Source organism: Campylobacter concisus, from assembly GCF_015229965.1.
Classification (GTDB): domain Bacteria; phylum Campylobacterota; class Campylobacteria; order Campylobacterales; family Campylobacteraceae; genus Campylobacter_A; species Campylobacter_A concisus_BD.
This window is the reverse complement of the sequence record NZ_JAAKZB010000017.1, coordinates 1-48,169: the sequence shown is the minus strand read 5'-3', so window position 1 is coordinate 48,169 and position 48,169 is coordinate 1. Positions and strand designations below refer to the sequence as shown.

Here is a 48,169-nt window from a genome sequence, read left to right as displayed (position 1 = left end):
TTTGTATACAGGGAGTCGAGCATAATTAAACTAAATTCTGCAATTTTATTATCGGCAAATCTTTTTGTAAAGAAACTAAAAATACCTGTTTTATATTTTTCTAATGCCTTTGATACGACTTTATTCTTTTTGTAATAAAATTTTAAGCTTATCTCTTGCTTTATTTCTTGGATACTTTCCTTGCCAAATAAAGAGACATAAACAGAATTTTCCTTAAATTTTTCATTAGAAAAATTTTTCCAAAAAGTTGTTTTTCCTACGCCCCATTCACCATCCAAAACAATACATGTGCCAACTTTGCGTTTTAGTATTTCTTCTAGTCTTTTTTCAATATCTACTTTTGAGCTATTCATAGTAAACCTTTGTAGATTTTATTTTTAAAAATTCCAATAGAAATTTAACATAACCGGCTAAAAAACTATCTTAGAAAAATGTTTATGTTTTTATTTTTAGTGTAGTGAAAATTTGCAAATATTATTTTTTGAAATTTTCTATAAGGTCTTTAAAAACTTCATAAAGTTTATTTACTTCGAGGGTGCTCACTCGCTCATTTTTGGCGTGTATGCGATCGTTTATTACACCAAATTCTATCGCATCTACGCCAAACTCAGCAAAGTGCCTAGCATCGCTCGTGCCGCCTTTTGTGTTTAAAAGTGGCGTAACGCCGGTGATCTTTGTGACAGATGCCATTAAATTTCTTACGATCTTGCTATCTTTGTTCGTTAAAAATCTCTTCGAGCTTTGCTTTATACTAAGCTCGTAACTAAGCCCATCTAAAACGCTTCTAAGATAGCTCTCAACGTCATTTGCGTCAGTTAAATTTGAGTTTCTAACGTTAAACATTATGCTAAGCTCGCTTGGCGTAACGTTGCAAACCTGCATGCCACCACGAATGTCCGTCACCACGATCTTGCTTGGGCTAAAAAACTCGCTCCCTCCGTCCATATCATGATCAGCTATCTTGCTTAAAAGTGGAGCTATTAAATTTACTGGATTTACGCATTTTTCTGGGTATGCCACGTGGCCTTGAACGCCCTTTATCACGATCTTGCCATTTATCGAGCCGCGTCTGCCAACCTTTATGCTATCGCCAAATTTCTTATCGCAAGTTGGCTCAGCTACGACGCAAAATTTAGGCAGATCCCCTATCTCACGCAGATATTCAAGTGCTAAAGGTGTGCCATAAGTGCCATCGCCCTCTTCATCGCTTGTTAAGATGAGGCTTAGTTTGCCATCAAATTTAGCCTCTTTAGTAGCACAAACAAAGGCAGCCACGCCACTTTTCATATCCTGCGCGCCTCTTGCGTAGATGTAGCCATCTTTTTCTAGTGGGATAAATGGCTCACTATCCCAACCATCACCTGGCGGCACGACATCGACGTGTCCTGCGAAGGCTAAGTGCTCGCCGTCTCCATAAATTTTAGAAAGTATGAGATTTTTAGTGCCATTTTTTTCTATAAATTTCGCCTCAAAATCAGGCATAAATTTAGCGATAAACTCCAAACTCCCAGCATCATCTGGCGTGATAGAGCGAAAGCTTAAAAGCTCTTTTAAAAAGCTAACTACCACTAAAACGCCTTTTTAGAAGGAATTCCCAAGTAAAATCCCTGGAATTCGTCGATGCCCATCTCCTTACAGACGTTAAAGATTTCTTTAGAATGAACATACTCTGCGATCGTTTTTATGCCAAGATCCTTTGCAAATGCCACGATCGCGCTAGCGATGGCGTATGAGTCTTTATTGATATCGATGTCTTTGATGATAGAGCCATCGATCTTCACGTAGTCTGGCTTGATCTTTATGATATAAGAGAAATTTGAGTAGCCAGAGCCAAAGTCATCTATCGCTATCATAGCGCCCATGCTCTTTGCTCGCTCGATAAAGACTGAGACGCGCTCAGCACTCTTTAGCTCCTCGTCTTCAACTATCTCAAAGACTATCCTGCCAGCGACATTGTGCTTGTTTAGTAAATTTAAAACAAGTGCGCTAACGTCGCCATCTATCATATCTCGGCTGCTTAAATTTATAGAAAGAACCAAATTTGGATCTTCAATGAGGTGCTCAAAGCACTTTTTGATGAGCTGTTTTTCAAGGTCTGCATAACGCTTGATACGCTTTGAGATATCTAAAAATACACTTGGCGAGATGACGTCGTCGCGGTCTAAAATTCTTATCAAGCATTCATATTTTATAGGGATCTTTTTCTCGTCAAATATCGGCTGAAAATACGGCACAATGTTATCATTTATCGTAGCGTTTTGGATCAGCTTTGAGCGCTCGATCTGATTTGCGTATTCATCTTTTTGACTTAGTCCTTTAAAGTAGCAAACATAGTCTTTATCAAGAGTTTTGGCTGATTTTAGCGCGATGGTTGCCTTTCTTAAGGTCTGGTCGCTATCAAGCGCAAAGCCTATGGTGTTGTGAATTTCTATATCATCGACCTCTACGCCATTTTCATCTTTTATGCTAAGCATCCTGCCTTTAAAGATATCTAGTAAATTTTCAGCAAGCTCTTCGTATCTGTCGATAAAGTCGTTATTATCTTCAACCAAAGCAAATCTGTCCGCCTCGATACAATAAGCCTTCATATTCTCATTTTTTGCAAATTCTTTGATGAGATTTGCCATCTGTTTTAGTATCTGGTCACACACGTATTTGCCGTAGTAGTCGTTCATCTTGCCAAAATCATCAATATCCATAAGTATCACTTTTGGATATTTATACTCGCTCACATCTTTTAAAAGCGCAGCCTTGTTAAAAAGCCCAGTCATCGGATCGATATATAGCCTCTCTTTTAGTTCAGCGATCTTAATAGTGCTCTCTTCTTTTACTTTTAGATAGTCAAATTTGATGTTTAGATACTTAAATACAAACCAAAGACAGACCGCAAGCCCTAAAAATAGACCGATCGAGCTTAAGATCAAAGTAAGAGCCATGTTTTTTATCAGCCACTGAAAATAAAATTCATCGCTAGTGCCAGTTATCCTTTGATCTATATGCGCTTTAAAGCCCAAAATATAATCATTTACGGCGACAAACATACATACTTTGGCACTATTTTCTGGCAAAATTTCAGCCCAAAAATAATCCTTTTGAAAATCATGCGAGTAGATGTCGCCACAGCTCTTGTCTTCGTAGTCTTTATTTACGAGGCTTTTGTCTGACGATGCCTCTATCTTAAAGCCATTTTTACCATTTTCTTTTAGTAAAAAGACATCACCAACAGCGTTATCGGCTATGTAATTTTGAAAATCTAAGACACTAAATTTACTTATATTTTTAAAGTAATTCACATATTGATCTGTTAGATACTCAGTCTTTTTTTTGAGGCCAAAGTTGTTTGTAGAGAGCGCGTTATTGTATTTATATGAATAGATAGTTAAATTTTCAATTACAAAGAAAGCAAAAAGCAAAACCACGACCAAAGTGACGGTTTTAACCATACTAAAGTGTTTTTTTTGCGATTCGTCACCTGGCATAAAGTTTAAACTTCCTTTCTTAAATTTTTCTAATGGATTATATCTAAGCTAAATAAAAAATTTCTTTCATTTTTTAATTAAAAATTTAGCTCAAAGTTTAACAATCTTTGCGCCATATCCGCCTTGATTTGCCGGTGCATCATGAAATTCTTTCACGCTTGGATGCTCTTTTAAGAAATTTTTAACAGCAAAGGCAAGTTTGCCAGTGCCGATGCCGTGAAATACGCTAACCTCATCAAATCCCATAACAAGACTATCTGAGATAAATTTATCAAGCTTTGCTATCGCCTCATCAGCTCTCATACCGTGCAGATCAAGCGAGAGCGAGGCTGTTTTTGGCTTATCGACATTTAGACTAACGCTGCTTTTTTTAGGCAAGACTACTTCGTTGCCATTTTTTCTTAAAAGCTCGAGTGGCACGCGCAAATTTATGCCATTTGACTCGATCATAGCGTCATTTTTAGAGATGCTTAAAACCGTGCCTTTTATATTTTCATACTTCACTCTATCGCCTACTTTTAGGCTCTCACGCTCAGTTTTTTTAGGCTTAACGATGGCAGCTTTTTTCTCATTTGCCACGTTTAGCGCCCTTTGTTTATCTTTTATATCTTTGAAATTTATAACAGCTTTTGCCGCATTTATCGCTTCATAATACTCTTTTTCAAGGCGCGAAATAGTCGCATTTAGCTTGATCTCATTTTTCTCTTTTAGCTCTTTTTGTTCCTCAAGCAAGCGCTCCAGCCGCTCCTCTTTTGCCGTGACCTCTTTTATGCCATCATCAAGCTTAGTTTGTAAATTTAGCGTCTTTGTAATGATCTCGTTTAAATTCTCTTTATCCTCGCCATAAATTTTCTTTGCCTGCGCCACTAAATTTTGAGATATGCCGTATCTTGCCGCCGTTTCAAAGGCGTAAGACTTGCCGATCGTGCCCTTTAAAAACTCAAATTTAGGCCTTTGAGCCGCCTCGTCGTAAAGTGCCGCCACTAGCTCAACCTCTGGATTTTTAGCTAGCAACATCGCAAGGCGCTTGTGGTGGGTCGTGATGATCATTTTGATATCTTGAGTGATGAGACGCTCTATCATGACGCCATACAAGCTTGCAGCCTCTTCAAAATCGGTGCCAAGCTCGATCTCGTCAATACCGATGATGATCGATTTTTTAGTAAAAAGCCTTGCAAAATGCACCATCCTGCCTGCAAAGGTCGAGATGTCGTTTTTCACGCTTTGCGGGTCTTCTATGATCGCGTCAAATTCTTTAAAAGAGCCGATCGTTGAGCGGTTTGCGTCGATACGCATAGGCAGCAGATACTTTGCAAGTAGCGTGGCTGAGATGATTGATTTTAAAAGCATCGACTTACCGCCAGCATTTACGCCAGTTATTAAAAGCACCTTTTTACTAAAATCTACGCTCACGCTCTTTGGGTTTTTAAGCGCTGGATGGGCAAATTTCTCAAGTTTGATAACGTGTGAGCTATTTGGTAAAACAAACTCATAGTCACGCGATCTAGCCAAATTTACACGAGCTTGATATGCGTCAAACTGATCAAAAGCGTTATTTATAAATTTCAAAAAAAGCAGGCTCTTGCTCATCTGCAGGCTAAATTTCTTGCAGTGCTCAAAAATGATCTCCTCTTTTCTATCAAGTAGCTCGCTTTGCTCCTTTTTTAGGCGCTCGGTACTTGCAGGTGCGACGTAGAAGTAGCCGCCTGAGCTTCTAGCGATCACTGTGCCTTTTAGAGCATGATTAAAGCCGCCACGCACCAAAAGTGCCTCTTGTGAGTTGATGTAGTGCGTCTGGGTATCGACTAGATAGGGCGTGATGTGCTTTGAGTAGATGAGCTTTTTAAGCTCAGCGTCGATCTGGCGCTTTTTCTCGCTAAATGCCTGCTTTATCGCCTGAAATCTCTCATCCACGCTGTCGCTAAACTCGCCGTTTTCATCAAAGCTGTTTGCCATCTGACTCATCGCTTCAGGGATTTCGACCTTTGCGATCCACTCGCCAAGCCTGCCTTCAAATTTTTGCTTTTTTAGATATGAAAAATACTTAATGATCTTTGCAAACTCGTAAATTTCACTGATGTGAAGCACTGCTTGCTTGCTAAGCCTCATAAGTGCGTCATCAAGCTCTTTTATCTCGTCAGGTGCCTTAAAATCATACTTTGAAAGCTCGCTAATGTTTTCAAAGTGGATTTTGCTGTCGCCTTGTAAAAATAGCGGTTTTTGCCTTGCTAAAAATGAGTTAAATTTATCCAGATACTCGCCTAGATCGAGCTTTAAAAATATCTCTTCAGTCATTGCTCACAACTTTTTATAGGCACGATGACGCCTGAGAGATCACTAAATTCTCTTTTAGCTAAAAATGACGCCGTGCCAAATTCGTAGTTAAATTTCTCAGCGCTCACGTTGTATTCGCCACATTTTAGTGTTTTGCCCTGCTTAAAATCGCTAACTAGCTTTGAGATAGCGTCCTCGTTTTTTGATAAATTCTCTTCGTAAAAATAGACGCAACCAAGGATCGCTACAAGCACCGCGCTAACGAGCGCTTTAACGCCTTTGCTGATCTTTTCATCTTTTATCGCCCAGATCGCTCCAAAAAGCAGCATCACGCCAGCGATTATTATCAAATTTCTTACCATTTCACGCCTTTATACTTTGCGATGAGCTCTTTGTAAAGCTCAGCATGAGGCTTGATCTTTTCTAAAATTTCAGCCCTAACCTCGCTGATATCTTGCTTTTCAACCAGCAAGCAAACGGCAAGATACGGGGCATTTGGCAGCATCTCTTTTATCTGAGCGCTATTTAGCTTTTGTGACCTTGCAAGCGCGATCAAGATATCTTTTTTACCTAAATTTATAAGGCTTGAAATTTCTTCTTCACTTAGCTCTTTTTCTTTTATCTCTTTTAAAATTTCATTTTCATCTTGAGGCTTGAAACTACTTAGATCCATTAATATCCGCCTCTTAGCTGCACGCTGATATCGCCCGCTCCAAAGCCAACTACGATGCCGTCACTTAGGCGGTTTTTCACGCCAAATTCATCTGTAAATTCTATCCCCTCTTCAACCCTCTCGACCTTGTCTGTAAAGATCGGGTTATACTCGCTAAATTCGCTCTTCATATCAACTTCGATCGGATTTTCTCCGGCTGCATAAACTGGCAAGATGACAAGCTCATCAACGCCCTTAAAGCACTCTTTAAAGCCAGGTAAATTTGTGCTAAGCCTTGTGTAGCGGTGTGGTTGAAATATCGCTGTGACGCTCTTTATGCCTAAAATTTTGGCGTATTCAAAGACTGATTTTAGCGTCGCTTTTATCTCGGTTGGATGGTGCGCGTAGTCGTCTATTAGGACGAAATTTTTGTTTGCGCAAAGTATGTCAAAACGCTTTTTGATGCCTTTAAAATTTAGTAAATTTTCTCTGATGTCTTTAAGCGGCGTCTCGTGCATCGCAGCAAGGATAGCCAAAGATGCGTCTATGGCGATGTGCTCGCCCATGCCAAAGGCTTCAAATTTGCCTAAATTTTTAAGGTTAAAGCTGGTGTATGGCTGATAGTCTCTTACCACCATTGTTAGCTCCGTGATATCAGTGCTTGGATAAAGCCTGATCGCATCAAGCTTAAGCGTGCTCAAAAACTCATCCTCAGCGTTTATCACTCTAACCTTTGCGCGCTCCAAAAAGCCCTTGTATGCTGCGTAAAATTTAGCTAGATCGTAGTCGTAGTGCTCCATGTGCTCTGGCTCTGCGTTTGTGACGATGGCTAGATATGGGTTTGAGTTTAGAAAGCTTGAGTCACTCTCATCAGCCTCAAATACGACGTTGTCGCTTTTGGCGTAGCGCATATTTGAGCCAAACTGCTTTGAGATGGCGCCGATGATGACTGAGCCCTCAATGAGGCTTGCTAGCATCGCTGAAGTCGTACTTTTGCCGTGCGCGCCAGCTACTGCAAAAACGCACTTATCTTCAAGCACGTAAGGCAAAATTTCTTTTCTTGAAAAGCACTTTATGCCCTTTCTTCTAGCCTCCACTAGCTCGATGTTGTCCTCTTTTATCGCAGCTGAATAGACCACAAAGTCTTGGTCTTTTATCGCCTCTTTGCAGTGCGGCGTGATGACCTCGATGCCTTCATCTTTTAGCTCAAGCGTCGTCTTGCTCTCTTTGATGTCGCTGCCACTTATCTTGTGGCCTTTTTCGTGTAAAAATCTAGCGATGGCTGAGATGCCGATGCCGCCGATACCTATAAAATGGACTTTTTTGATCCCGTTGTTTAGCTCTTGCAAATTTTATCCTTAAGTTTTTCGTGATTTTAACAAAAACTACTAAATTTAAGGCTGAAAATGGCTTTTATTTGCTTAAGCTAAAGCTTTCATCTATCAGATCAAAAACGGCTTTTTGTGAGATTTTGGAGTTTAAATTTACGCTTATCCAGTGCTTTTTATTCATGTGATATGCTTTAAAAATTTGCCTCTCATCAACTAGCACCATGGCTAGATCTGGGCTACATTTTAGATTTAAAACCTCGATCATTTCGTCACTTTTAAGGCCAAGCTTGCTAGCGCTTAGCTGCATAAGTAGCGCAAACCACTTCTTGTTTTTCTTGTGACGAAATACACTAAATTTTGGATATTTTGGGAAAATTTGCTCACCTAAAATGTCAAATTTCTCTTTTATATATCTCTCAACTTCACTTCGTTTCAAATTTCACTCCAAAATAAAATTATCATTTTATTCAAAAGGGAGACAAGGGGACTTGAATTACGGTCTGCTTGCAGTTGCGAGCCCGCGAAGCAAAGCCGTCCCCTTATCCCCCTTTTAAAATTCACCAATCCCCTCGCACGTTAGAGTTTGCTGTGCTTCGCACAGGTTTAGTGATTTGTAAATTTTAAAATTTCATGAGCGAGCAATTTCGGCTCTAAATTTTGAGCTAAGCTGTAAGCGAAGCCAAAATTTAGTAGTCAATTCTTGTGAGCGAATGAAAGTTTTTAAATTTACTAATAAAAAACAAAATTTTAAACTCTGTACCGATGATATGGAGGCTAGCATTGCCTGCCTAAGCCAATGACAAAACAAACTGCCTCCAAATTTAGCACGAGTAAATTTAGATATTCTCCCCAGCTATCATGCCAAATGTCAAGCAGTCAAGTATCGCGCAGCTACCAAGTCTGCTAGCTCCGTGCGTGCCACCAGTGACCTCGCCAGCAGCGTAAAGTCCCTTGATCGGCTCATCGTCTATGTTTAGCACCTGTGCTTTGGTGTTGATCTTTACGCCGCCCATTGTGTGGTGAAGCTTTGGAGCGCCACGCATAGCGTAAAATGGAGCTTGTGAGATGGTGATGCCATCAGTTAGCTTGATTGGCTTATCAAAATCCTCATCCTTGCCATTTTTAACAAATTCGTTGTATCTCTCAACCGTTTTTTCTAGCTCGCCAGCTGGCATTTTGTAGTATTTAGCAAGGTCCGCTAGCGTGTCAAATTTCATTATGACGCCGTTTTTCATAGGATTTGCAAGGTCGCTCTCGACTAGCTTTGCAGCAGCTACTGAGTCGCATAAATTTATAGGATAGCTGTCGTTTTTAGCGTCAATGATCCTAAACATAGCATCAGCCCTTATCTTGCGGTCAGCAAGCTCGTTCATATAGCGTTTGCCGGTCTTTGGATCGACTGAGATGCCGTATCTAAAGGCAGCTTGCGAGGCAAATTTACTTGTGATGCCGTTGCCTTTTTCGTCAGGGCATTTATATGGAATGTATTGTATCCAGCCGATTTGAACAGGCAAAGCGCCTATTTTTAGGGCTGAGATCAAAGCACCTGCAGTTGCGCCTGGGTGGTTTGTGGTGTCAAATTCAGGCACAGCGCGTGGGTCTTGAAGCTTTCTAAAAAATTTATCACTACAAAAGCCGCCGCTTGCTAGCACTACGCCCTTTTTAGCCTTTATAAATTTACGCTCGCCGCTTTTGTTCTCTTTGTCATCGCTAAATAGATTTTTATCAAATTTATAGTCATTTCGCACCGCAACGCCTACTATTGCGCCATTTTCATCAGTCACAAACTCATCAAATTTGCACCTTGTTCTTAGCTCGCAGCCTTGTAAATTTTTAAATGTCTCAGCTAGAGGCTGAACTATGCCAGAGCCGCTTGTGTTTTCGGTGTAGTAAGTCCTTGGCACGCTGTGTCCGCCCTCAAGAAGTAGCTTATCTAGGTATTTTGCGCCGTGTTTTACGGTGAAGTTAAAAGTATCGACCGCTCTATCAGCAAGGATGCCAAGAAGCTCCACGTGGTTTAGCCCAAGGCCAGCTTTGACGCAGTCTGAGATGAAAAGCTCTTTTGAGTCTTTGACTCCATTTTTCTTTTGAAGTTCGCTGTTTGGCACGGCAAAAATTCCGCCATTTATCACAGAGTTGCCGCCAACTCGCCCCATTTTCTCTATGACAAGAACCTTGTTGCCTCGCTCATTTGCCTTGATGCCAGCTGCAAGACCAGCAAAACCGCTACCGATGATAACGACATCCCACTCCTCGTCAAATTTGACATCTTTATCTCTAAAGACTGGCATATCGCTCGCATAAACTCCGCTTGCAGCAAGAGCCGAAACAGCACCAAATTTTATGAAATCACGTCTAGAAACTTTACTCATAGCGTCTCCTTTTTAGTATTACGCCAAAGCCTGTAAATTTTAAATTTACACCTTAGTTTAAACCCTTTGTGATTACTAAAATTATAGAATTATTTATGATAAAGATTACTTAAAATTATTTATTTTGTATTAAGATTACAGTAGTGGCGAGTTTATATTTTACCCTTGCAAAAGCACTCATTTTCGTGATCATCGATGACGCCAACGCCTTGCAAAAATGAGTAGATGATCACAGCACCTACAAATTTAAAGCCACGCTTTTTCATATCTTTTGAGATGCGCTCTGAGAGCTCACTACTTGCTGGCATGTCCTTAGCGCTTTTTATGTCATTTATGACGCGCTTGCCATTTGTAAATTTATAGATGTAGCTATAAAACGAGCCAAACTCGGCGCAAAGCTCTAAAAAAGCCTTGGCATTTTTTGGCAAAGAGTAAATTTTAAGGCGGTTTTTGATCGCTCTATCATCGCTTAAAAGGCTTTGAAGCTTTGCCTCATCGTAGCTAGCGATCTTGTTTGCGTCAAAGCCGTCTAAAATTTGAGCAAGCCCAGCTCTTTTTCGTAGCACATAGTCCCAGCTAAGGCCTGCTTGAAAGCCCTCTAAAATGAGCATTTCAAAGAATTTCTTATCATCTTTGACCGCCCTGCCCCACTCATAGTCGTGATAGCTCCTGCTAAACTCGCTCTTTTTGGCCCAGACGCAGCGCTTCATCTTTTAAATTTAGCCTCTATCTGCATAAAGCCCCAAGTGCTTCTAGCCTCGCTAAGCTCCTTTTTGCTAAGCTCATCGATCATCATCTCTTCATTTTTGCCAAGCCTGTTCTTAACCTCGCCAAATGGGCTAATGAGCATCGAGTCGCCGTAAAAACTCCACTGCTCATCCTCGCTCTTGTGGCTTCCCACGCGATTTACACGAAGCACATAAACGTTGTTAGTAAAGGCTCTAACCTTTAAAAGCTCCTCCCAGCGCGCCTGCGAAAAAAATGTGCAAGCCGTTGGCACAAGCACGATATCGACCTTTTTAGCGCTCATATATGCCCAGCAAATGTCAAAGTGCGCCTCGTAACCAAACATGACGCCAACCTTAAATTTATCGTATGTAAAGATGGGTAAATTTAGCTCTTCGCTTGCGTTGCTAAAAAACTTCGCCTCGTTCCAATGCGCGTAAGGCATGAGAATTTGCTGATCGTATAGCTTTACTTGCGTTTGGCTAAATTTGGCTAGGCTTTTAAATATCTCCTTGCCTTTTAAATTTATGATAGGTGCGATGATGTTTAGATCATACTTTTTTGCCATCGCAAAGAGCGCCTCTTTTTTGCGCTCGCTCTGCTCTTTTATGAGGCTTTTTGGCATACTGGCAAGCTCTTTAAAGAAGCTATTTAGCACGTATTCGCCAAGGACAACCAGCCTTGCGTTTTCATCCGCGCAAATTTTAAGGTAATAATCAAGCCTCGCCTCGCTTAAAGGCTGCGTTGGAAGCTGAAGGGCGCAAATTTTACTCATCATCCACCTGCTTTATGCTAAGTTTTGCGTTTTCTAAAATTTCTCTTGCCTCGTTTAAGAGCTTTTTGCCCTGCTCGTGCAGCTTTATGCTGTTTTCTAAGCTCACATCATCTTTATTTAGATCGTTTAAAATTTTATCAGCAAGGGCTAATTTTTCTTCAAAACTTTGCTCTTTTTGCTCCATTTTCTATCCTTTTAATATATTTTTTATATATCCATCAAATTTTTCTATCTCGACCAAAAAGGCGTCATGGCCGTAGTTGCTATCTATCTCTACAAAATTTGTCTTTGCTTCTCGCCCCATCTCGCAAAGTGCGTCGTAAATTTCTCTCATGCAGCTTGGCGGAAAGAGTAGATCGCCTTTGAAAGCGATTAGATGCAGATTTGCTTTGATCGGCGCAAGGGCGTCTTTTAGGCTATCGTAGTGCCTTGTGCAGTCAAAGATATTCATCATCTTTACGATATATAGGTAGCTTAGCGGGTCAAACCTCTTTGGGAAGTTGTAGCCGTTATACTCCATGTAGCGATCTACCTGAAAATGTCCAAAAAGATCGTAAAGGCCGTCAGTTTCGACGTAGCTCCGTCCAAATTTTTTATCCATGCTATCAGGGCTTAAGAAGCTGATGTGCCCTGCCATCCTGCCGTAAGCCATGCCTTTTAGCCCGTTTTTTCTTATAAATTCTGTGTCGTATTCGCCGTTTTTAAAATTTTCATCGTTTAAAATAGCTTCGATGGCGATTTTATTAAACGCTATCGCCCAAGGTTTGGTTTGGTAGGTGCTTGCAAGCATGACGATATCTTGTGCAAACTCTGGAAACTCGATAGCGTAGCAAAGTGCCTGCATACCGCCAAGACTGCCGCCTATCACAGCTCTTGCCCTTGTGATGCCAAGCTCGCTAAATAGCCTCATCTGCGCCTTTACCACGTCACTTATGGCAAGGACTGGAAAATTTAGCCTATACTCTTTGCCGCTACTTCTATCCACGCTTAGCGGCGAGGTCGAGCCAAAGCACGAGCCTAAGATATTTACGCAAATAACGTAAAATTTATCCGTATCGACCGCTTTTTTGCTGCCTATTAGCCCGTCCCACCAGCCAGCTTTCTCATCGCCTGCGTATGTGCCAGCAGCGTGGTGTGAGCCAGTTAGGGCGTGACAGATCACGATAACGTTGCTTTTATCAGCATTTAGCGTGCCGTAAGTCTCGTAAATAAGCTTGAAATTTGATAGCATACGGCCACTCTCAAGATAGAGTGGCTCGTTAAATTTAATAGTTCTAGTTTGCAGGTCTAACACTAATTAACTTTGTAGTTTGGTGCCTCGTGAGTGATAACTACGTCATGGACGTGGCTCTCTTTTAGTCCTGCGCTTGTTATCTCGACAAATTCAGCTCTTTCTTGAAGAGTCGGGATATCTTTTGCACCAACATAGCCCATAGCGCTTCTTAGGCCGCCTATTAGCTGATGGATCACATCTTTTATGCTGCCAGCAAATGGCACACGGCCTTCGATGCCTTCAGGTACAAGCTTGTCTTGAGCGGTGCCCTCTTGGAAGTAGCGATCCGAGCTGCCCTTTGTCATAGCGCCTATTGAGCCCATGCCGCGATATACTTTGTACTGGCGACCTTGGAATGTTATAAGCTCGCCCGGGCTCTCCTCGCAACCTGCAAGTAAGCTACCAGCCATAACGCAAGCTGCACCTGCTGCAAGGGCTTTTGCCACGTCGCCTGAGTATTTTAGACCGCCGTCGGCGATAACTGGGATACCATATTTTGCTGCTTCGCTTGCGCAGTCGTCAATAGCTGAAATTTGAGGCACGCCAACGCCAGCAACGATCCTTGTAGTACAAATAGAACCTGGTCCGATGCCTACTTTTATGCCGTCCGCTCCTGCTTCTGCTAGGTCTTTTACGGCTGCTGGATTTGCAATATTGCCAGCTATGACATCGACATTAAAATTTGCTTTTACCTCTTTTAAAGTGTCGATGATACCCTTTGAGTGTCCGTGAGCTGAGTCGATGACGATGACATCTACACCAGCATCAACTAGCGCTTTAGCGCGGTCTATCTGACCCACGCCAATAGCCGCAGCGACGCGAAGTCTGCCGTAGCTATCTTTGTTTGCGTTTGGATACTCTTTGCGTTTTTTTAGATCTTTTATGGTGATAAGGCCGTCAAGTCTGCCGTCTTTATCGACGATAGGTAGCTTCTCAACTCTGTTTTGAGAGAAAATTTTCTCCGCATCATCAAGCGTGCAGCCCTTTGGTGCAGTGATAAGCGGTGCTTTTGTCATGCGGTCTTTTACCAAAGTGCTCATATTTGTCTCAAATCTCAAATCGCGGTTTGTTAAAATTCCTATTAGTTTGCGGTCTTTGTCGATGACTGGAACGCCTGAAATATGAAGATCTGACATAAGGCTTAGAGCTTCAGCTACGGTCGCTTCTGGATTTATAAAGATAGGATCGATGATGACGCCACTTTCGCTTTTTTTAACGCGTTTGACCTCTTTTGCTTGGCTTTCGACGTCCATATTTTTGTGGATGACGCCGATACCGCCGAGCCTTGCCATCATGATAGCAGTTCTATGCTCAGTCACCGTATCCATCGCAGCAGAGACGATCGGGATATTTAGCGTGACATTTTTGCTGATCCTGGTTTTTACATCAACTTGCTTTGGCAAAATTTCAGAGTATTGCGGCACAAGAAGCACATCCTCAAATGTTAAAGCTCTCTTTACTATCTTCATATTTTTATCCTTTTATTAAATTTTCTAGGCTCTTAGCACCATTTATCAAGGTCTGTTCGTCCCACGCTTTTGCGATGAGCTGGGCGCTCACGTTCAAATTTTGATCATCTTTGCCAACTGGCACAGAGATAGCTGGTAGGCCTGCTAAATTTACGCTGATCGTGTAGATGTCGCTTAGATAGGCTTGAAGCGGATCGCTGTGTGCTCCAAATTTATAAGCTGTGCTTGGGGCAACTGGCATGAAGATGAGATCATTTTCTTCTAAAATTTTCTCATACTGAGCTTTTATATGCGCTCTTGCTTTTTGCGCTTTGATGTAGTAAGCATCGTAGTATCCGCTACTTAGTACAAATGTACCAAGCAAAATTCTTCTTTTTACCTCTTCGCCAAAGCCTTCTGAGCGTGAATTTACATATAGTTCTTTTAAATTTCTAGCATCTGCGCGTCTGCCATATCTTACGCCATCGTAGCGGCTTAAATTTGCGCTTGCCTCTGCGGTTGCGATTATGTAGTAGGCTGCGACGTCATATTTTGAGTCTTCAAAATTTGTGTAAGTTACGCTGTGGCCGTGTGATTTTAGCTTTTCTATGGCTAAATTTAAAGCAGCTTTTGTCTGCTCGCTTGCGTTTTCGACGTAGTTTTTAACAACGCAAATTTTTAATTTTTTGTTGCCGTCTATCTTGTCGCTCACGCTCACAAACGGCACATCTGCGCTCGTGCTATCTTTTGGGTCATGTCCAGCGATCGCGTCATATAAAATGGCTGCGTCTTCTACGTTTTGCGCGATCGGCCCTATCTGATCAAGGCTGCTTGAGTATGCACCAAGGCCATATCTACTCACTCTGCCATAAGTTGGCTTAAGTCCCACACATCCGCAAAATGCCGCTGGCTGGCGGATCGAGCCACCAGTATCGCTACCAAGTGCTGCGACTGCAAGGCCAGCTGCGACTGCTGCTGCTGAGCCGCCGCTACTGCCGCCTGGAACGTGAGCGTGATTTAGTGGGTTTAGTGTTTTGCCGTAAAATGAGCTCTCAGTCGTGCTTCCCATCGCAAATTCGTCCATATTTGTGCGCCCAAATGGAGCTAAATTTTTACTAAGTAGCTTTTCGATGACAGTTGCGTTATAAGGTGCTACGTAGCCTTGTAAAATTTTTGAGGCACTTGTTACGTTCCAGCCTTTTACTTGGATGTTGTCTTTTATAGCGATAGGCACGCCCTCGCCTAGTTTTGCGATCTCTAAATTTGCTAGCTGCTCGACATAAGCGCCAAGCTCTTTTTCTTTTATGATCTTTGCCTCAAGCTCGGCTCTTAAATTTTTTATCTCTTCAGCTGAAAATTTTAAAGCTTCTTTTAAAGTTACCACTATTTTTATCCTTTAAATTTATTAACCAAAAATATGCCAAACAAGCTAACAACGACCACCGCAGCGATCGTTGCGACTATGATAGTTGCGCTTACTGGCTCACTTAGCACTTATGACCTCTTCACATCTTGGGCATAGCGCGTCTTCTTTGCTAGCGTTAAATTTCCAGCATCTTGGGCATTTGTGAAGGTTGCTTGCTATGATCTTAAATTTATCGCCCTCAAGCTCAAACCCGGCTAATGGCTCGCTATCATCATAAGCTTTAACGGAGCTTACCATGTAAAGATCAGCCACTTCGCGCTCGTCGTAGCTTGTGATGTTGTGGTTTGTGGTCTCTAGGCTTAGCTCTAGAGTTGATTTTATCTTTTTGTCCTTCTTAAGAACATCCACGATCTCGTTAAATTTCTCCCTGCTGGCAAAAAGCAGCTCATCTTCAAAGCTAAGGTCAAATTTGATTGGCTCATAGACTAGGTCAAACGCATCTTTTGCCTCGCCTTTGATGATATTTGGAGCGTAGTCCATCACCTCATCAACGGTGTAAGTAAGCGTTGGAGCGATGAGTGGCAAAAGTGCCTTTGTGATGATCGCCATCGCACTTTGAGCTGATCTTCTTCTTGGGGCGTCTTTTGCGTCGCAGTAAAGTCTATCTTTGCAAACGTCAAGATATACGCCACTAAGATCGGCTGAAAGGAAATTTAAAAGGATGTTAAAACCCTTTGAAAAGTCGTAGTTTTTAAAGCAAGCGCTCGCATCGTCAAAGACCTTTTTAGCGCGTGCTAGTATCCACTTATCAAGGATGTTAAACTCTGTATTTAAGCTCTCAAGGTCATTTACGTTTGCTAGTAAAAAGCGGATAGTGTTGCGGATTTTGCGGTACTGCTCGCTTATTTGTTTTAATATATCTTCGCTTATTTTTAGGTCACTTGAATAATCACTCATGCCAACCCAAAGGCGTAAAATTTCTACGCCATGAGTCTTAGCCACGTCTTGTGGAGCGATGACGTTACCCTTACTTTTACTCATCTTCTCGCCCTTAGCATCGACGGTAAAGCCGTGAGTTAGTATGCTCTCGTAAGGTGCGTGAGAATTTATAGCTGTGCTTACTAGAAGCGAGCTTTGAAACCAGCCGCGGTGCTGATCTGAGCCCTCTAGATACATGCTTGCAGGGTATTTGCCAGCGTCGTAGTTGTCGCTTTGTAAGACCGCATGCCATGTCGAGCCGCTATCAAACCAAACATCAAGGATGTCCATCACTTTTTCTAAATTTTCAGCCTTGTATTTTGTGCCCTTTGGTAAAAGCTCGTCTATACTTAGCGCCCACCACGCATCAGCGCCTTTTTCTTTAAAGATAGCCACGATGTGGTCTAAAATTTCACTATCAAATATAACTTCTTTTGTCGCTTTATCTCTGAAAAACGCGATCGGCACGCCCCAGTCACGCTGACGAGAGATACACCAGTCTGGGCGATTTTCTATCATCGAGCCTATTCTTTTTATGCCAACGCTTGGATAGAATTTAACCTTTTCAAGCTCTTTTAGTGCTGTTTGTCTAAGCGTTTTTCCACCTAGTTTAGCCTCGTCCATAGCAATAAACCACTGCTTTGTGGCTCTATAAATAACAGGCTTATGCGTTCTCCAGCAAAATGGATAAGAGTGTCTAAATTTAGAGACGCTAAGCAAGCTTTTGCCAAGTAGCTCTAAAATTTTCTCATTTGCTTTAAAGATGTGCATGCCGACAAACTCATCTACCACATCACTTTTAAATAGTCCGTGATGTTTTATGCTCTCATCGTAGCAGCCACCATCATCAACTGGCATCAAAATTTCGCTAAAACCATATTTCAAACATACGTAGTAGTCGTCCTCGCCGTGTCCTGGAGCTGTATGAACAAGTCCAGTACCCCCATCCATCATGACGTGATCGCCTAGTAAAAATTTAGATTTTCTGCCGTTTAGCGGATTTATCGCGTGGGTGTTTTCAAGCAGGCTTGATTTGAACTCTTTTTTGACTTCACCCTTGCTTAGGCCGCTTTGCACAACGCTTTCAAGTAGTGGCTTTGCAAATATCAAATTTTCAGCCGTTAGCACATAAATTTCATCTGGTTTTAGGCTTATGGCTTGATTTGCCGGAAGTGTCCAAGGTGTAGTTGTCCAGATGACAGCGCTTGCCTCTTTTACGCCAAGCTTTTCTAGCGCGTCGCCATCAAGCTCAAATGCTACGTAAATAGAGTAGTCCTCTTTCTCCTCGTACTCGACCTCAGCTTCAGCTAGCGCCGATCTAGCTGCCCAGCTCCAATAAACTGGCTTGCTTCTTTCAACCAAAAGGCCTTTTTTAGCGATCTCGCAAAGCGCTTTGTAGATGTCAGCCTCAAACTCAAATTTCATCGTCATGTATGGATTTTCAAAGTCGCCGATGATGCCAAGGCTTTTAAATTCATTTCGCTGAATGTCTATAAATTCTCTCGCGTGCTGCCTGCAAAGCTCTCTGATCTCGACTTTGCTAAGCTCTTTTTTCTTATCGCCAAGCTTGACTTCGACTTGCTGCTCGATAGGCAAGCCGTGGCAGTCCCAGCCTGGCACGTAGCGGACGTTTTCGCCGTAAAAATAGTGCGTTTTTGTGATGATATCTTTTAAAATTTTATTTAACGCGTGGCCGATGTGAAGGTGGCCGTTTGCATACGGAGGGCCGTCGTGGATGTTGAAGTTTTTAACCGAATTTTGGCGATTTTTCTTCATTTTTTCATAAACCTTACGCTCTTCGTACCATGATTTTAGTCTTTGTGGTTCATTTTGTGGGAGATTTCCGCGCATCGGGAAATTTGTCTCTGGGAGTAAAAGTGTCTCTTTGTAGTCCATTTTTTACCTTGATTTTAAAATTTGCTAATTTTACACCTGTGCTGGTTAAATCACACTGAAAAATAGTATAATGAGGCAAAAAAAGGAGCTTAAAAATGAGACAAAGTATCTTGATAATAGGCGAAGATCTTGAGATAAATAGAGAATTTCTAAACTACATTTTTCAAAGTTACGAGGATCATTTTGGCGAGCTTGGAGTTGTCAGTTTTGCTCCAAAAAATAGCAAAGAGCTACCTTTTATCATCGAAAATTTATCAAAAGATTACGACTTTGTAAGCATTTTTGGCTCAGATGAAAATTTTGCCATCGCTGCAAAGATCGTAGCCACGCTAACTGGGGGTTCGCTCGAGCTAAAAGATAGCACGACACTTGCACTTAAAGATAGCTTAGACTACTCCAAAAATAGCTTTTTAGCCAGCCTAAATAACGCCCAGATAAATCTCATAAAAGCTAATCCAAATGAAGAACTGGGCGAGTTTCTAACCGAATATGAGCCTGATTTTAGCTACTTTCATCTAATAGACATCGATGCAGATAGCGCGAAGATCCTTATGCTGCCACTTGCTAAAACTTACGAGGTTGATATCACCCTTGCGCAGATCCTACCAAATTTGATACTAGTAAGGGCAAAAAGCAATAAATTTGGCCAGATCGAGAGCTTTTTACAAGGGGTAAAAACGCTATTTTCGCAAAAATTTATCCCACAAAAAGATGTGATCAAATTTGTAGCAAAAAAGCTCATGCAAAAGGGTCTTAAAATTTCATTTGCCGAGTCTTGCACGGCTGGGCTTGCGGCGGCTAAATTTGCAAGATATGGCGGCATTTCGGCTAGCTTTGATGGCTCGCTAGTGACCTACGCAAATCACATAAAACACGAGTGGCTGGGCGTTGAGGATGAAATTTTAGATACTTACGGAGCTGTGAGCGAGCCTTGCGTAAAAGCAATGGTAAAAGGCACGCTAAGCACGACAAATGCAGACTTTGCGCTTGCTATAAGTGGCATAGCAGGACCGGGCGGTGGCACAGCTAGCAAGCCAGTTGGCACGGTATATGTCGCAGCTGGCGATAGAAACGGCAACATCGAGGTTGAGAGGCTACTTTTAAAAGGGGAGCGCAACTACGTTAGAGAGCAAAGCGTGCTAAGTGCCTATTTATGCCTGCTTCGTCTAAAAAGCGAGATATTTTTCGCGTAAAATTTATCTTTTTAAAAATTGCACTAAATTTAACGGCGACATTCACAATAAAATATCAAAAATAAAAAGCCAAATTTAGGAGGCTAAAGATGTTTAAAAAGATATTGTTTCTAGCTGTTTCTTTGTTATTTGCATTTGGTGCCAAGACACAAGCTGGCGAGATAAAAGCAAGTGACTCGCCCTTTGGTTACGCTAGCATTGGAGCTGAGCAAAATTTTGGCGGATACGCTGGCAAAGAGAGTAAAGAAGTCATCGTAAAAGAGAGACAAGAACTCGTAAAATACGCCAAAATGGGTGGCTACGTCATCTATGTGGATGGACTCATAGACCTTAGCGAAGGCAAGATCCCACAAAATGGCAATAGCGATGGGCTGGATAAATTTATAAGTGAGATTAGCGGTGGCGAGTTTAGTTCTTATGCCAAATTTATGCAGGCTTACGGTGCTTCATGTCGTGCAAATTTAGACGGTTCGCAAGATCCAAAGTTAGTAGCGCTTCGCAAAAATTTAGCCAACGAGTGGAAAAAGCTCATCGTAGTGCCGGTAGCTAGCAACACCACAATAATCGGTTTAGGCGAAAACTCAGGAATAAAAGGTGGCTCACTTTTGCTAAAAAATGTCCAAAATATCGCGATCCGCAACATATTGATCGAAGATGCTTTTGACCCATTTCCAGATATACAAAAAAATGACGGCTTTAACGCGCAATATGACGGCATTAGCATAGAATCAAGCAAAAACATCTGGGTAGATCACTGCCATTTTAAGGATACTGTTGAGCTTAGCCATGTGCATTTAGCAGGCGGAAAGCTTACTAAATGGCAAACTTACGACGGACTATGCGACATCAAGGGGGATAGTGCGGCTATCACGATCTCGCACAACATCTTTGAAAACCACGACAAAACGATGCTAATAGGCTCAAGAGACGCGGACGGCAGCAGCGAAACGAGAACTATAACGGTCGCTCATAACATTTTTGACAACTGCGCGCAACGCCTACCTATGGCACGCAATGCAAAGGTGCACGTCTATAACAACTTTTACGACTCAAAAGATGGCTTTTATGACCAAAAATACGCCATTGGAGTGCGCTTTGGCTCGCTAGTATACGCTCAAAACAACTACTTTACAAATGGCGTCAAGATAAGCTACAAATGCAACAAAGGCACCATTTTTGAAAGCGGCAACATAGACTTTTCTAAAAAAGGCAGCGTTTGCGAAAAGCTAGACAAACCACCATTTGAGCCTCCATATAAATTTGAGCTCATCAAAGCTTCAAACGTCCAAAACGAAGTAAATAAAAACGCAGGCACAGGCAAACTAGCCGTCATAAAATAATATCACCAAAGCCCCGAGCTAGCCAAACGCTTGGGGCGTGAAAACAAAGCTAAATTTTTATATTTTTACAAGCCAAAACACTAGCACATAGCCCATATATCAGCACGCAAAGGCTAACGCTTAGTCCAAAGACGCTAAGAGCGGCAGTCTGGCTAAACGAGAGTGTGAAAAACGAGATAAAACTCGTGATAAATGCGCAAAATATCCCATAAATTCGCTCTTTTTCGCTAAGGCTCGCATTTAGCGCAAATATCATGTAATCAATCCCCACAGCGCTTGCAAGGATGAGCCCAAAGACGCCAAAGATGCTTAAATTTACGCCAAAAACGGCAAAGATAAAGAGTGTAAGAAGCACGCCAAAGATGATGACGCCCATCACAAGTGCCGAGATAAGCGCACTAAAATAAAACCACAGCAGCAAAAACGCGACCACAAGAGTTGCTATTTTTAGCTTTAGTGCAAGCTCTTTTGCCTGAGTTAGGCTCTCATTTAGTGAGCTAGCGAAATTTAGGCCAAAAGCGTTGTAGCGCTCTAGCACCTCATCACTTGCTGTCCCTTTTACAAAGCCACTCGTGTAAGCCACGCTTGCATTTTCATTAAGAGCAAATTTTTTAAAATCCTTCATAGATTTTAGAGCTAAAATTTCCCTCACACCAAGCTCTTTTTCGTCCAAAACCTTTAAAATTTCACTTCGTACTTCATCCTTGCTAAAGCCAAATTTCTCATAAATCGCGTAAATTTGCTCATCGTCAAGTGCCTTTTTAAAGGCCTCTTTTAGCTCATTCTGCTCGCTTTTACTTAAAAATATATCGCTTAGTGAGCTCTCATCTTTTATCAAATTTCTCTTTTTTAGCTCATCTAAAAGGCTCTTTTCATCAGCCAAAATGTCGCCTCTTGATCTTGTCACTATCATCGTATTTTGGTCGTTGCCAGTTAGACTTAAGATATAAGAAGAGTCCGCTAGCAGGCTCTTTGGCATATTTGAGTAGTCTTTTACATTTTCGTTTTTTGATAAATTTTTAAGATCAAAACCAAGAAAAATAGCTAGCAAAATAAGTGAGATAGCTAGAAATTTAACCCCCAAATGCCTTGCAACCGCGCCTGAGAGATCACAAAATTTAGTTAAAAACGCATCAAAAATCTTTGATCTATAAAATTTCACCCCTTCAAAGACTAAAGGCATGAAAAAGTAGCTAGCTAAAAACGCAGCAACCAGCGCAAATGCTGAAAATAGCGCCACCTCTTTAAGTAGTCTAAGATCAGAAAAAGTAAAAGCCAGATAGCCACTAAGCGTGATAAGTAGGCCTAGTAAGAAAATTTTTAGCATATTTTTTATGCTGCTAGCCCTGATCGCTTCGCCCTCGTTTTTGCTAAGCCAGTGCAAGACGTAGTCAAACATAAGGCCAATGAGGCTTGTGCTTATTAAAATAGTAAGGATATTTAGTTCATTTAGGCAGAGCAAAGTGCCTGCAAATGCCACACTAAAGCCAAATGCAGCGATAAATATCACATAAAAAATTCGCAAATTTCTAAAAGCAAGCATCAAAAATATAGCAGTTAGGCTTAGCGAGACCACGCTCATATAAAGGCTCTCGCTCTCGTTTTTTTGCTTTGAAAATGCCTGATAAAGCGCACTTGAATGCACAAAAAGCTCATTTTGCCCAACTTTTAGCGCTTCTATCTCGTTATAAAATTTTATTAGCCCCTCGCTCGAAGCCCCCTTTTTTAGCTCGCCTTTTAGCAAGAAAAAGCTCTTTGCGCCATCCTTTACCTCAAGCATGAGATCTGCTAAATTTAAGCTTACATTGCCATTTTTTGCGCTAAAGCCACTACTTAGCGAGAAAAAATCATCATTTACATTTAAAAGCCTAAAGCTAAAGCTGTTAAAAATTTCCTCTGCGCGCTTTTTGAAAAAGGCGTTTTTGTCACTCTTTAAAAGCTCCAGATCAGCCCTACTTAAAAGAGCGATCTTTGAGCGGTTGATGTCACTTTTTATATCATTTAAATTTACGTCAATGTTCGCCTCAAAGCTCTTAAAAAGCGAGCTTTTAAGCGCCAAGCTTTGCACGTTTTTGGCTAGCTCTTTAGAATTTACCAGTACCAAAAAATTTGACGCCATCTCATCTTGCACCTCTTTTAGCACCTTTGCCTCTTTGGCGTCTTTGAAATTTATCAGCGAAAAGATGTCAGTTTGGACGTTTTTTAGGCTCGCAAGCGAATATCCAAGCGAGGCTAAAAAAACAAAGATAAAAGCCAAGATCGTGGCTAGTTTTTTCATTTTATACTAAACTCATTTAGCGTTTTATCGCCGCTTACCTCGTCAAGCTCGATCTTTTTTACCGCCTTGTCGCCACTTATCTTTATAGTTTTAAAAATTTGTTTAAAGAGTAAATTTTTAGGGCTTAGCTCTATGCTCCACTCTTTTAGACTGCCGCTTGTTTTTATGTCAAATTCTTTCCTAAGCTCGCTCTCATCAAGGCTGATGATAGCAAGAAAGAGCTTTTCATCAAAATTTGCGCTCGTCTTTTCAAGCTTGCCATTTTCGTTTTTAAAAATGCCATCTTTATTTATAAAAACCTTTGAGACGACTGGTTCTAGCGTATCCCAGTAAAGACCGCCCTTTTCTAGCCTAAACTCGCCCGAGCTTTTTATTCTTTTGTTAAAGCCAGCCAGACTCTTTGTCTGCGTGAAATTTCCGCTTACCCCATCTGTTTTTACTATATTTTTAAGCTCACCTAGCTCGTAGCCAAAGCAAGATATAAAAATGGCTAAAAAAAGAGCTATTTTTCTCATCTTTTCTCCTTTTCATTGTAGGCTTTAAGCGCCTTTTTTAGGGCTTCTGGCATCTCAAAGCAAGTTTGCAAGCTCTTCATCTCTATGACAGCTTGCGCGGTATTTGCCTCGCTTAGTTTTTCGCCCTTTTCATTTTCTATAAGGTAGTGAAATTTTAAAAACGTTTCGCACTCGCTAAGCGTCGTCGTGACCTTTATGACGTCGTTAAAAAAGGCTGGGCGCACGTACTTTACGTTAAGCTTTACGATAGGAAAGGCGTAACCATCTTTTTTCATAGCGATGTAGTTGTATCCTAGCTTGTCAAGCAGCTCGCAACGCGCCATTTCTAGGTACTTGACGTAGTTGCCATGCCACATCACCTCCATGCTATCAACGTCAAAAAACGCCACTTTAAATGTGCTAACGTGTGAAATTTTCACTCTCATCTCCAAAAATCAAAAAAGTTAAACCACTGCGACGGGTTCTTGTACGCTTTTTCTTCAAGCTGCCTTACATAGCTTTGCACGTATGGCAGGACGCTTGCCTTGCGGTCTCTACTAAGCTTTATCTCATCAGCGATATCGCTTAGCTCTATGTCAAATTTATCGCCCTTTTTTATGCACCAAAGCGCGCTCATCTTTACTCCCAAAATGCCAGCTAGCAGGTATGGGCCGTAGTTAAATTTAGCCTCCTTGCCAAGAAAGCTAAGCCTTATAAATTTATCTCCATTAAGCGGCGTCCTATCGCCCATTATGCCGATATTTACGCCATCTTCAACCGCCTCTTTTAGCTGCATCATCGCAGCCGCATCAAGCTTTTCAACGCTTATTAGTTTGATCTGCCCCTTGCTGATCTGCTCTAAAATTTTATAAAAATTCTCGCTACCCTTGCTATAAACCAAGATGATCATGCGAAAATTTGGCGATCTAAGCGAGAGTGCCTTGCAAATTTCTACATTACCAAGATGGCTTGTAAGCACGATCCTACCACGCTTTGAAGCTTCAAACTCATCTTTGATGCTGTTAAATTTACTAAGCTCTAGCTCGCTTTCAAGCACGCCATTTTGCCAGATGCGAAATTTATCACATATTGCTATGCCAAAGTCATAAAAGTTGCTAAAAACGCCAGTAGTCGGCTTTTTACCGCTAAATTTCTCTACATTTAAAAGAAATTCTTTTATATTTTCTCTCTCAACTTTTGAAAAGAGATAGTAAAAGCAAACGACGATGATAACGATAGGTTTTATGAGAAATATAGGCAAATTTCTAGTTAAAAATAGGCTAACTCTAAGAAAAAATTCATTCGATCTCTCGCCCTTTTGCCACCATGCGTATTTTTGCCCTTTAAAGGCTTTACCAAGCAAAAATGGCACTAAAGTAAAAAAATATCTTGCATGCATTAGGCTTATTAGCGCGTTATCTTTTAGCATTTTAAAGTGCGAAACGCCGCCAGCTTCGTAGCTCACTTTTAGCGCTATCCACTTGATCTCTACGCCAGATCTTATGGCATTTACCAAGATCTCCATGTCAAATTCCATCCTATTTGAGCTACTTTGGAGGGTTGCACTCTCAAGCTCTTTTAGAGGATAAATTCTAAAGCCACACATCGCGTCTTTGATGTCAAAATTTAAGGTGTTGATCTTGACCCAAAAATTTGTGATCTTTCTGCCATAAAACCTCGACTTTGGCGCGTCTTCGCCATAAATTGGATCAGCCATTATTAGATCACTTGGATATCTTTTGCTAAGCTCTAAAAACTCCGCTACCAAGCTTATGTCGTGCTGAAAGTCAGCGTCGATCTGAAACGCGTGCGTGTAGCCGTTTTGCAAAGCGTGTCTAAAGCCATCTTTTAGTGCAGCTCCCTTGCCGCCATTTTGCGCTCTAGTTAAAATTTCTACACCAAATTCGCTCAAATTTTGCAAAGCTTTTTTTGATGCCTCGTTTGAGCCATCATCGACTATCAAAATGTGTAGATCATATCTTGCAAGCGCCTCACAAAGGGCTTTTATCTTTTCTGGATGGTTGTAAAATGGTATGAGAAAGAGCGTCTTCATAAGCCCAGCTTTATCCTGCCAACAGCACTTCTAGCGCCATTACAAAATATCTCAAAGTAAATCTTCTCATCTCTTTGCGAAATTTCTATACAAAGCTCGTCATTTGGCCTTACAAATTTTAAAAATTTCAAATTCTCCACCACGCATTGATCGCCTATTTCTGCGCCAAGCTCTCTTGCAAATTTAAATACAAAATCAAGCTGTACAAAGCCAGGCAAAAGCGGTAAATTTGAAAAATGCTCCATAAAAATGCCAAGCGCAGGACTTAGCTTTGTCTTAAATTTATAAACGCCATCCTCGCTACTTTTCTCCCAAGAAAGCTCCTCGTTTTTTTCTAAAAGAGCTTTAAAATTTGCCTTTAAAAACTTGCCCTGAGCGTTTTTACAAAGCGAGCTAACTATCTTAAAATACCTAACACTATTTTTAAACTCAGGCCTTAAAAGCTCATTTAGCCTTGCTACGACGCCCTTTTTGCCGCTATCTCTAAAGAGCTTCACCCCCTCGTCGCTAAGCTCCAAAAGCGCAGCTAAACGCTTAAATTTAGGATGCGTGTCGCAGTAGCAGTCTTTTAAAAGGCCACTTTCAAACATCTTATTTTCGATGCTTATTAGATTAACCCTTTTGTCGTTTAGCTTAACGATCCTATCGATCCTGCCCTTTAGCGTGAGCCTGCTGCCATCTATATGCGCCCAGTCGCTAGTTTGGAAAAACTCGCACCAAGGCGAGCTCACATTTAACGCCTCGTCCTCGCTAAGAGCCGCTTTTACCTTGCTAAAAAGCAAGAGCTCATCGCCTAAATTTCTAGCAACTATGCCAGTTTCGGTGCTACCATAAATTTCAATTATCCTAGCGCTACTTAAGCTTTCTATCTTTGCTCTTAGCTCGCTCTTTAGCGCTGAGCCTGCGCAGATGATGTTTTTTAGCCCTGAAATTTCAGCCGCTCTTGGGCTAGAAACTAGCGTTTGAAGCAAGACTGGGCTTGTTATGAAGGTTAAATTTGTAAGGTCTAGCTCAAAGATCGCCTCTGGGTAGTTTAGCTCCTTGCTAACAGCCTTTGCGCCAGAGATGAGCGGTAAAAAGATCTTAAATGTAAGGCCAAACATGTGCTGGTGCGAGACGCTAGCAAAAAATTTATCACCCTCGCCAAATCCAAGCTCATCTTTTAAAAATAGCCCCTCATCTATCATCGCACCAAGGCTTTTTTGGATATTTTTACTAGCTCCACTTGAGCCTGAGGTCTGGAGAAAAAATGTAGAATTTTGATCAAATTTTAGCTCCATGCTCTTGCTAAAGTCTAAAAAATCACCAAAATTTTCATCATTAATGACAAATTTATCCCCGCTATATATCGGCTTTGCAAGCAAGATAGGTTTTACGCCAACCCCAAGCGCTCCAAAAAAGGCTACGCAAAAGTCAAAGCTCTGGCTTAAATAAATTTCTATCTCGCTTAAATTTTTCTCTTTTAAATTTGCTCCAAAAGTAGCCGCGTACTCGTAAAGATCCTTGCTAATGTCCACAAATTTAAATGCCTTTAGGCTCTTTTTAAAATCCATTTTCCCTCTTTAAAATAAAAATTTTACGATATAAAATTTCGCCAAAAAATAAAACTCCCATCAAGATATAAGATACAAATGAGCAGTAAATGCTCCAGTAAATTTTATCTTCAAACTGCGCCAAAATAAAGGCAAAAGCAGCGTTAAAAACGAAAAACCAGCACCAAATTTTAGTTAGACCTCTTGTGTAGCTAACGACTTTTTCATCTATATTTTTCTCTTTTAGCCTAGCAAGCCTTGTTATGACCGCCTCGCCCCTTAAGCTGTAAAAAAATACCGCCAAAAAGCCAAGACTTACGATACTTGGGTATAAAAGCGCTAAATTTACACTTCTAAAAATAGCACAAACTGCAAAAAATAGCCCAGCCGCTAAGCAAACCTGCCTTGTTTTAGCACTTTCAAAATAAGCCCTAGCCAGCCAAAGAGCGCAAAGAGCGCAAAAGATAAAGGTAGCACCATTTTGCCAAAAAAATAGTACCAAAGGATAGGCGATGCTTGCTAAAACTAGCGCTACTTTTACTATCTTATGCTTCAAATTTCTTTGCTACGGCTTTTACGATATCATCGAGCGTTTTTACGTTTTTAAAGTCCTCTGGCATCAGTCTATAACCAGTTTGGCGCTTGATGTAATCAATCATATCAATAGCATCTATGCTATCTATCTGCAAGTCCTCATATATCCTAGTTTCAGGCTTTATCTTGCTCTCGTCTATCTCAAAAAGCTCGATCAAAGCCTTCTTTAAAATTTCAAAAATTTCTACTTCGCTCATCGTTATTTCCTATTTTCGTAAATGTATTTTGCAAGAGAAGATACACTAAAGAATATATCTTTTAAATTTGCTGTCTTTGAGTCAAGCACGAGGCCATATTTTTTTTGTACAGCCAGTCCAAGCTCTAGTGCATCGACGCTGTCAAGGCCTAGACCCTCGCTAAAAAGTGGCGCGTTCTCGTCGATATCGCTTGGCTTCATATCCTCTAAATTTAAGCTTGTAATGATCAGCTCTTTTATCTCATTAACTAGTTCTTTCACTAAATTCCTCCTTATAAATTTTACTTATCTCTTCGTGTAGCGCCCTCGCCCTTACGGGGCTTGGCCTATCTTTTAAAAACTCACTAACTTCAAATTTCTTTAGCTCCTTAAAGACGTACTTTATCTTTTCATCTGGCGTTTTATACCATGGCTCATTTTTTCTAAGGCTTCTTGGAGCCATATTTATACCCACACAAACCACGTTAGATGCGCCTTTTATGCCCATGTATGCGGCTGCTTTATGAAAGATGATCTCCTCTTTCGTGCGTGTGCCCTCTGGGAAAATGAGCAAATTTTCGCCGCTTTTTAAAACATCTACGCTTTTTTGTAAAAATTCCTCGTTATTTGTGTTTGGTATGTAGTTGCACGCCCTAATAGCCGCAAATAAAAATATATTTTTGCCAAGCTCGCCCTTTACGATGCAGTTTATCCTTTTAAATTTTGAGACCAAAAAGACCACATCAAGCAGCGAAGGGTGGTTTGCGATGACTAAATTTGAGCCGCCATTTAGCTTTGTAAGCTCAAATTTATAGTCAAGATACCCACAAATTTTAGTAACTTTTATAAAAAATCCCCAAGAAACTCTAACTAGATCTCGGCATAAATTTTGCATAAATTTAAATTTATTTAGCCCCAAAAGCACGACTGGCACTAGCAACATATCGCCACTTATGCAAATTAGCGCAAAAAAGAAAAATAAAAATCCAGCTCTTAAAATTTTAAGGCTCATAGCTAAAATTCCAAGACGCGAAATGACTGCTACTTTGCCACGTTTTTGCCACATTTGGGTCAAAATTTACGATGAAGCTTTGCAGTAAATTTTCTGAAATTTCTTCTTCTTTTTCCACTCTTTTTAGAGTTAAAACACTCTTATCTTTTGCCTTTGAGACGACAAGCGCTAGCATAAATGATGGCTTTTTCTCATCAAAATAGCTCTGCGATATCGACTCATGATAGGCAAGGATGAGCACCTTTTCATATCCGTCATTTAGCCTTAAAAACGCAGCTTGCAGCGCGTCTTCTACTGGGCTAAAAGAAGAAATGGCTAGAATTTCATTGTGATTTTTAGCTTCAATGCTAAGAAGCGACGAGATAGCGTTATGCACAGAGAGCGAAAACGACGTTGGCGATACTGGCTCAGCCTTTGCAAGCGCAGTTTCTAGCTCAAAACAGCGATTTATCTCGCCCTCATAAGAGCTAAAAATGACTGGCATATCAATGCTCTCAAAACTACTAAGCAGGCTAAAAGCGCACTTTGCGGCACTACTTAGCCTCCTTCTTTGCATCGGCGGGATCTTTGCTAGATCAAATTCTTTTTTATATCTAGCCAGATCCTCGCTGATCTCGCCATAAGCTATAACGTCATAAAAATCAACTTGAAATTTCATTATTTCGCGATGTCGCCTCTTAGTGTGACGCCAGACATCAAAGAACCGCTGCCGCACTGAAACTGAGTTTTAGAGTTAAATGGCTGTTTTTTGTAATATCCAGTCAAATTTACAACCTTCGTGCCGCCCTCTTTTATAGCTCTTTCTTGAAATGACTTTAGAGCAGAGAGAAGTGCGATCTGGCAAGCCTCTTCGTCACTTTTGTTAAAGCCATTTGTCTTTTTGTTTGACGTTAGATCTCTTACGATCACCTTGCCAGTGTATCCTGTGCCAAAGCTGATGCTAACGTTTGGTAGTAAAAATTCTTTAGCCTTTGGGCCGTTTAAGAAGTCTAGTGAGTGGTACTTCACGTCATCTCTAGCGCTAAGGCTTGAAGCAAATGCCAAAACGGCAACTAATGAAACTAATCTTTTCATTTTCTATCCTTTTTAAAATTTGTTATCTACTCTTTTAAATATCAAAGATGTATTTACACCGCCAAATGCAAAGTTATTACTCATCACAAAGTCCGTCTTTATCGGCGTTGGCTCCTTTAAGTAGTTTAGCTTTGCACACTCAGGATCAGTTACGTTTAAATTTATAGTTGGGAAAAATAGCTCTTCTCTCATCATCATTATGCTAGCGATCGCCTCTAGTCCGCCACAAGCGCCAAGCGTGTGACCTAGATAGCTTTTAAGTGAGCTAATGGCGATGTCCTCTCCAAAAAGCTCGTTTGTAGCGATACTTTCAGCTATATCGCCATGCTTTGTAGCGGTCGCATGGGCATTTACGTAGCCTATGCTCTTTGGCTCTAGTTTTGCCGCGCGGAGTGCTAGGCTCATCGCTGCTTTCATCGTAGCGCTTTGTGGTCTAGTGATATGCGTGCCATCACACGTAGAGCCAAAGCCAACGACCTCAGCGTAAATTTTAGCTCCTCTTTTTAAGGCGCTCTCTTCGCTTTCAAGCACTAAAAATCCAGCTCCCTCGCCAAGCACCAAACCATCTCTATCTTTTTCAAATGGCGTTGGTGTCAAATTTGGCGTGTGGTTTTTGACACTAGTCGCATAGAGCTTGTCAAAGACGTATGCCTCACTCACACAAAGCTCCTCAGCCCCACCAGCTAGCATCATGTCTATGCTGCCATTTTTTATGCTCTCGTACGCGTAGCCAATGGCGTGTGAGCCACTCGTACATGCCGAAGATGTAGGGATGATGCGCCCTTTTAACGAGTAAAATAGAGCGATATTTGCCGCTGTGGTGTGAGGCATCATTTTTATGTAGGTATTTGCGTTAAAGCCGCTATCCATGTCCAAAACTAGCTTTGCCATGTCAAGGATAGAGTCGGTGCTACCAGTGCTTGAGCCACTTGCCACGCCCATCCTGCCATCTTGCACGCTTGGGTCTAAATTTGCAGCTTGCAAGCCTTCGCCATTTAGCAAGCCAGCATCTTTTAAAGCAAGTCCAGCCGCATGCACGCTATAAGTTGAGACCTTGCCAAGGCTTCTTAGCTGTTTTCTGTCCCACTCCTGTGGGTGTTTGTAGTCTATGATAGGTGCTGCAAGGCGCGTGTTTAGCTCCTTATAGCCCTCCCACTCGCTCATATATCTCACGGCATTTTTGCCCTCAAGAAATTTAACCCTCATCTCCTCCCAGCTGTTGCCAAAAGCACTGACTGCGCCGATACCTGTGACAAATACACGCATTAGCAAAGTCCTCCATTTACGCCGATAACCTGCCTTGTGATGTAACTAGCCTCGTCACTTAGTAGAAATTTAACAAGTCCTGCCACCTCATCTGCCTCGCCAGCTCTTTTTGCAGGTATGGCCTTTAGCACCTCATCTAAAAAGTCGCTATTTAAAATTTCTTCGCTCATATCTGTCTTTATAAGCCCAGGTGCCACGCAGTTTACTGTTATGCCTCTGCTGGCAAGCTCGACTGCAAGGGCTTTGCTAGCTCCTATGATGCCAGCTTTGCTAGCTGAGTAGTTTACCTGACCTCTGTTGCCAATGACCCCTGAAACAGAGCTTAGCGTCACTATCCTAGCTGGCTTTCTAGCCCTTATCATGGGCATTAGTGCTGGTCTTAGGACGTTGTAAAAGCCATTTAAATTTACATCTATCACGTCAAACCACTCTTCATCGCTTAGCCCCACAAAGGTATTATCCCTTGTTATGCCAGCGTTTAAAATAACGCCATAATAGACGCCATTTGCCTCCATGTCAGCCTCTATGGCCTCTTTAGCTGCAGCAGTATCAGCCACGTCAAATGTCATAAATTTAGCCCCAAGCTCGCTAGCCATCTTTAAAAGCTCATCGCTCTTACTTCTTGCATGAAGCACCACTTCGTATTCATTAGCAAGGCGCCTAGCGATGCTAGCTCCTATGCCTCTACTTGATCCAGTTATCAATACTCTCTTACTCACTAAGTGCCTTTTTTACAAATTCTTCATCAGGGCTCATCACGTTTAAAACCGCCCTTGCGCCAAGCTCACCATTTACAAAAAGTTCGCTGTCATAAACGCCAAATCCACTCTCATCTTGGATCGAGCACTTTGAGACGATCACTATCTCATCGCCCACATTAAAATATGGCCTAAAAATTTCAAATTTTCTACTACCAAGCAAAAAGCCAAATATCGCCTTCTCACCCCTTAGCTCACGCATCTTTGAGTCGTAAATCCCAAGACTTTGAGCCATCATCTCTATCGCCTTTTGCGTCATAAATTTACCATCTTCTAAAAAGGGATTTTGCTCATTTATCACGCTTCTTACCTTTATGCTCTCGCAAGGGATAAATTCTAAAATTTCATCGATCAGGGTTATGGCACTGCTGTGCGGCAAATAATCACTTATCATCATCTCACTCTTTTAAATATTATCGCGGCGTTATCTCCGCCAAAGGCAAAAGATAGCGACATCGCTGTTTTTACGTCAAATTTCGTGCCGCTTTTTACTAAATTTATAGCCTCCAAGCTCTCATCATACTCGCCGTCATAAACGTGTGGCGGCAAGGTGCTATTTTTCTCCATGCAAAGCATGGCGCAAATGGCGCTCTCAATAGCTCCAGCAGCCCCAAGCGTATGACCGATCTGTGGCTTTAGTGTGCTTGCAAAGGTGTCGCCAAGCGTTAAATTTACAGCTTTTGCCTCCATTTTGTCATTTGCCTGCGTGCCGGTGCCATGTAAATTTACATAGTCCACGCCGCTCATAGCAGCTCTTTTTAGCGCGCCCTCTATGCACTTTACCGCCATTTTAGCGCTAAAATCAGGCTGCGTCATGTGAAAAGCGTCGCAGTTTGAGGCAGAGCTAGCGACTGCGACGTTTGAAATTTCATCACGGCTTAGCAAAAATAACCCAGCTCCCTCGCCGATATTTATCCCCTCTCTATTTTTAGAAAAGGGCTGACTTGGGGCGCTGCTTAGTATGCTAAGCGAGTTAAAGCCATTTATTGTAAGCGTATTTAGGCTGTCTACTCCGCCACAAATGACCGCGTCACAAAGCTCGCTTTCAATGAGCCTTTTTGCCTCTATGACCGCCTTAACGCCCGAGGTGCACGCAGTCGATACGCAGTAGTTTGGACCACTAAGCTCATAAAAGTCGCTCACAAACTCAGCCACGTTTGCAAGGCAGTTTCTGTTTATGTCAAACCTACTTTTATCAAAAAATCCAGTCGCGATATAGCCTTTAAATGGCTCGAAATTCTCCTCAACACCGCTTGTTGTAGTGCCAAGAACTACTCCCACTCGGCTTTTGCCATATTTTTTTATCGCTCTTTTTATCTCATCACCCACCTCTAACATCGTGCTTAAAAGCAAGGCGTTGGTGCGAGTTTTGAAGTGCTCTTTTGTGCTCTTAGCAAATTGTGGCAGTTCACCGCTAAATTTACCCACCAAAAACTCATTTTGTGGGTGAAATTCGCAGCTTTTGCTTAAAAATCTCTTACCACTTAAAAGCGAGCTTAAATTTTCATCACTACTGCTACCTGCAGCGCTGATAATGGCTGGTTTGCTAACGTAGATCAACGCTTTTTACCTCATAAATTTGATCATCTATCATAAATTTTTGCTCATTTTTTTCATCTTTTATCATCTCAAGCACCTTGATAAAAAGCTCGTTGTAGGCGCCGTTTGGTGGTAAAAAGCCCAAATTTGCAAACGTGCCACCCTTTAAAACTCGCCTAGCTTCTGGTGCGCCAAGTGCGTTTACAAGGCTAAATTTATACTCATTTTCACTATTTTGCACATAGAGCATTAGCGGCCCTTTTGATGAACTAACCTCAAATGCCTTTAAGCTAAAATCCGCCAGCTTTGGCGCATCAAATTTCTTCGCACAGCCAAGAGCTAGAAGCGTTACTGCAAGGATCATAGCTATCTTTTTTACAAGCACTTTTTGCCTTTTTAGTGTTCTAAAATCATAAAAATTTAACAATTATATCTTTGCAATGCTTAAATGCAAGGCAAATGATAAATAGATTATTAATAATCAAGTATCTTCTCTCCATTTCGTCAAATTTAACGCTAGCAAGGTCACTAAAGGCTAGATTTTTGGCTTTTATCACAGCCTCTTTTGCGGTGTAAATTTCATAAAATTTTTGCATTTTATCTTTTGCGTTTGCGTAAATTTCGCTCTCTTTTTTGCTAAAGCAAAATTTGATCACTCCGTCAAAATTTCGCTCCTTTAGCTCCTCCACATCAACGCCAACTTTTTCTTTTGAGATAGCCAAAACAGCGATATTTTCTTTGTGAGAGAGGCAAATTTTGCCTCGTTTTTTTGCTTTAAATTTTAAATAGCGAGAAAGTTTAAATGAGTTTGAATTTGCTAAATTTGGATATTTTTTTAGCTTTCTACGATCTTTTCTAGAGAGCATTTTGGGGCTAAATTTCTCAACCTCAAAGCCGACAAAAAGATAAATTTCACCCCTTTTTATAGGCATTTTCAACTCTTTTTTTATACTCTTTTGCACTTTCAAGTGCCCCTATAAACTCGCCGCTAACCGCCCTTAAAGCGTCATCTTGAAGCTCACTCTCATCTTTAAACGATCTAATCCTTGGCGTAAAAGCGACCTCATCATCTCTAAAATCAGCCTCTTTTAGATCAAAATTTAAATTACTTATTTTTCTATTTAAGATATGCAAGGCGCATTTTCTTGGTCCAAAGATGAAATTTCGCTCATTTAAGGGCTTCAAGCTCCTTACCAAAATGCCGCCATAAAGCGCTGGCTCGCTCTTAAAAGAGATGTCAAAACCAAAATTGTGAAAGTAAATTTCGCCCGCTTCGCATGATCTTTTGTAGGTGTTTGCATCAAAGCAGGTGTAAATTTCAAGCTCACTAAATTTATACTCCGCGCCGCTTACAACGAGGATCTTGCTTTGCATCAGTTCACGCAAAAAGCCCTGAAATTTCGCATCAAGATGCGCCTTAAAGCCCGCTATTTTAAGAAGCCCCTCTCTTTGGCTTTTCTCTAAATTTGTAATGCCATCTCGCCTGAGTGCTTGAAATTTCTCTTTATCAAAAGAACTTTGCTTTAAAAACTCACTAAGCATCGCCACTAGATCAAATTTAGCAAAATGGCTTTTAAGTAGCTCGCCTGATAGCATTTTTGCTCCTAATTTTTTGGCATATTTTAAGAAATTTAGCTTTTATATGCAAATACTGGGTCTAAAATATATGAAATAACTTCTTAGTTTATAAATTTTTTATCCAAAAAGGGAGACAAGGGGACTTGAATTACGAAGCCGTCCCCTTATCTCCCTTTAGATCCCACAATCCCCTCGCACGTTAGAGGTTGCTGTGCTTCGCACAGTTTTTACAAATTGCAAAACATAATAAATTTACTTCTAAAGCAGGTAAATTTCACCAGCTGCCGCTAGCTCCGCCGCCGCCAAAACCACCGCCGCCGCCACTAAAGCCGCCTCCTCTGTTACTTGAGCGACCACCACCTCCATTTGAGTCTGAACCACCTCGCCTAAAGCCCATTGGCAAAGAGCCGCCTTGGCTATTTCTCTTAAAAACGTCTTTTAAAATAAAGAAAAATACTGCAAATATAAAGGCAAAAGCGCCAAAGATGATGAGGTAGTTTTGCACGCCAAATCCCTGCTCAAGTGCGGTTGATACAAGTCCAGCAAAGCACGTGCTAAAGCCAGTTCGCATAAAAAATTTACCAAAGATCACAGAGGCAAAACAAGAGAGCATGCCAGCAAAAAAGGCAAACACGCCAAAAGGCAGGTCGCTAAGGCCGGATTTACTACTAAATTCCTCGCCACTAGCCACTTTTATGATCGCCAAAACGCCCTCTTTTATGCCTTCGCTCATCTTGCCATTTTTAAACCGAGGTATCATCACGCTATTTATGATCTGGCTTGCTACGGCGTCAGTTAGCATCCCTTCAAGTCCGTATCCAACCTCGATGCGGACCTTTTTCTCATTTGGAGCGACCACCAAAAGCACGCCGTTGTTATCTTTTTTTTGACCTAGTTTGTAGCCTCTAGCGATCTCAAGAGACAGCTCTTCGATGCTCCTGCTTTCAAGCGAATTTAAAGTCACTATAGCGATTTGCGTGGTGCTGTTTTGCTCGAAATTTTGCACTAAATTTAAAAGCTCATCTCTTTCGTTTTGTGAAAAGATATGAGCCTCATCGTTGATCTGCTCATTGAAATTTAGAGCAAAACAAAAGCAAAACGCAAAGAGCAAAAGAGCAAGAGCTTTTTTCATCACTTCTCAAACGAAACTTTTGGATTTTTCATATCTTCGCTGCTAACTTCGATGCCTTGCTTTGGCTTCATCTCTGGATGAAAGATGCTAGCTATAAATTTACCAGGAAAGCTTCTAAGAGCTACGTTGTACTCTTTTACAGCCTCGATGTAGTCGCGTCTTGCTACACTTATGCGGTTTTCTGTGCCTTCAAGCTGGCTTTGGAGTGAGAGGAAATTTTGATTTGCTTTTAGCTCTGGGTAGCTCTCGCTAACTGCCATTAGCCTGCCAAGTGCGGAGCCTAACTGACCTTGAGCTGCCATAAATTCTTTAACCTTTGCCTCGTCACTAAGACTGCTTGCATCGATGCTTACTTGCATGCTCTTGCTTCTTGCGTTTGCCACATCTTCAAAGACCTTTTGCTCGTGAGCTGCGTAGCCTTTTACGGTTTCAACTAAATTTGGCACGAGATCGGCTCTTCTTTTGTATTGATTTAGCACCTGCGACCACTTCTCGTTGGTGTTTTCATCAAGCACGACAAATGAATTTGCGTATTTGAAAGCGCCAAAAACAAGTGCGGCGATGACCACAACGATGGCTATTAAATTTTTCATATTTTCTCCTTTAAAAGGGGTGATATTAGTAAAATAAGGCTTAAAAAATGATGTAAATTTAAAGTTAGGTAAGTGAAGTGAGTGCTTAGAGTGCACTCACTTTTTTGGGGATTATAGGTCTGTTTGGACTTTATCGTCTATTTGTATATGGATAGTGTGTCCGCTTACTTGATCGACGCTTGAGTAGCCCTTAAAGCCACCAGCATCGTAGTTAGGGTCAGCAGTCCATTTGTGGTCTAGATCAACTTTTGTAGTTGAGTTGCCATGCTCATCAACAGCACCTTTTATCTTAAGAACAGTGTTTAGATCATCAGTGATGTCAAAGATAGCTTTTGCATTAAATTTGATCTCAGTGTTGCCTTGAAGTTGGATATTTTCAAAGCTTTCAACTTTAGCATCAAGACCAGCCACATGACTAAAATCAACCGTTTGTCCATCAACTATTAAAGTGTCATTATCGCTATCGCCACCTTTCATAGTTGTGTGTTCATCATATTTAACCGTATAGTCTTCAAGCTCTATGCGAAGCGTATCGCTATGAGTTTTATTTACAAGACCGCCTGGAGTTTTAAGCGTAGCATCTACTTTTAGATCATAAGCTGATCTTGCGTTGATGTCTAGTAGCTGATCAAATACACCTTTACTCATATCATCAGCTGTTAGCACGTGATTTACTGTCTTTGTTTGAGCGTGATTGTCTGGATCAGTGTATTTGATCTCAACTGTATCGCCCGCTCTTGCATCATCGCTAACATAAATTTTAACTGGCGTTGTATCTTGAGTTTTGTTGTTATCGCCAAAGTTTTCATAGCCATATAGATGTCCATCTCTATTGCCGTCTTCAACAAACTGCATACCTCTTATAGCGTCCATCTCAACTTTTGCATGATCCTCTGTGCTTACAGTAGTTGTTCCATCAGATAGAGTGACTTTCGCTTTTGTCTCTTGTCCTACTGCGATAGCTGCATCAAGCTCAAGTGGTTTGCCATTTTCAAGAGTTATAGGGTGGGCAGCAAGATTATGTTGATCTTGCAATTCAATATTGCCAAGTGCGTCTTTGCTAAGAACTTTAAATTCTTTAGTCACAGGCGTTGTGCTGCCAGCATTTGTGATCTCAACTTTTATGCTATCACCAGCTATTACGCTACCAGGGAGAGATACACTTACTTTTGAAGTATTGCTACTTGTCTCATCTCTTGTGATAGTGCCATTGTCGTTTGCATCAGCTGCTATGCTTACACTTAGGCCTTTGCTGCTTAGCTGTGCTAGTTTTGCCTCTGCGCTAGCATGTGCTGTTTGATCATCTTGAGTAGTTATAGTCGCATCTACCTTTGTTTTCTCGCCTGGCTTCATAGGGACATTATCTACTTGTATGGTGTTAGTTTTTGTGATATCTTGTGGTGTTCCACCATTTATTATATCTGTAGCAGTGATTTTACCATCTGCTGTTTTAGTTATTTTAAATTCTCTACTTCCTGGGGTGCCAGTATTTGGATCAACATAATCAACTTTTACGTGATCGCCTGTTACAACATTGTAAGGCACTTTTACGCTTACTGTTGTAGTTTTTAGGTTATTGTCTGATATAGCCTCATCTCTACTTAGTTCATTGTTTCTATTAGCATTATCTTCGTTGAAAATTACGCTTAGCTCGTTATTGTCTATAGGCTCTAGTATCGCCTTAGCTGATTTAGGTGCGATATTAGGTATCTCTACTTCAACCTTAGCAGGATTTGTAACGCTTACAGCGACATTAGGTATCTTTAGTAAGTTGCCTGGCTCTAAATGTTTATTTTGTCCAGCTGCATCTTCTATAGTTAGCACATCATTATTTTTGCTAGTTACTTTGTAAGTAGTTGGCACACCATTTACTTTTACAGTAAATGTATCACCTGCATGTAGGTTACCACTTGGTAGAGATACAGTTGCAGATGTCTCTTTAACCTTACCATCTGAGTTTGCCTCGTCTCTACTTAGTTTGCCATTTCTATCTTTGTCCTCATCGATAAGTACATAGAAATTTGTACCACCATTACCATCAGCATCAAGTAAGATATCGCTACCAGCTTTTACCTTATCAACACCTGTTGCATCGCTAACTGTTGCACTTACCTTGCTTGTTTTATCTTCTTGTAACGGCACTGTATACTCAACAGCTTTATTGCCAACCACATTTAGATCATCTACTGTGATGTTGCCATGAGCGTCTTTGTGGATAGTGTGACTTGTAGTAGTTGGTGTGCCATTTTCTATGCTTGTAGTTATCTTTAACACGTCACCATCTACAACATTGCTTGGTAGTTTTATGGTAGCTATTGTTGTATTTACCACATCGCCATTGCTGTCTTTTGTAGCTTCATCTTTATTTAAAATTCCGTTAAAGTCTGCATCTTTATTAAATATAACAGTCATATCATCGTGAAGATTTTCAAGGGTAGCGTGGTTTGTTACTATGGTTTTTGCATGATCTTTAGCATCTGTAAATGTTGCCTGAGCTTCAGTGTTTTTACCTTCACCTATTACTATGCCTGGTACTGTGATTTTATTATCGCTATCAGCTGTTATAGTATCAGTGCCATCTGTTAGAGTAATGCTATTGCCATTTCTTGTGATAGTAAATTCTTTTTGTAAAGTTGTGTTGCCATCAGCTTTAACCTCAAGTATCATCTTGTCGCCAGTTATCACGTTATTTGGCACTTTTACTTTTAGATCAGTCTTATGAAGATCGTGATCTTTCATGCTCTCATCTCTTGTGATAGATGTATTAGCATCAACATCTTCACTAAAGAAAATTCCAGAGTCATCAAGCTCTGTTACGCTTACACTATTTGTTCCAGTAGCACTTTGAACATCATCTTTATCGATGATAGTAGCTGAAATTTTGGTCTCAGCTCCTGTTAATGTACCAACATGAGAAATTTTAAAGCCGTTGTCGCTTACTGCTACATCATTGCTATGCTCATCTGTTATCTTAACGCCTGAAGCATCTTTATGAACATTAAATTTAAGCGTTCTATCTTTAGTTGTACCATCAAGCTGTGGCTCAGTGATCTTAACTTCGATCCTATCGCCATCTACTGCATTTTTAGGGATCTTGATAGTTGCAGTTGTGTTAAATTCATCACCATCAGCAGCCGAAGCTTTTCTGCTCATAGTTTTTGAGTTATGCGCCTCATCAAAGATAACCTCAGGTGCTTTTACATGCTCTAAGCTAGCTGAAACTTCTGGCTCATTTATAGATGTATGTCTGCCTGGTGTCATGTTTGTGATGCTAGCTTTGATAGTAGTATCTTGTCCATTTCTTAGATCAAAGCCTGGTACTTCAAATGAGTATTGATTAAAGCTCTCTTTTGTAAATGGGAAATTTTGTCCGCCATTGCCGATCTCAGTTATACCAGTTACCTCGCCTTTATCATTCATATGTATAGTGAAATTTCTTGTATAAACGCCATTTGTAGGCTCGTTTATAGTAAGTGTAACTATGTCACCATTATCTATTTTGTTTGGAAGTCTTATAAGAGCTGTTGTTTCATTTACTTCATGCTCATCCATACTCTCTTGTCTTGAAATTTCATGAAGAGTGTCTTGCTCTATAAATTTTATCTCCATGTTTCTACCGATAGGTATTACATTATCTTTATTAGACTCTGCACTCTTTGGTGTGCCATCTGCAGCTACGACATGAGCACTTGCATAGTTCCATACGTCAGGGAAAACTGGTAAAGATGTATTTACCTTATGGTTATCAACGTCTGCTTGTGTAAGAGGCACTTCTGTTGTTGTATTTTGTTTAGTTAGTGGATCAGTGTAAGTTATGACAACTTTATCGCCTGCTACAACATCTTTTGGAAGTGTTACTTCAACTGTTGTGCTTCTAAAGTTTCCATCTTTGCTATTTTCCCAGTCATCTATACCACCATCATTATCGTGGTCTTCAGTAAATGTTAAAGTCGGTCTTACATCTGGAGTAACATCATCGGTTGCTACATCGCTCTTCCAAGTGCTAGAGTTTGTGCTATCAGTAACATAAGCATCTACTTTTGAAACTTTACCCTCAGCAACTGGCATATTGTCTATCTTGTAGCCATTATTGATTATATTTTGATCGATAGCAACTTCTCTAGTTTCAGTAGTACCATCTGGTTTTGTTAGTGTGATGTGAAGTTTATCTCCAGGGATAACATCACTTACTTTTATAAGTACTGGTGACTCATTTTGTTTGTTGTCATTGTTGTTTTCTGTGTAAGTTAAAAATTTATCGTTATCTCTATCTTCTGTAAATTCAACGCTTACGCTTGATTTTGTAGGAGTTACGTGATCTTCACTGCTGCCGCCAGTATTACCTTGGAAATTTGTAACGCTTGCTTCTACTTTTGAGTTTTTACCTGGCTCTACAGGCGCATTTATTGGATAACCATTAGTTATGATAGCTGGAGTGATGGTTATGTTTGTTGTTGTTTCATTACCATTTGGATCAGTTACAGTGACTTTTAGTATATCGCCAGCTCTTACTGTGCCGTCATTTGGTACTGTGATAAGAACTTTAGATGTATTTACATCTGTATCATTTCCATGCTCTACTCTGCTTAAAGTGTGGTTTCCATTTATATCATTTATAAATTTAACAGTTGGTGCACCTGGGATTATATTAACGTTTGCGCCACTAGCACCATTATCACCATCGTTGCCATCATTGTAGCCGCCTATTGGGCTATCGTATGAAGCAAAAGCTCTATTTGTATCAGTTAAATTTCTATAAGTTTCATTGATGTTAGAGTAGTGACCGCCCTCAGCAAATCTAGCTTCGCCAAGGCTAACGCCATCTCCACCACCAGCAGCAGCATTACCACCAGCAGCAGTCTCTTCAAGTTTTGTTAGATCACCGCCGTTTAAAATAGCATTTTGCAAAGCGCTTATATCAGCTAAGCCCTCAGCACCTATCGTATTTGGATTTAAAGAAAGCGTGTCACTGCCTAGTACAGTTAGCTCTTTGCCGTTATTTGCAACAATAGTTACTTTGTCGGCTGCATCGCTAGTTTTGACACTCTCACCCATATAAACGATGTCGCCAACTTTTAGCTCTCTCTCGTTTCCGTTTTGATCAACTGCGACCGCCTTGCCACTTAGCGATTTTACTACACCCGCTTCTTTAGCCATAAAACTCTCCTTAATAATTTTTTCGGCGATTATATAATAAGAGTGAGGCTGGGGATATTAAGTAAAATTTGGGTAAATTTAAGTTTATTTTTAGTTATTTAATACTCTTTTATCACACTTTAATATTTTTAAAATTCCCCCTAAAAAAGGCATTTTGTGTAACTTTTGTGTAAAAAATTTTAAAAAAAATTTTTATATGGTACATGTACCTTTCGTTTCATAAAAGCGTTATTCTGAACGCCTTAAGAAAGAGCATCTTTTAAGCTAACACGAAAATATTATGCGATTTTTAGCTACTTTTGCCAAAAAATTTTCTTGCCAAAACCTAGAGTGTTACTCGTAAATTTAACCTTTTCAAGGCTTATAGACCAAATTTTTGGATCCATCGCCTTTGCGTAAAAAAATCTTTTAAAGTAAATTTCTCGCTCAATTGTTCTAGCCTCTCTCATCGCTCCTTGAAACTGCACGCCCTCTATCTTGCCAACGATCTTTGTATCAAGAGCGACTGTGCCAGCAACGAGCTTTGAGTTTTTTAAAAATTTAACATGCGAGCTCTCATCAGAACTAGCTAGCAAAAGACAAAAATTTACCTCATCAAAGGCGTAAAATGCGCTAAAAGCATAAGGCTGTCCCTCATCATCAATGGTACAAACACTTGCAAGATGCATCTTTTTTAAAAATTTAACTATCCTCTCATCCATCTAAACTCCCCTAAAAATGTCAAGAATGGTTTGAAATTTAAAGATGACTATGGCGATTATCAGCACCCAAAGCGTAAAAATAACGAGCTCTATTAAAGTAAATTTATCTTTTGCAACCTTTTTAAAGGCAAGCATTGTTAAAAATGCTCCAAAAAAGCCACCAATTAGCGAAAAATAGTGGATCGCATTTACCTTTACAAAGCTTGGCAAAAGCCCTTTAAAAAATAGTGAAAACATTAAAATTGAGAGCAAATTTGCAAGTATAAAGTAATAGCCAACGACTGGCAAAACAGGCCAAAGTCTAGCAAAAACGAAGCTTAAAACAGTGATAAGCATCAGCAAAAAGATCCTAGTCCCAAAACAACACATCGCCCGTCCTTTTTTGACGCATTTTACAAAATTTTGCTTTATGAAATTAAAAATTTGCCGATTTAGCCTCAAAAGGATTTAAAAATGCAAACAAATTTTTACTCTCAAGGAAGCTACAATAACATGAGCTTTTCGATGAAGACTAGCTCAGGCGATGAGATAAGCTTTTCTATGTATGACAATAAAAACTTAGAGTTTTCAAGTCAAAAAAATGGCAGTTCAAGCCAAAGGAGCTTAACTCTCACGCACGAATACGGCTATGAGTTTGCCTATAAAGGCAACGGTATAGACGAGCAAGATATGAAAGAGATCGAAGAGGCGATGAAGCAAATTCGCCCACAGGTTGATGAGTTTATGAAAAATGTCAAAGAGGGCGACAAGATCGCAGGTAGCAGCCAAAGCATAAGCGAGCTTTCAAACAAGATCAAGCAGATGTTGCCTGACGCAAAAGATATGGATCATAAAAATTTCATAAATGATAATATGCTAAAGATGTTTGACGAACTTTTAGCTAAAAATGATGCTAATAAAAACCTACTAAGTGCGACAAAAAGGCTATTTGACACATTGCTTGATGAGAGCAAAAAAGTATCTTACTACGCATAAATTTAGAGCTTTTTGGCTCTAAATTTTAACCAGCGCCTCTCTTTGATAAAAGAGGTGCGACAAGACTATCACAAAATAAAGCTGAAAAAATAATCCCACAAGCGGCACAAGCGAGATCAGATAAAATAAAAGTGTAAAAGCTATAAATTTAACCCCACCGCCTTCAAGCAACGCTAGCTCAAATTTCTCGCTATCAAGCGTGTTTGAGCCAACGTCTATTAGCAAAAGTTTATAGTAGATGTAAAAAAATGGTACGTTTATGATGAAGAAATTTAAAACTGGCACAAACAAAAGCGGCAAGCAAACGAGCAATATCCCAAGAAATTTCATGATCTCAACCATCGTCACTTTTAGCACTCTAGCCGTGCTAGCCTCGCTTTTAAGCACGTAGTTGTAGTGCCTTTTGTTTATCTCTTTGGCTACAACTGGCGTTAAAAAGCCAGCTACTATTAGGGCGATTATTATGCTAATGATGATCGTTAAAAAGGTGCTTAAAACGTAAAAAAGTATGCTAACTATCCACTTTGTAGCGCTAAAACTTAAAATTTTAATAGCTATAAAAGATAGCGTCGAGTTTGTCTCCAAAAAGGCGAAATTTTCGTTTTTAGCGCCATCGCTTAAAAGGTCAAATATCTCGCCACCTCCCCAGATCGTAAGCCACGCAAGGCTACAAATGCTAAGAAAAAGCGGCAAGATCGATAGCGTTATAAATTTGGCTGTAAAAAAATCTTTAAAGCCAAGGCGAAGAAGATTTATCATTTTACCTTTTTGTACTCACGCTCAAGTGCGGCGTAAATTTCATCTATCGTGCTAACGCCATTTGATAAAATTTCGCTCATCACTTCGTTATCTTCGCGTCCGTTCCAAATTTTCTTATAGCTGCCCTCTTTGTAGCCGTTGTTTTGTCGGAAGCGATTTAGCACGTTTTTAGCGATATAGCACTCATAAAGCGAGTATAAATTTACGCCGCATTTTAAAGACATTGAGAAATAAATTTTAAAGATATCAAAGATATCATAGTCAAAGCCGCTGCACTCATGTATAAGCATCTCAACGTCGTTCATGATCTCATAAATGCTCTCATCTTCGACCTTTAATGGCTCTTTGCAATAGTCGCTAAAGCCACTTGACTGGCAGATATCATCAGCTAATGTCTCAACATCACCAAGCTGTTTTGCCTTGTAAATTTGTAGTGCTAGGCTCATTATAAAGTGCCAGATATCAACGACTTCGATACGTAAATTTTGCTCATCAGTCTTAGCATCTATGCTCTTCCAGTGCTTCCAAGCAAAGCTGTCGATAAGCTCAGCGCACTCCATATATATGCAGCGCCTCCAGCTTATGAGTTTATTTTTATTTGTATAGCCATTTTCCCAACCAAGCCCGTTTGTCTCGTCATTTAGGCTTTGTTGCATCTTTAACATCTCTAAAACAATAGTTCTTTCATCCATTTTTAAACCTTTTAAATTTTAAATGATTATAACAAAAAACAATTAATGCTTAAGCGACAAGCTTGACCCAAATCATCTTAATGCAAGCTTACAAGATGTAAAATCACCCAAAATTTCAAAGGAGAAAAGATGAGAGAGAAAGATCTAGTAGTTTGCAACGTTTGCGGACTAAAAAGCAGCGATGATAAAAATGCAGTTTTCATTCACGCTCACAAAAACGGCGAAGAGGTTGATATCTGCACAAGCTGTATCCCAAGCGTGATACATGGCTCAGGTATGGTCGTAAAATCAAACGAAGAGATAAAGGCTGAAATTTAAATATCAGCCACCATGTGAGAATTCTGCCTTAAAGAATTCTCAAACTCCTCCGCACTCATCGGACGAGATAAGAAATATCCTTGCATTTCATTACAATTAAGCTCTTTTAAAAGCTCTTTTATCTCGTGGCTTTCAACGCCTTTTGCTGTTACTTTTAGCTTCATTGATTTTGCTATATTTATGATAGCAGCGACTACTTGCATATCTTTTTTATTTATCACTGACTGAGCGACAAAGTCATTTGCTATCTTTATGCGGTCGATCTTATACTTTCTGATATAGACAAACGACGTATATCCAGATCCAAAGTCATCTATACAAACATCTATGCTATTTTTCTCCAAAAGTGAGAAAATTTTATCAAGCGTCTCTTGGTCGTTTTTCCAGATATCTTCGCTAAATTCAAGCTCAAACTGCTTTGGATTTAGATGGTGTGAGTTTAAAGTTAGCATAAATTCATTTACAAATTTTTCAGATGTGCTTTGAATTTGCGCTACATTTATGCTTATTTTTGGCACTTTTAGCTTTTTGTTTTGCCACCTTACAGCTTGCTCTACTGTTTTTGAGACAGCAAGCGTACAGATGTCGTTTAAGATGTCGCTATTTAAGCTAGCTATATCCATAAACTCGCCAGCCTCTTTTTGTCCAAATTCTTTTGACTGCCATCTAAGTAGCGCTTCTACGCAGATGATCTTTAAATTTTTAATGTCATAAATCGGCTGAAAATATACCTCAAAATCCTCTTGTAAATTTGCTTTTTTAAGAGCTATCTCTATGTTTGAGCTTTGTTGTATCTCGCTATCTATCTCATTATTATAAACCATTGGGTTTTTAGCTGGGTTTTGCTTAGCATAGTACATCGCCATATCGGCTTTTTTGATGATATTTCTAGGATCGCTGATGTTATCTCTTGTGACAACGTGGATACCAACGACGCTCTTAATCGCAAAGTGATACTTATCTATTTGCAAAGGTTTTTCTATCGTATCTCTTAGCTCCATACCAAGCTTCATACGCTTAGTGTGGCTATTTTCTTCCATTTTTGAAAGCACGATAAACTCATCAGCGCCGATCCTTGCGGTGACCTCTTGTCTATTGCACGCTTCACGTATGCGCTTTGCTACCGCTTTTAAAATTTTATCGCCAACCTCATGTCCGTAAGAGGTATTTATATTTTTAAAGCGACTTATATTTATATAATAAACTGCGATCTCTTGCTTCTCGCCCAAAACGCTACACATACCTTTTAGCTCATTTAGCAATGAGTCTCTGTTGCCAAGAGAGGTTAGATAGTCTTTTTCAGATACGCCCTCTAAACTTAAATTTATCATCTCAAGTTCGTTTGTCTTTAGGTGCTTCTCTTTGTTTTTAGCATCATGTAAATTTTGCTCTGCGTTATATATCTCTTCACTTTGATCAAGCACTTTCATAAAATAGCTAATGACCGCTCCAGCTACAATAACAAAAATTATAAGTAGATCGACATAAGATGAGAGGTTGGCTTTTATAAGTATTAGTGCAGCTGAGATGATAGGTACGAGCTTAGATGTTGTTTTTATGCCAACATCTGCTGCGCTTATACGCTTGTTGTCGCCCCTTAGGTAAAAAGCCCCGAGCATCAAGAGAAAAAATGGCACAAGGTAGATAGAGTGCAGAGTAAAGTCATGTCCTTTGTTTATAAGCTCATTATAAAAAACATATAAATTTAATAGCGTAAAAATCGCACTTGCGATTATCAAGAAAAAGCCACTATGTCTAATGTAAAGATGGTTGCTATTAAAAATTTCACTAAGAGCGATGAATAAAATAGACAAATTTACAAAAATAGCAATGCTAGCAGCAAGCTCACTAGGGCTTTTAGGATGGATCAATATATTAAAATCGCCCATATCGCCAACAATGCAATAAGCAAGCGTGAAAACTAGCAAAAGGACATTAAAGCTATCGGCTAGAACTAGGATCTTTTTATCACTAGCTATAAATTTGACCACAAAAAATATACCAACAGCGGCCAATAGTAAAAACATAGGGAGCAGATCGAAAAAATCAAGATAAGAAATTTGCTCTTTGCTTCTTAAAAGAAAGTCTTCATTTACGCTTCTAATGGCATCAATAATCGTCCAAAGAAAGACCCCAAAGCATGCAGCAAGCCAGTGCATAGCTTTAAGCTTTGATCTGTTCATAGAGATGTAGATACCAAGAACTACAAGACCAAAGCCAAAAAATATCAACAAATTTTCAAAAATTTTATAGTTTAAGATGCCGGCAAACTGAGAAAATATAAAAAGAGCTATAACGGCATAGAAAATTTGTTTTTGTCTTACGATAAGTGACGAATTTGACGTAAAAAAAATGTTTCTCTCCATTGTTTATTCTGTTTAAAACC

General features: G+C 40.4%; 46 protein-coding genes. 4 read left to right on the top strand and 42 right to left on the bottom strand.

The window, feature by feature from the left end; all coding sequences use genetic code 11:
• From G6W43_RS07905 to ileS, 16 genes are all read right to left on the bottom strand, one after another.
• A partial coding sequence (locus G6W43_RS07905) for a P-loop NTPase fold protein (protein WP_242047642.1) occupies positions 1-353 on the bottom strand: 353 nt, incomplete at its 3' end.
• Between the two features lie 121 nt (positions 354-474).
• A complete protein-coding gene (dapE, locus tag G6W43_RS07900) occupies positions 475-1,569 on the bottom strand; it encodes a succinyl-diaminopimelate desuccinylase (RefSeq protein ID WP_194169540.1) in 1,095 nt (364 codons plus the stop codon).
• Positions 1,569-3,479, bottom strand: a complete 1,911-nt coding sequence (locus G6W43_RS07895; protein ID WP_194169539.1) for an EAL domain-containing protein — start codon at positions 3,477-3,479, stop codon at positions 1,569-1,571. The genes dapE and G6W43_RS07895 overlap by 1 nt, the downstream gene beginning before the upstream one ends.
• A gap of 90 nt (positions 3,480-3,569) precedes the next feature.
• Positions 3,570-5,774: an endonuclease MutS2 gene (locus G6W43_RS07890; RefSeq protein ID WP_194169538.1), complete on the bottom strand. Its 2,205-nt coding sequence runs from the start codon at positions 5,772-5,774 to the stop codon at positions 3,570-3,572.
• Positions 5,771-6,115, bottom strand: coding sequence for a hypothetical protein (locus tag G6W43_RS07885; protein ID WP_103646251.1), 345 nt, complete (start codon positions 6,113-6,115; stop codon positions 5,771-5,773). Before G6W43_RS07885 ends, G6W43_RS07890 begins: the two co-directional genes overlap by 4 nt.
• Entirely contained in the window at positions 6,109-6,426 is a 318-nt protein-coding gene (locus tag G6W43_RS07880) for a hypothetical protein (RefSeq protein WP_103636011.1), read from the bottom strand. Before G6W43_RS07880 ends, G6W43_RS07885 begins: the two co-directional genes overlap by 7 nt.
• A complete protein-coding gene (gene murC, locus G6W43_RS07875; protein ID WP_048809955.1) occupies positions 6,426-7,733 on the bottom strand; it encodes a UDP-N-acetylmuramate--L-alanine ligase in 1,308 nt (435 codons plus the stop codon). Before murC ends, G6W43_RS07880 begins: the two co-directional genes overlap by 1 nt.
• Positions 7,734-7,818: 85 nt before the next feature.
• Positions 7,819-8,172 (bottom strand): MmcQ/YjbR family DNA-binding protein, encoded by a 354-nt coding sequence (locus G6W43_RS07870; protein ID WP_194169537.1) that lies wholly within the window; start codon positions 8,170-8,172, stop codon positions 7,819-7,821.
• Between the two features lie 400 nt (positions 8,173-8,572).
• Positions 8,573-10,108, bottom strand: a complete 1,536-nt coding sequence (locus G6W43_RS07865; RefSeq protein ID WP_194169536.1) for a flavocytochrome c — start codon at positions 10,106-10,108, stop codon at positions 8,573-8,575.
• 152 nt (positions 10,109-10,260) lie between these two features.
• The gene (locus G6W43_RS07860) at positions 10,261-10,818 is read right to left on the bottom strand and encodes a DNA-3-methyladenine glycosylase I (RefSeq protein WP_149712056.1); all 558 of its coding nucleotides are present in this window, start codon (positions 10,816-10,818) and stop codon (positions 10,261-10,263) included.
• Entirely contained in the window at positions 10,815-11,609 is a 795-nt protein-coding gene (locus tag G6W43_RS07855) for a carbon-nitrogen hydrolase family protein (protein WP_103621071.1), read from the bottom strand. Before G6W43_RS07855 ends, G6W43_RS07860 begins: the two co-directional genes overlap by 4 nt.
• Complete coding sequence (xseB, locus tag G6W43_RS07850) at positions 11,602-11,793, bottom strand: exodeoxyribonuclease VII small subunit (protein ID WP_004317712.1); 192 nt, start codon at positions 11,791-11,793, stop codon at positions 11,602-11,604. Before xseB ends, G6W43_RS07855 begins: the two co-directional genes overlap by 8 nt.
• 3 nt (positions 11,794-11,796) lie before the next feature.
• Positions 11,797-12,903, bottom strand: coding sequence for a homoserine O-acetyltransferase MetX (metX, locus tag G6W43_RS07845; protein ID WP_194169535.1), 1,107 nt, complete (start codon positions 12,901-12,903; stop codon positions 11,797-11,799).
• Positions 12,903-14,351 (bottom strand): IMP dehydrogenase, encoded by a 1,449-nt coding sequence (guaB, locus tag G6W43_RS07840; protein WP_103611664.1) that lies wholly within the window; start codon positions 14,349-14,351, stop codon positions 12,903-12,905. Before guaB ends, metX begins: the two co-directional genes overlap by 1 nt.
• 4 nt (positions 14,352-14,355) lie before the next feature.
• Positions 14,356-15,714 (bottom strand): Asp-tRNA(Asn)/Glu-tRNA(Gln) amidotransferase subunit GatA, encoded by a 1,359-nt coding sequence (gene gatA, locus G6W43_RS07835; RefSeq protein WP_103611663.1) that lies wholly within the window; start codon positions 15,712-15,714, stop codon positions 14,356-14,358.
• A gap of 99 nt (positions 15,715-15,813) precedes the next feature.
• Positions 15,814-18,570 carry an isoleucine--tRNA ligase gene (ileS, locus tag G6W43_RS07830; protein ID WP_194169534.1) on the bottom strand — a complete coding sequence of 919 codons (2,757 nt, stop codon included), beginning with the start codon at positions 18,568-18,570 and terminating at the stop codon, positions 15,814-15,816.
• A 95-nt stretch (positions 18,571-18,665) separates the two neighbouring features.
• Here ileS and G6W43_RS07825 point away from each other — a divergent pair, with 95 nt between their 5' ends.
• Positions 18,666-19,763 (top strand): CinA family protein, encoded by a 1,098-nt coding sequence (locus G6W43_RS07825; protein WP_107968951.1) that lies wholly within the window; start codon positions 18,666-18,668, stop codon positions 19,761-19,763.
• Positions 19,764-19,852: 89 nt separating this feature from the next.
• Positions 19,853-21,103 carry a pectate lyase family protein gene (locus G6W43_RS07820; RefSeq protein ID WP_194169533.1) on the top strand — a complete coding sequence of 417 codons (1,251 nt, stop codon included), beginning with the start codon at positions 19,853-19,855 and terminating at the stop codon, positions 21,101-21,103.
• A gap of 49 nt (positions 21,104-21,152) precedes the next feature.
• Here the strand turns inward: G6W43_RS07820 and G6W43_RS07815 are convergent, their stop codons facing one another.
• From G6W43_RS07815 to G6W43_RS07705, 23 genes are all read right to left on the bottom strand, one after another.
• Positions 21,153-23,381, bottom strand: a complete 2,229-nt coding sequence (locus G6W43_RS07815) for a hypothetical protein (RefSeq protein WP_194169532.1) — start codon at positions 23,379-23,381, stop codon at positions 21,153-21,155.
• Positions 23,378-23,896, bottom strand: coding sequence for a LolA family protein (locus G6W43_RS07810; protein ID WP_194169531.1), 519 nt, complete (start codon positions 23,894-23,896; stop codon positions 23,378-23,380). The genes G6W43_RS07815 and G6W43_RS07810 overlap by 4 nt, the downstream gene beginning before the upstream one ends.
• Entirely contained in the window at positions 23,893-24,321 is a 429-nt protein-coding gene (locus G6W43_RS07805) for an acyl-CoA thioesterase (protein ID WP_194169530.1), read from the bottom strand. Before G6W43_RS07805 ends, G6W43_RS07810 begins: the two co-directional genes overlap by 4 nt.
• A complete protein-coding gene (locus tag G6W43_RS07800; protein ID WP_194169529.1) occupies positions 24,318-25,928 on the bottom strand; it encodes a glycosyltransferase family 2 protein in 1,611 nt (536 codons plus the stop codon). The genes G6W43_RS07805 and G6W43_RS07800 overlap by 4 nt, the downstream gene beginning before the upstream one ends.
• Positions 25,925-27,481 (bottom strand): AMP-binding protein, encoded by a 1,557-nt coding sequence (locus G6W43_RS07795; RefSeq protein ID WP_194169528.1) that lies wholly within the window; start codon positions 27,479-27,481, stop codon positions 25,925-25,927. The genes G6W43_RS07800 and G6W43_RS07795 overlap by 4 nt, the downstream gene beginning before the upstream one ends.
• Positions 27,471-28,016 carry a DNA gyrase subunit B gene (locus G6W43_RS07790; RefSeq protein WP_194169527.1) on the bottom strand — a complete coding sequence of 182 codons (546 nt, stop codon included), beginning with the start codon at positions 28,014-28,016 and terminating at the stop codon, positions 27,471-27,473. The genes G6W43_RS07795 and G6W43_RS07790 overlap by 11 nt, the downstream gene beginning before the upstream one ends.
• Positions 28,006-28,251: an acyl carrier protein gene (locus G6W43_RS07785; RefSeq protein WP_012140380.1), complete on the bottom strand. Its 246-nt coding sequence runs from the start codon at positions 28,249-28,251 to the stop codon at positions 28,006-28,008. The genes G6W43_RS07790 and G6W43_RS07785 overlap by 11 nt, the downstream gene beginning before the upstream one ends.
• A 2-nt stretch (positions 28,252-28,253) precedes the next feature.
• On the bottom strand, positions 28,254-28,511 hold the full coding sequence (locus G6W43_RS07780; RefSeq protein WP_103566439.1) for a phosphopantetheine-binding protein: 258 nt from the start codon (positions 28,509-28,511) through the stop codon (positions 28,254-28,256).
• Positions 28,495-29,295, bottom strand: coding sequence for a lysophospholipid acyltransferase family protein (locus G6W43_RS07775; RefSeq protein WP_223232045.1), 801 nt, complete (start codon positions 29,293-29,295; stop codon positions 28,495-28,497). Before G6W43_RS07775 ends, G6W43_RS07780 begins: the two co-directional genes overlap by 17 nt.
• Entirely contained in the window at positions 29,231-29,899 is a 669-nt protein-coding gene (locus G6W43_RS07770) for a beta-ketoacyl synthase chain length factor (protein ID WP_148824880.1), read from the bottom strand. Before G6W43_RS07770 ends, G6W43_RS07775 begins: the two co-directional genes overlap by 65 nt.
• On the bottom strand, positions 29,899-30,315 hold the full coding sequence (locus G6W43_RS07765; protein WP_087581351.1) for an excinuclease ABC subunit A: 417 nt from the start codon (positions 30,313-30,315) through the stop codon (positions 29,899-29,901). Before G6W43_RS07765 ends, G6W43_RS07770 begins: the two co-directional genes overlap by 1 nt.
• A gap of 12 nt (positions 30,316-30,327) precedes the next feature.
• Entirely contained in the window at positions 30,328-31,581 is a 1,254-nt protein-coding gene (locus G6W43_RS07760) for a beta-ketoacyl-ACP synthase (RefSeq protein ID WP_103650442.1), read from the bottom strand.
• Positions 31,581-32,300 carry a 3-oxoacyl-ACP reductase FabG gene (gene fabG, locus G6W43_RS07755; RefSeq protein WP_194169526.1) on the bottom strand — a complete coding sequence of 240 codons (720 nt, stop codon included), beginning with the start codon at positions 32,298-32,300 and terminating at the stop codon, positions 31,581-31,583. Before fabG ends, G6W43_RS07760 begins: the two co-directional genes overlap by 1 nt.
• Positions 32,293-32,736: a thioester dehydrase gene (locus G6W43_RS07750; protein WP_103638236.1), complete on the bottom strand. Its 444-nt coding sequence runs from the start codon at positions 32,734-32,736 to the stop codon at positions 32,293-32,295. Before G6W43_RS07750 ends, fabG begins: the two co-directional genes overlap by 8 nt.
• The gene (locus G6W43_RS07745) at positions 32,733-33,899 is read right to left on the bottom strand and encodes a beta-ketoacyl synthase N-terminal-like domain-containing protein (protein WP_194169525.1); all 1,167 of its coding nucleotides are present in this window, start codon (positions 33,897-33,899) and stop codon (positions 32,733-32,735) included. Before G6W43_RS07745 ends, G6W43_RS07750 begins: the two co-directional genes overlap by 4 nt.
• On the bottom strand, positions 33,886-34,263 hold the full coding sequence (locus G6W43_RS07740; RefSeq protein ID WP_342672228.1) for a hypothetical protein: 378 nt from the start codon (positions 34,261-34,263) through the stop codon (positions 33,886-33,888). Before G6W43_RS07740 ends, G6W43_RS07745 begins: the two co-directional genes overlap by 14 nt.
• A 25-nt stretch (positions 34,264-34,288) precedes the next feature.
• Positions 34,289-34,810 carry a 4'-phosphopantetheinyl transferase family protein gene (locus tag G6W43_RS07735; RefSeq protein WP_194169524.1) on the bottom strand — a complete coding sequence of 174 codons (522 nt, stop codon included), beginning with the start codon at positions 34,808-34,810 and terminating at the stop codon, positions 34,289-34,291.
• Positions 34,791-35,474: a sulfate ABC transporter ATP-binding protein gene (locus G6W43_RS07730; protein ID WP_194169523.1), complete on the bottom strand. Its 684-nt coding sequence runs from the start codon at positions 35,472-35,474 to the stop codon at positions 34,791-34,793. Before G6W43_RS07730 ends, G6W43_RS07735 begins: the two co-directional genes overlap by 20 nt.
• 256 nt (positions 35,475-35,730) lie before the next feature.
• Complete coding sequence (locus G6W43_RS07725; RefSeq protein ID WP_103643024.1) at positions 35,731-36,588, bottom strand: TPM domain-containing protein; 858 nt, start codon at positions 36,586-36,588, stop codon at positions 35,731-35,733.
• A complete protein-coding gene (locus tag G6W43_RS07720) occupies positions 36,588-37,181 on the bottom strand; it encodes a LemA family protein (protein WP_021088893.1) in 594 nt (197 codons plus the stop codon). The genes G6W43_RS07725 and G6W43_RS07720 overlap by 1 nt, the downstream gene beginning before the upstream one ends.
• A gap of 111 nt (positions 37,182-37,292) precedes the next feature.
• Positions 37,293-42,338: a retention module-containing protein gene (locus G6W43_RS07715; RefSeq protein ID WP_194169522.1), complete on the bottom strand. Its 5,046-nt coding sequence runs from the start codon at positions 42,336-42,338 to the stop codon at positions 37,293-37,295.
• A gap of 293 nt (positions 42,339-42,631) precedes the next feature.
• Positions 42,632-43,039, bottom strand: a complete 408-nt coding sequence (locus tag G6W43_RS07710) for a pyridoxamine 5'-phosphate oxidase family protein (RefSeq protein ID WP_103646124.1) — start codon at positions 43,037-43,039, stop codon at positions 42,632-42,634.
• On the bottom strand, positions 43,040-43,408 hold the full coding sequence (locus tag G6W43_RS07705; RefSeq protein WP_242040011.1) for an L-arabinose ABC transporter: 369 nt from the start codon (positions 43,406-43,408) through the stop codon (positions 43,040-43,042). It lies immediately after the preceding gene.
• A gap of 84 nt (positions 43,409-43,492) precedes the next feature.
• Between G6W43_RS07705 and G6W43_RS07700 the strand changes: the two genes are divergently transcribed.
• Complete coding sequence (locus G6W43_RS07700; RefSeq protein WP_194169521.1) at positions 43,493-44,014, top strand: ATP/GTP-binding protein; 522 nt, start codon at positions 43,493-43,495, stop codon at positions 44,012-44,014.
• An 18-nt stretch (positions 44,015-44,032) separates the two neighbouring features.
• Here the strand turns inward: G6W43_RS07700 and G6W43_RS07695 are convergent, their stop codons facing one another.
• Both G6W43_RS07695 and dut read right to left on the bottom strand, forming a co-directional pair.
• Entirely contained in the window at positions 44,033-44,773 is a 741-nt protein-coding gene (locus G6W43_RS07695) for an EI24 domain-containing protein (RefSeq protein WP_194169520.1), read from the bottom strand.
• Positions 44,770-45,465, bottom strand: a complete 696-nt coding sequence (gene dut / locus G6W43_RS07690) for a dUTPase (RefSeq protein WP_103569077.1) — start codon at positions 45,463-45,465, stop codon at positions 44,770-44,772. Before dut ends, G6W43_RS07695 begins: the two co-directional genes overlap by 4 nt.
• A 129-nt stretch (positions 45,466-45,594) precedes the next feature.
• Here dut and G6W43_RS07685 point away from each other — a divergent pair, with 129 nt between their 5' ends.
• The gene (locus G6W43_RS07685; RefSeq protein ID WP_002940779.1) at positions 45,595-45,783 is read left to right on the top strand and encodes a hypothetical protein; all 189 of its coding nucleotides are present in this window, start codon (positions 45,595-45,597) and stop codon (positions 45,781-45,783) included.
• Here the strand turns inward: G6W43_RS07685 and G6W43_RS07680 are convergent.
• Positions 45,780-48,149, bottom strand: coding sequence for an EAL domain-containing protein (locus tag G6W43_RS07680; protein WP_149712038.1), 2,370 nt, complete (start codon positions 48,147-48,149; stop codon positions 45,780-45,782). The genes G6W43_RS07685 and G6W43_RS07680 overlap by 4 nt on opposite strands.
• Positions 48,150-48,169 lie beyond the last annotated feature (20 nt).

What these genes read in the sequence shown, in the direction of transcription:
- G6W43_RS07700 (WP_194169521.1), top strand. Translation starts at nt 43,493, where the DNA reads ATGCAAACAAATTTTTACTCTCAAGGAAGCTACAATAACATGAGCTTT.
- G6W43_RS07815 (WP_194169532.1), bottom strand. Translation starts at nt 23,381, where the DNA reads ATGAAAAAACTAGCCACGATCTTGGCTTTTATCTTTGTTTTTTTAGCC.
- G6W43_RS07725 (WP_103643024.1), bottom strand. Translation starts at nt 36,588, where the DNA reads ATGAAAAAAGCTCTTGCTCTTTTGCTCTTTGCGTTTTGCTTTTGTTTT.
- G6W43_RS07805 (WP_194169530.1), bottom strand. Translation starts at nt 24,321, where the DNA reads ATGAGAGTGAAAATTTCACACGTTAGCACATTTAAAGTGGCGTTTTTT.
- G6W43_RS07820 (WP_194169533.1), top strand. Translation starts at nt 19,853, where the DNA reads ATGTTTAAAAAGATATTGTTTCTAGCTGTTTCTTTGTTATTTGCATTT.
- G6W43_RS07795 (WP_194169528.1), bottom strand. Translation starts at nt 27,481, where the DNA reads ATGGATTTTAAAAAGAGCCTAAAGGCATTTAAATTTGTGGACATTAGC.
- G6W43_RS07720 (WP_021088893.1), bottom strand. Translation starts at nt 37,181, where the DNA reads ATGAAAAATTTAATAGCCATCGTTGTGGTCATCGCCGCACTTGTTTTT.
- G6W43_RS07785 (WP_012140380.1), bottom strand. Translation starts at nt 28,251, where the DNA reads ATGAGCGAAGTAGAAATTTTTGAAATTTTAAAGAAGGCTTTGATCGAG.
- G6W43_RS07705 (WP_242040011.1), bottom strand. Translation starts at nt 43,408, where the DNA reads ATGTGTTGTTTTGGGACTAGGATCTTTTTGCTGATGCTTATCACTGTT.
- G6W43_RS07800 (WP_194169529.1), bottom strand. Translation starts at nt 25,928, where the DNA reads ATGAAGACGCTCTTTCTCATACCATTTTACAACCATCCAGAAAAGATA.
- G6W43_RS07760 (WP_103650442.1), bottom strand. Translation starts at nt 31,581, where the DNA reads ATGCGTGTATTTGTCACAGGTATCGGCGCAGTCAGTGCTTTTGGCAAC.
- G6W43_RS07855 (WP_103621071.1), bottom strand. Translation starts at nt 11,609, where the DNA reads ATGAGTAAAATTTGCGCCCTTCAGCTTCCAACGCAGCCTTTAAGCGAG.
- G6W43_RS07750 (WP_103638236.1), bottom strand. Translation starts at nt 32,736, where the DNA reads ATGATGATAAGTGATTATTTGCCGCACAGCAGTGCCATAACCCTGATC.
- ileS (WP_194169534.1), bottom strand. Translation starts at nt 18,570, where the DNA reads ATGGACTACAAAGAGACACTTTTACTCCCAGAGACAAATTTCCCGATG.
- G6W43_RS07735 (WP_194169524.1), bottom strand. Translation starts at nt 34,810, where the DNA reads ATGCCTATAAAAAGGGGTGAAATTTATCTTTTTGTCGGCTTTGAGGTT.
- G6W43_RS07885 (WP_103646251.1), bottom strand. Translation starts at nt 6,115, where the DNA reads ATGGTAAGAAATTTGATAATAATCGCTGGCGTGATGCTGCTTTTTGGA.
- G6W43_RS07730 (WP_194169523.1), bottom strand. Translation starts at nt 35,474, where the DNA reads ATGCTATCAGGCGAGCTACTTAAAAGCCATTTTGCTAAATTTGATCTA.
- G6W43_RS07680 (WP_149712038.1), bottom strand. Translation starts at nt 48,149, where the DNA reads ATGGAGAGAAACATTTTTTTTACGTCAAATTCGTCACTTATCGTAAGA.
- G6W43_RS07770 (WP_148824880.1), bottom strand. Translation starts at nt 29,899, where the DNA reads ATGAAATTTCAAGTTGATTTTTATGACGTTATAGCTTATGGCGAGATC.
- G6W43_RS07695 (WP_194169520.1), bottom strand. Translation starts at nt 44,773, where the DNA reads ATGATAAATCTTCTTCGCCTTGGCTTTAAAGATTTTTTTACAGCCAAA.
- G6W43_RS07890 (WP_194169538.1), bottom strand. Translation starts at nt 5,774, where the DNA reads ATGACTGAAGAGATATTTTTAAAGCTCGATCTAGGCGAGTATCTGGAT.
- G6W43_RS07685 (WP_002940779.1), top strand. Translation starts at nt 45,595, where the DNA reads ATGAGAGAGAAAGATCTAGTAGTTTGCAACGTTTGCGGACTAAAAAGC.
- xseB (WP_004317712.1), bottom strand. Translation starts at nt 11,793, where the DNA reads ATGGAGCAAAAAGAGCAAAGTTTTGAAGAAAAATTAGCCCTTGCTGAT.
- G6W43_RS07895 (WP_194169539.1), bottom strand. Translation starts at nt 3,479, where the DNA reads ATGCCAGGTGACGAATCGCAAAAAAAACACTTTAGTATGGTTAAAACC.
- G6W43_RS07710 (WP_103646124.1), bottom strand. Translation starts at nt 43,039, where the DNA reads ATGGATGAGAGGATAGTTAAATTTTTAAAAAAGATGCATCTTGCAAGT.
- G6W43_RS07825 (WP_107968951.1), top strand. Translation starts at nt 18,666, where the DNA reads ATGAGACAAAGTATCTTGATAATAGGCGAAGATCTTGAGATAAATAGA.
- dut (WP_103569077.1), bottom strand. Translation starts at nt 45,465, where the DNA reads ATGGATGAAAGAACTATTGTTTTAGAGATGTTAAAGATGCAACAAAGC.
- G6W43_RS07765 (WP_087581351.1), bottom strand. Translation starts at nt 30,315, where the DNA reads ATGAAAAGATTAGTTTCATTAGTTGCCGTTTTGGCATTTGCTTCAAGC.
- G6W43_RS07715 (WP_194169522.1), bottom strand. Translation starts at nt 42,338, where the DNA reads ATGGCTAAAGAAGCGGGTGTAGTAAAATCGCTAAGTGGCAAGGCGGTC.
- G6W43_RS07810 (WP_194169531.1), bottom strand. Translation starts at nt 23,896, where the DNA reads ATGAGAAAAATAGCTCTTTTTTTAGCCATTTTTATATCTTGCTTTGGC.
- G6W43_RS07880 (WP_103636011.1), bottom strand. Translation starts at nt 6,426, where the DNA reads ATGGATCTAAGTAGTTTCAAGCCTCAAGATGAAAATGAAATTTTAAAA.
- guaB (WP_103611664.1), bottom strand. Translation starts at nt 14,351, where the DNA reads ATGAAGATAGTAAAGAGAGCTTTAACATTTGAGGATGTGCTTCTTGTG.
- G6W43_RS07865 (WP_194169536.1), bottom strand. Translation starts at nt 10,108, where the DNA reads ATGAGTAAAGTTTCTAGACGTGATTTCATAAAATTTGGTGCTGTTTCG.
- G6W43_RS07775 (WP_223232045.1), bottom strand. Translation starts at nt 29,295, where the DNA reads ATGTGGCAAAAACGTGGCAAAGTAGCAGTCATTTCGCGTCTTGGAATT.
- G6W43_RS07860 (WP_149712056.1), bottom strand. Translation starts at nt 10,818, where the DNA reads ATGAAGCGCTGCGTCTGGGCCAAAAAGAGCGAGTTTAGCAGGAGCTAT.